A 57545-nucleotide genomic window follows, 5' to 3' on the forward strand; every position below is an offset into this window, starting at 1 on the left:
CTCGGGCCCGACGCGCTCGCCGACGAAGTCGCGATCACGCGGCGCCAGCTCGAGCGGCTGTTCAGCGCGACGCTGAACGACACGCCGACGCGCTTCTACCTGAACCTGCGGCTCGACCGCGCGCGCGAGCTGCTGCAGCAGACCGACATGAGCATCACGTCGGTGTGCGTCGCGTGCGGCTTCGAATCGCCGTCGCACTTCTCGCGCACCTATCGCACGCGTTTCGGGATGAGCCCGCGCAGCGACCGCCGCGCGCTGCGCTGACGCGCCCGCGCACAAAACCGCGGAATATTGCGCAATCCTGCATCATTTCCGGCCGCTCGATGAACAATCACGCCAATTGCTCGACGAATCGAAGCGTGCTTCGAAAATAATTTGCAATGTTCACGAAAATGTTCTGTAACATGTAAAAAAATAGATAGGCAGCCTAACGAGGCGAACACGCCGGCCGACGCGAGTCGAGCATGCAGGCTGCCACGCCAACTTTGATCCGAGGGGTATGACATGACGATGCTCGATACGCCGTCGCAGCACCTGCCCGCCGTCCGCTTCTCCCCGTCTTCCGCCGTCCGGCGGTCCGTTCGCATTCCACCTCTTTCCTGTTTCGCTTCGACCTGACGCTTAGCTCTCCTTAGTCAGTCGCAGCGCCGCAACGCGCGTCGACGCGCCGGCTTTCACAAGCCGGCGCGCGGGCCGTGTCGTACCTGCGCCTCGCGAGGGCGCGGGCTTCCCCAACCGTTGAATCGAGGATGACGTATGCAAACATCACGCAAGGCACTGCCGTTGGCACTGAGCATCGCGCTGGGTTTCGGCGTCGCAACCAGCGCCGCCGCCGACCACAAGAACGGGGACCCGCAGGCGTCGAGCCTGCGCGAGAGCCTCACGCGCGGCGTCGCGCCGCCCGCCGCGAATTCGGATGCGCCGAACGGTCAGTTCCGCGCGGACGGCGTCGCCGTCACGCTGTACAACCCGCCCTATCAGGCGAAGAAGGCCGCCGCCACGCCCGCGGCGACCGCGCGCGACTTCGTCGCGTCGCAGGCCGCCCGGCTCGGGCTCGACGCGGCCGCGCTCGCCAGCCTCGTCGTCACGTCGGAGCGCAAGGACCCCGACTTCACCGTCGTGCGCTTCCAGCAGCAGGCGGCCGGCCTGCCGGTCTACGGCAGCGACATCGCGGTCACGGTCGGCAAGGACGGCCGCATCCTGTACGTCGCGAGCAACGCAATCAGCGGCGCCGCCCCGAAGTCCGCCAAGTCGCAGGCCGTCGACCAGCAGCAGGCGCTCGACCGCGCGCGCGCGTATCTCGGCGTGAACGGCTTCGTGAACGTCGACGCGCAGCTCGTCGCGTTCGTCGACGCCGCCGGCACGCATACCGCGTGGAAGGTGCGCGGCAAGCCGCAGAACGGCCCGAAGGGCGACTGGGAACTGCTGATCGACGCGGGCAGCGGCGAAGTGCTGCGCGCCGAGGACAAGGCGTTCTACGCGACCGACGGCACCGGCTTCGTATTCCGCCCCGATCCGCTGTCGCCGACGAAAAGCAGCTACGGCAGCACCGGCTACAAGGACAGCAACGACGCCGACTCCACGCAGCTGACCGCCGCGCGCGTGCGCGTGACGCTGAAGGAGCTCGCGCAATCGGGCTCGACCTACAAGCTCTCCGGCCCCTACGCGTCCTGCGTCGATTTCGATGCGCCGCTCGACAAGGCGTGCCCGGTGCAGGCGACGCCGAATTTCGAGTTCACGCGCGGCAACCTCTATTTCGAGGCGGTCAACGCGTACTACCACATCGACACGTTCCTGCGCTACGTGAACCAGACGCTCGGCGTCAAGGCGCTGCCGTACCAGTATTCGGGCGGCGTGCAGTACGACCCGCACGGCGAATCCGGCGCGGACAACTCGTCGTACTCGTCGGGCAGCGGCAAGCTGACGTTCGGCCAGGGCGGCGTCGACGACGCGGAGGACGCCGACGTGGTGATCCACGAACTGGGCCACGGCATCCACGACTGGATCACCAACGGCGGCCTGTCGCAGCAGGAAGGCCTGTCGGAAGGCACGGGCGACTACCTCGCCGCCGCCTACAGCCGCGACTTCAACCAGTGGAGCCCGTCCGACGCGCAATACAACTGGGTCTTCAACTGGGACGGCCACAACGAGTTCTGGGGCGGCCGCGTGACCAACTGGAACGTCGGCCGCACCTATGCGCAGGCGCGCGGCGCCGAGATCCACACGGCCGGCCAGTACTGGGCGTCGTGCAACCTCGTCGCGCGCGACGCGATCGGCGGCGCGGCGATGGACAAGGCATTCCTGAAGGGCCTGTCGATGACCAACGGCTCGACCAACCAGAAGGCCGCCGCGCAAGCCGTGATCAACGCCGCCGCCACGCTCGGCTACAGCGCCGCGCAGATCACCGCGATCGGCAACGCGTACAACAAGAGCTGCACGTACGCCGTGACCGTGCCGACGAAGTCGTGACACCGCAGCAGGCCGGGGCGGATCGCACGACCTGCGAGGCGCCCCGATTTCTCGACATCACTACCCTGATGAGATCGAACATGCCTACTTCATCGCTGAAACTACTGAGCGCCGCGCTATGCGGCACGCTGTTCGCCGTGGCCGCGCACGCGGCGCCCGTGTGGATCACGCTCGGCGACGGCGCCTACCGCCAGCTGCAGCGCATCGACGCCGGCGCGACCGCGCGGTACACCACGACGGTCCCGGCCGGCCAGGCCGCCGACGGCGCCGCCCGCCGCGACACCGTCCACGTCGTGCAGGTCGACGACGCCGTGCTGGGCGAGCTCGCGCACGCGGTGCACCGCAGCCGCGGCCACGGGCCGGGCTACGTCGTGCACGACTCCTACGACGAAGCGCGCCAGGCGCTGCAGCCGCTGCCGCTCGCGAAACAGGCCGCGCCCGAGTACAAGGTCGCGGATTCCCAGCAGATCCGCAACTGGGTCCAGCAGCTTCAGGCCAGCAACATCGTCGGCACGATCACGTCGTTGTCCGGCTTCACGAACCGCTATTACACGACGTCGCACGGCGTCGCCGCGTCGGACTGGCTCGCGCTGCAATGGAAGCAGCTCGCGGGCGCGCGCGCCGACGTCACCGTCGAGCAGTTCGCGCACACCGGCTGGCCGCAGAAATCGGTGATCCTGACGATCAAGGGCAGCGATCCCGCGGCGGGCACGGTCGTGCTCGGCGGCCACCTCGATTCGACCGTCGGCTGGACGACCGAGAACACCCGCTCGCCCGGCGCGGACGACGACGCGTCCGGCATCGCGAGCCTGACCGAGGCGCTGCGCGTGGTGCTCGCGAACAACTACAAGCCGAAGCGGACGATCAAGTTCATCGGCTACGCGGCGGAGGAAGCCGGCCTGCTCGGCTCGAAGGCGATCGCGAAGCAGTTCCGCGCGCAGAACGCGAACGTGGTCGGCGTGCTGCAGCTCGACATGACGAACTACAAGGGCGACGCGAAAGACATCTACCTGATCTCCGACTACACGAACGCCGCGCAGAACACCTACCTGTCGAACCTGGCGCGCACCTACTTGCCGGAGCTGACGGTCGGCACGTCGCGATGCGGCTATGCGTGCTCGGACCATGCGTCGTGGAACGCGCAGGGCTATCCGGCGTCGTTCCCGTTCGAGGCGGACCAGAACGACAGTCCGTACATCCATACCGTGAACGACACGCTGGAGAACTCGGATCGCCAGGCCAACCACGCGCTGAAGTTCGGCAAGTTGGCGCTGGCCTACGCGGTCGATCTCGGCGACGGCGGCACGGCAGCGAGGCCATGACGGCGCGCGGCTGAGCCGCTCGCAGGCGCGAAAGCGAAACGGGCGCAAAACGGGCGCGAGCGGCTGTTCGCGCCCGTCGTCGCATCCGATAGAATCATCGCCCACTTTCCACGCGCCGCCATGCGCCCATCGACCATGAAAGACACCGACCGCTCCCTCGACGACCTCGCGCCCGAACGCGTGACCACCGCCTTCGACCTGCCCGGCCACGCCACCGTGCGCTCGCTCGGCGTCGCGCAGGGGATCGTCGTGCGCTCGCGCTCGATCGTCGGCACGTTCGGCGCGGCGCTGCAGACGCTGTTCGGCGGCAACATCACGCTGTACACGTCGCTGTGCGAGAAGGCCCGCGAGCAGGCGTTCGACAAGATGCTCGCCGACGCGCGCAAGCTCGGCGCGAATGCGATCGTCGCGATGCGCTACGACTCGACCGAGATCGGCTCCGGCGTGACGGAAGTGATCTGCTACGGCACGGCCGTGCGGGTGGCGCGCGCGCCGGCGTGAATCGGGCGGGCGCGCATGCCCGTGTCAAAACAATCGCGCCATCGCCTGCAGCAGCGCGTCGCCAAGCGGCGTGACGCGCGGCAGCGCGAACGCTGACGCGCGATCCTCCACCTTCACCAGCTCGCGTTCGAGCAGCACGTCGAGCTCGGCCCGGCCGGGATCGACCCGGCCCGGCGCGTCCTTGACCAGCATCAGCGTCGCAAACTCGTGTGCACTCAACATGTCGATCTCCTGTCCGCGCACGCCGCTCAACGGTTCACCAGCCGCTTCGGCAGCGCGAGCACGAGCAGTCCGCCGATCGCGAGGCACGCGGCGAGCGTATAGACGCCGAGGTCGGTCGAGTGCGTCTTGTCGATGATCCACCCGATCACGTAAGGGCTCACGAAGCCCGCGAGATTCCCGAGCGAATTGACGACCGCGACGCCGGTCGCCGCAGCGGCGCCAGCCAGGATGGCGGTCGGCAGGCACCAGAACTGGCAGAGCGTCGTCATCACGCCCATCGTCGCGACCGTCAGGCCGATCATCGCGAGCGTGACGTTGCCGCTGCCGGCCGACACCGCGAGCACCCAGCCGGCGGTGCCGATCAGGCCCGGCACCGCGACGTGCCAGCGACGCTCGCGCCGCGCATCCGAGCTGCGCCCGACGCAGATCATCGCGATCGCCGCCGCCGCGTAGGGCACCGTCGCGAGCAGGCCGATGGAAAGCGTGTCCGTCACGCCGGAGCCCTTGATCAGCGTCGGCAGCCAGAAGCCGACGCCGTACAGGCCCATGATGAAGAACAGGTAGATCCCGCTCAGCACCCACACGAGCGGATGCGTGAGCCCGTCGCGGAACGAATGGGACGGCGCGCCGCACGCGTCCATCGCGATGTTGTGGATCAGCGTGGTCTTCTCGTCATGGGTCAGCCATTTCGCCTGTTCGATGCCCTTGTCGAGGAACAGGACGACGACCACGCCCAGCACCAGCGAAGGCACCGCTTCGAGCAGGAACAGCCACTGCCAGCCCGCGAGACCGTGCACGCCCGTCATCGCATGCAGGATCCAGCCCGACAGCGGGCCGCCGAGCACGCCGGAAATCGGAATGCCCGTCATGAAGAGCGCGATGATCTTGCCGCGCCGCTCGGCCGGATACCAGTAGGTCAGGTAGAGGATCACGCCGGGGAACAGCCCCGCTTCGGCCAGACCGAGCGCGAAGCGCAACGTATAGAACAATGCGGGCGTCTTCGCGAACATCATCGCCGCCGAGATGACGGCCCATGTGATCATCACCCGCGCGATCCACAGCCGCGCGCCGACCTTGTGAAGGATGACGTTGCTCGGCACTTCGAAGATGAAGTAGCCGATGAAGAAGATGCCCGCGCCGAGGCCGTATATGCTCTCGCTGAAGCCGAGGTCCTTCAGCATCTGCAGCTTGGCGAAACCGACGTTCACCCGGTCGAGGTAAGCGGCGACGTAGCAAAGGAACAGCAGCGGGATCAGGCGCCAGGTGACCTTCGAATACAGCGCCGCTTGCGCATGCTCGGCATCCGTGAAGGTGCGGGGCGGCGCGATGGCGTGCCTCGACGTAATCATGTGTGTCTCCGGTTTCGTGTGATCGTCGGCACGCGCACTTCGGCCGTGCCGCTCAGGCGGGCAGCCGTCGGCGTCAGTCGAACATGTCGGGCTGCGTATTGACGAGCTGGTCCCAGATCGCCTGGAAGTGCAGCCAGCCGATGTATTCGCTGCCGACGTGCTCGCGGCTGTAGCGGGCGCGGTCTTCCGGCACGAGCCGCGGCTTGATGCCGGTTGCCTCGATCAGCAATTGCTGCCGGCAGCAGCGCTCCAGCGCGATGAACCAGAACGCGGCCGCTTCGATGCTGTGCCGGCTGGCCGTCAGCAGCCCATGGTTCTGGTGGATCGCCGCCTTGACGCCCTTGAACGCACGCGCAACCTTGTGCCCGGTCCTCACCTCGACCGCGACCTGGCCGGCTTCGTCGCCGATCACGACGTGATCCTCGAAGAACGCCGCCGCGTCCTGGCTGATCGGCGCAAGCGGCTTGGCGAGCGCCGCGAACGCCGTGCCGTACACGGTATGCGCATGGCACATCGCGACGATGTCGGGATGCGCGTCGTGCACGGCCGCGTGCAGCACGAATCCCGCGCGATTGATCGCATGGCGACCTTCGACCACGCGGCCTTCATGATCGGCGAGGATCAGGTTCGACAGCCTGACCTGCGAGAAATGCACGGCCATCGGGTTGGTCCAGTACAGCTCCGGATGCTCCGGATCGCGCACCGTCAGGTGTCCTGCGAAACCGTAATCGAAACCCTGCAGCGCGAATGCCCTGCACGCGCCGACCAGGCGCTCCTGCAGATGGCGGCGATGCTCGGCATGCGTGGAAAAGGCAGGCAACTGCGGAAAGATCAGACCTTCCTGCTCGGGCTGGTAGATCGACACGCGACCCTTCAGGTCGATGGTTTTGAGGGGATGATCGATTACGTCAGACATGTTCGTTTCTCGAAGCGATTACCGTTTGAACGAGACATGATGGTCGTGTCAGGATCGCGCGTTGACAATCGATCGTTGTTCATGAAAACATGAATCACATTCACCTGTTTGGGGTGCCGGCTTGCGCAGACTGCCTAATTTCGTGCTGTTGCGGGCCTTCGAAGCAGCCGCCCGGCTGCACAGCTTCGCGCTCGCCGCGCAGGAACTGCACCTGACCCCGTCCGCAATCAGCCATCAGGTCAAGGAGCTGGAGCAATACTTCGGCCGCGCGTTGTTCATCCGGCGCAATCGCCGAATCGAGCCGACGCCGGAAGCGCTGCGCCTCGTCGACACGCTGGGCCGCGTGTTCAGCGTGATCGAATCGGCTTGCGCCGAAGTGTCGCTGGCGCCGGCGTCACAGGTGCTCGCCGTGCATTGCGCGCCCAGCTTCGCCGTGAAGTGGCTGGGCCCGAGGCTGCCGGCGTTCGCTCAACTCCATCCGCGCATCACCATTCGACTGTCGACCGGCCCTGAGCCGCTCGATCTCACACGCGTCCAGGATGTCGACGTCGCGATTTCATATGGAAGCGCGCCCAATCGGCCGGGAATCCACACGGTGTCGCTCGGGCGCGAGCGTCACGTGCCGATGTGCGCGCCGCGCCTGCTTCACGAAGCGAGTGACGTCCGACAACTGCTCGATCAGGCGACGCTTATCGACACGACGTTGAGCGCCGTGACGTGGCGTGACTGGTTCAACGCAAACGACATGCCGATGCCCGATCGGCCGCGGCCTTCGTTCGACCGCGCCGCGCTTGCGGTTGCCGCGGCGGTCGACGGGATGGGGCTCGTGCTCGAAAGCGTCCGCTTCGCCGAGCGCGAGCTCGCGCGGGGCGACCTCGTCGAAATCGGCGGGCCGTCCTTCGTCCAGTTCGAGCGCGAAACGCACTTCGTGTCATGTCGCAGCAGCGAGCTGCACTTGCCGAAGCTGGTGGCGTTCCGGCAATGGCTGTTGGACGAGGCGGGCGGAGAACCGGATGCGCCGGCGCGTTGAGCGCGCGCTTCGCTCAAGCCGCCCCGCGCGCATGCGCGGCAACCGCGCTGCCGAGCGGCCGCATCTCGAACTCGTCGCGGATCGTCTGCGCGAGCTCGCGCACGAGCGCGCCGCCGGCATCGTGCATCAGCACGTATTCGACGCTCGGGAGCGGCGGCAGGCCGTCCGCCGCCGTCAGCTCCCGCAACCCGTCGTCGATCGCGCTGCGCGGCAGCGGCGTCACCGCGAACCCGGCCCGCGCCGCCGCCTTCACGCCGGCCATGCTCGGGCTGACGCACGCGATGCGTGACGCGACCTCGGCGCGTGCGAGCGCCGTAAGCGCCGCCTCGCGGAACGGACATGGCTCGGGAATGCACGCGAGCGGCAGCGCGCCGTCCGGCAACGGCTCGTGGCGCGCGAACGCCCACACGAGCGGCTCGGCGCCGAGGCGGATGCCCCGCTCGTCGCGTTCGCAACGGCTGCCGACCACCAGATCGAAGCGTCCCGCGTCGAACGCCTGAACCAGATTGCCCGGCACGTCGACGGCAAGCTCGAGCGCCAGCCCGCGATGACGCGCGCCGAAGCGGCGCAGGATGTCAGGCAGCCAGCCGCACGCAAACTCGTCCGACGCGCCGACGCGCAGCCGCCCCGGTGCGCCCGCGCCGCCGAGGCAAGCCCTGGCCTCGGCGCTGAGATTGAGCATCGCGCGCGCATAGCCGAGCAGCAGCAGGCCCTGATCGGTCAGCGACACGGTGCGGGTATTGCGCATCAGCAGCGTGCATCCGGCCTGCTCCTCGAGCCGCGCGACCTGCGCGCTGACGGCGGACTGGCTCAGATGCAGCCGGCGCCCCGCGCCGGTAAAGCTGCGCGCGTCCGCGACCGTGACGAAGGTGTGGAGCAGTGCGGTGTCAAGCGGCGCATTCATTCATCACCAAAACGGGTAAGTTATAACAATTAATATCGTTTCCGGATGATACGCCGACCCGCTAGCCTTGTCGCTGTCATCGCGGGCATCGGCTCGCGCCCTCCTTTCCCTTTTGCACAGGAATGACCGACATGGCTCGACTGCTCTACATCGAATGCTCGCCGCGCAAGTGCGATTCCGCATCCATCGACATCTGCCGCGCCTTTCTCGACGCGTACCGCGAAGCCCACCCGGCGGATAGCGTCGACACGCTCGACGTCTGGAATCTCGCGTTGCCGGAATTCGACGGCGACGCGCTGGCGGCCAAGTACGCGGGGCTCTCGGGCGCCGCGCTGACGCCGGCCCAGGCGTCGGCCTGGGCGCGCATCGAGGCGCTCGCGGCGCCGTTTCATGCGGCCCACAAGCTGCTGTTCGGCATCCCGCTGTGGAATTTCGGCATCCCGTACAAGCTCAAGCACCTGATCGACGTCATTTCGCAGAAGGACGTGCTGTTCACGTTCGACGGCACGAGGTTCGCCGGCAAGCTCGCCGGCAGGAAGGCGGCGGTCGTCTATGCGCGCGGGCTCGATTACGCGTCGCCGGGATCGTTCACGCCGGCGCGCGAATACGATCTGCAGCGGCCCTATGTCGAGACGTGGCTGAAGTTCGTCGGCGTGACCGACGTGCAGGGCATCGTGGTCGAGAAGACGCTGCTCGGCGACGACGGCCGAACAGGTCAGCGCGCCGCGGCGGAAGCGGCACGCGCGCTGGCGCGCAAGTTCTGACGCGGCGCGCCGCTCTCGAGCAAAAAAATGCGCGAACCGGAGTTCGCGCCAAAGAGAGACCTCGCTGAAGACTGGATGCCGCGGCGCTTGCGTCGCTCAGAACGAATGCCGCATGCCGATCCGCACGTCGGCCTGGGTCTGCGTCGTCGACGGCGTGAAGCTGTAGCCGATCACCGCATCGACGCCTTGCGACGCGCGCAGGTAATCGCCTGAGATGTACACGTCGGTGCGCTTCGACAGCAGGTAGTGGAGGCCCGCCGTGCCCATGTTCCAGTGATGGCCTTCGAAGCGCGTGTGCTGGTAGCCCGCGATCAGGCTGAGCGCCGGCGTGAACTGGTACAGGCCGCCGCCTTCGTACGACTGCATGTGCGACGAATTGCCGAAGCCCTTGATCGTCGTGTACGAGTAGTTCGCGTCGAGCGTCAGCTTGCCGATCGTGTAGCTCGTGCCGACGCCGAACGTGCCCTGGCTGTCGACGTTCATCGGCGTATTCGCGAACAGGTCGGTGCGCGCGCCGGTCGCCGGATCGACGGTGACGGTCTGCTGGCCGAGGAACGTGTGCGTGCCGATCATCGCGTACGGATCGAACGCATAGATGCCGTGCGGGTTGTTCAGGCGCGTGTACGCGGCGCCGATCGAGAAGTCGCCTTTCGTGAAGCTCGTGCCCGCGCTCCATGCGCTGTCTCGGTGGAAGTTGCCTGCGACGTTGCCGAACGAATACATCGCGCCGAACTTGAAGCCGCTGAGATCGTTCGACAGGAACTTCACCGAGTTCGGCAGGCGGTCGCCGTTGAAGCGGTCGAAGTCGCCCTGGTGGATCGCGTAGCCGCTGCCCCATGCGGAGATGTTGTAGATCGACACCAGTTCGTTGGTGATGTCGAGCTGGTTGCCGAACGACAGCGTGCCCCAGTCGTTCTGCAGTCCAACATAAGCCTGCCGGCCGAATAGCGCGCCGCCGAAGCCGAGCTGGCCGTTGCCGAGGTGGAAGCCGCTCTCGAGCGCGAACACCGCCTTCAGGCCGCCGCCCAGATCCTCGGTGCCCTTGAGCCCGAAGCGGTTGCCGTAGGCGACGCCGTCGTCGAACTTGAACACGTGCGCGCTGCCCGTGTTGTTCACCCACGTGATGCCCGCATCCAGGATCCCGTACAACGTCACGCTGCTCTGCGCATGGCTCACTGCCGGTGCGCAGGCCGCCGCGCATGCAAGCGCGGCCGCCGCGGCCATTTTCGTTTGCTTCATTGTCGACCACCCTCCCTGACCATTCGATGGAAAGAACCCCAGACCTCGTTGGCGGCGTCGAGCGCCGCCTGATTTGCATTCAGTACGTCTGATGGCTCCGCCATTTCGTTTTCCGCAATAACGGAAGCCATGGGCAAAAAATACAAACCCATATTTCGCGTCACCCGTCTGAAGGCGACATCAAATGGTCTGGTTACGACCGGCCGGGAAAACACGGATGGCCGATGGCCGCGCCGCGCGGCCCGTCAGCGTCCGTCCAGCGCCGCCCGCACGGCCGGCAGCCCGGGCGCGCCCGCGGCCGTCGTCACGCCGTCCAGCCATCCCGCGACGAGCGACGGCTCGGCCTTCAACGCATGCTGGGCAGCAAGCGGCGCCGGGGTCTTGTTGTTCAGCATGTCGGCGATCATCCGGTTCTCGATGTCGACCGTGAACGTCATCTGCCGGAACAGGCGCGCGAGGTTCGCGCACTGGTCGGCGAAGCCCGCGCGGGCGACCGTGTTGACCGTCGCGCCGCCGTAGTTCGGGCCGAAGTACGTGTCGCCGCCCGCGAGATAGGTCAGGTGGAATTTCGTGTTCATCAGGTGCGGCTCCCACGCCAGAAACACGATCCAGCGCCGGTCGCGCACCGCGCGCTCGACCTGCGTCAGCATCCCCGTCTCGCTCGATTCGACGAGCGCCCAGTTCGCCGGGCCGAGCGCGTGGTCGGCCAGCATCCGCCGGATGTTCTGGTTGGCCGGCGCGCCGGGCTCGATCCCGTAGATCTTCCCGTCGAAGCGGCTCGCGTGGCGTTCGAGATCGGCGAACGTGCGCACGCCCGCGGCGGCGACGTAGTCGGGCACCGCGAGCGTGAACTTCGCGCCGCTCAGGTTCGCGTGCAGCACGTCGATCGCGCGCGCGTCGACGAACGGCTTCACGAGCGGCCCCTGCGCGGGCATCCAGTTGCCGAGGAACACGTCGACCTGCCCTTTCTTCAACCCCTGATAGGTGATCGGCACCGACAGGTTCGACACGTCCTGCCGGTAGCCGAGCGCCGTCAGCACGACGCCGGCCATCGCGTTCGTCGCGTCGATGTCGGTCCAGCCGGGGCCGGCCATCCGAACGTCGCGGCAGGCCTGCGGCTCGGCCGCGCCGGCCGCCGTCATGCACAGGGCGGCGGCGCACGCCGCGCCGGCGATCGTTCGTGCTGCGTTGCGATATCGCTTGGTCATACGCTTCATCATCCGCTCCGTGTTCGGTGATCGAAATACGTGCCGCTCAGCGCGCGATGCGCGGAAAGCGCGCCATCGCCTCGAGCGTGTCGAGTTCAAGGTGGTTGCGCATGTAGCGCTGGCTCGCGTCGGCGAACGGCTGCCAGTCCCACGCATGAATCCGGCCCTGCGTCGTCGCCGCGAAATGAAAGCGCCGCCGGCGCTGGCTCGCGAGCACCTGCCCGTGCAGCTCGGCCAGGTTCCAGCGCGCCGCCGCTTCCGCGCGGAACGCCGCGAGCACGTCCGCCGCGTGCGGCGCACCGGCGAGGTTGTGCAGCTCGCGCGGGTCGTCCTTCAGGTGGTAGAGCTGGTCGGGATCGGCCGGGCAATGCACGTATTTCCAGTCGCCGCGCCGGATCATCACGATCGGCGCGATCGCGCCCTCGGCCAGGTATTCGCCGAGCGCGACGTCGTGCGCCGGCGCGCCGCGCAGGTGCGGCACGAGGCTCGCGCCGTCGACCGGGTCCGGCCAGCCGCCGTCCGGCGCGCCGCCCGCGAGCTCGACGAGCGTCGGCAGCAGGTCGACGTGCGACACGGGCCCCGCCACGCGCGCCGCGTCGAAGCGGCCCGGCGCATGCACGATCAGCGGCACGCGGCAGCCGCCCTCGAAGAACGTCATCTTGTACCAGAGGCCGCGCTCGCCGAGCATGTCGCCGTGATCCGACGTGACGATCACGATCGTGTCGTCCGCGAAGCCGCATTGCTCGAGCGCCGCCAGCACGTTGCCGAACTGCGTGTCGACGTAGGACGTCGCGCCGTAGTACGCATGACGTGCGTTGCGGATCTGCGCGTCGGTGGGCGGCGTGCGGTCGTTCTCGCAGACGGCGCGCAGCCGCCGCGAGTGCGGATCGCAGTCGGCCAGATCGAGCCGAACCGCCGGCATGTCGATCTCGTCGTCGCGGTACAGGTCCCAGTAGTCGCGCGTGATCGCGTACGGGTCGTGCGGATGCGTGAGCGACACGACCATGCAGAACGGCCGCGCGTCCTGCCCGGCCGCCCGTTCGCGCGCGAGGTCGAACAGCTTCTGGCGCGCGGCGAACGCGACTTCGTCGTCGAAATCGAGCTGGTTGGTGCGCACGCACGGCCCCGCGTCCAGCACCGAGCTCATGTTGTGATACCAGCTCGGCCGCTCTTCCGGATGCGCCCAGTCGGGCACCCAGCCGAAATCGGCCGGGTAGATGTCGGTCGTCAGCCGCTCCTCGAAGCCGTGCAACTGATCCGGGCCGCAGAAGTGCATCTTGCCGGACAGCACGGTGCGGTAGCCGGCCGCGCGCAGGTAGTGCGCGAACGTCAGCGTTTGCGCCGGCAATTCGGCGGCGTTATCGTAGGCGCCGATCGCGGACGGCAGCTTGCCCGTCAGCAGCGAGAAGCGCGACGGCGCGCACAGCGGGCTCGCGCAGTACGCGGCGTCGAACACGACGCCTTGCGCGGCAAGCCTGTCGAGCGTCGGCGTGCGCGCGACGCGGTTGCCGTAGGCCGGCAGCGCGAACGGCGTGAGCTGGTCGGCCATCAGGATCAGGAGGTTCGGTGTCGGGTGCGTCATCGTCGATCGTCGAGAAAAACGGTTCAGGTCGGATGCGTGCTCGCCGCCTTCGCAGCGATTCGTCTGTCGTAACGGAAGGCGGCCGGCGAAAGCCGTGCGGCATGCGGCCGCGACGTGCCAGAATGGCCGGAAGCCCTGCGTGCAGGGCCGCGCAGCGCGCCGCACGACCGCACTATTGCGCGCCGAAACCCGCCCGTGAAGGTATCCGGCCCTTATGGGCCCATTAGAAGCGCTTATGTCGAAACCCGATCCGTTGCCGTCGATGCAGGCGCTGCGCGCGTTCGAATCGGCCGCGCGCCTCGCGAGCTTCACCGCCGCCGCGCGCGAACTCGGCTCGACGCAGCCGGCCGTCAGCCAGCAGGTGTTCCAGCTCGAGGCCGAGCTCGGCGTGCCGCTGTTCGAGCGCAGCCCGCGCGGCGTCACGCTGACCGACGACGGCCGGTGCCTGTACGAAGCGGTCCGCGCGAGCCTCGACACGCTGCGCGCCGCGACCGCGACGCTGCGCGCGCGGCGCGAGCACGGCACACTGACGCTCGTCACCGACTTCGGCTTCGCGACCTACTGGCTGATGCCGCGCCTCGCGGGCCTGAAGCGCGTGATGCCGGATGTCGACGTGCGGGTCGTCACGTCGCAGGACTTCGATGCGCAGCGCGATCACGCCGACATCGCGATCCTGTTCGGCGACGGCCATTGGCCGTCGTGCACTGCGGCACGGCTGTTTCCGGAGACGGTCACGCCGGTCTGCTCGCCCGCGTTCCGCGCCGCGCATCCGCGGGTCGCGCAGCCCGGCGACCTGCTCGACCTGCCGCTGCTGCACGTGCAGCCGACCCGGCCCGAGCGCTGGCTGTCGTGGCGCGGCTGGTTCGACGCGCACGGGCTCGCCGCGCCGGCGGCCGCGCACGGCGTGACCTTCAACAGCTATGCGCTCGTGATCCACGCGGCACTGCTCGGCGAAGGCGTCGCGCTCGGCTGGACGCCGCTCGTCGACGAACTCGTCGCGTCGGGGCAGCTCGTGGCGCTCGTCGATGCGCCGGTCGTCACGTCGCGCGGGTATTTCCTCGTGCGGCCGCCGGCGCGGCCGGAGCCCAGCGCCGCGCCGGTGTTCCGCCGCTGGCTGCTCGACGCGTGCGCGCTCGCGTGACGCGCCGCGCGGCCCCGCGCTGACGCGCCGATACCAGCCACACGGCGAGTCGGTTCTATCCGCTCGAAATCTGGCCTGATTTACTTGGGCATCGCGATCCGCCGTCGCGGCGCAGCCCCGTGCGCCGCGCGATGCCGATCGCCCACCGAGACCCGAGGAGCCCCATGAGCGACGCCCAACGCCCCGAACAATTCGTCCTGACGCTGTCGTGCCCGAGCGCGGCCGGCCAGGTCGCCGCCGTCGTCGGCTTTCTCGACCGCCATCGCTGCTACGTCGACGCGCTGAACGTGTTCGACGACGATCTCAGCAACCGCTTCTTCGTGCGCTGCGTGTTCCATCCGACCGACGAAACGCTCAGCGTCGACGCGCTGCGGCACGAATTCACGCCGATCGCCGCCGGCTTCGACATGCAATGGGCGATCCACGACGTCAATGCGCGGCCGAAGGTGCTGATCATGGTGTCGAAGCTCGAGCACTGCCTTGCCGACCTGCTGTTCCGCTGGCGGATGGGCGAGCTGAAGATGGACATCGTCGGCATCGTGTCGAACCATCCGGACTTCGAACCGCTGGCCGCGCAGCACGGGCTGCCGTTCCGCCATTTCCCGATCACCGCCGACACGAAGGCGCAGCAGGAAGCGCAATGGCTCGACGTGTTCGAGACGAGCGGCGCGGAGCTCGTGATCCTCGCGCGCTACATGCAGGTGCTGTCGCAGGAAACGAGCGCGAAGCTCGCGAACCGCGCGATCAACATCCATCACTCGTTCCTGCCCGGCTTCAAGGGCGCGAAGCCGTATCACCAGGCGCACGCGCGCGGCGTGAAGCTGATCGGCGCGACCGCGCACTTCGTCACCGACGATCTCGACGAAGGCCCGATCATCGAGCAGGTCGTCGAGCGCGTCGATCACGCGTATCGTCCGGAGCAGTTGCTCGCGGTGGGCCGCGACGTCGAATGCATCACGCTCGCGCGCGCGGTGAAGGCGTTCATCGAGCGGCGGGTGTTCCTGAACGGGGATCGGACGGTGGTGTTTCCGTAAGCGGCGCGGCGGCGGCGCCCGCGCGATTTCCATCGCGCCGGACCCGTGTGCGGTTTCCGTGTCCGGCGCGAGAATCGCTACACCTTCTGCGCGCTTACTTCACCCAGGCAAGGTAATACGACAGCCAGATCGTCAATGCGGCGCCAACCAGCGCCGCATACGGCGCGAGATCGAGCCACGCGCCGCGCTTCGGCGTCTCGAGCTCCATGTCGCGCTGCATCTGCGCGGGGAAGCGGCCGCGATCCTGCCAGTAGTGGCGATAGAGGAACACCGGCACGATCAGCAGCATCGCGATCAGCCCGTTGCGCAGCGTGCCTTCGCCCTGCAGGTTCGCGCCCGCGCCGACGTAGACGAGGTTCGCGTAGCCGCACAGCGAGCCCGCGACGAGCAGCCACGTCGGGCAGCGGAACGGGCGCTCCCAGCCGCCGCGATCCATCCGGTGAATCCAGCCGGACTGAAGGTTCAGGAATACGAACAGCATGTAGCAGACGTTCGAGATCGACAGCACCGTCATGTAGTCCGACATCATCAGCAGCACGAGGTTGAAGCCGAGATCGGTCCACATCGCGCGCGTCGGCGAGCCGTGCTCGTTCACGTGCGACAGGTACTTCGGCAGCCAGCCGTCGACCGACGCCTGGTACAGCGTGCGCGACGAGCCCATCATCGACGTCATCACGATCAGCAGGATCGACAGCATCAGCATCACGACGACCGCGTTCGCGACCCATGCGCCGCCGCCGACGATCTTCGCCATCGCCGCGCCGACGCCGGTGCCGTCGCCGATCGCCGGATCGAGCATCGCCTGCGTGCCGAGCGCGCCCTGGAACGCCATCGGCACGAGCGTCATCACGACGAGGCACAGCGCGCCCGACCAGAAGATCGCCTTCGCGGTGTCGCGGCGCGGATCGCGGAATTCGCGCGTGTAGCAGACGGCCGTCTCGAAGCCGTACGACGCCCAGCCCGCCATGAACATCGCGCCGAGCGCCATCACGACGCCCTGGCCGTTCCACGAACCGAAGGTCGCGGTGGTCAGGTTGCCTTGCGCGTCGTGGCCGAGCGGCAGCAGCGGCAACAGGTTCGACATCGGCACGTCGCCGGTCACGAACGGCACGATGCCGACGATCAGGAGCGGCGTGAGCGACGCGATGCCGAGAATGCGCTGCGTGCGCGCGGCCTTCGACGCGCCGCTGTGCTGAAGCTTGAACGTGACGAGGAGCAGGATCGTCGCGATGATGAACGTCGCGTTGATCCGCAGGGAAAGGCCCGGCTTGATGAAGCTCAGGTCCGCGATCTTGAGCTGCCAGTGCAGCACCGCCGCATCGGCGGGAAAGAGGCTCGTCAGCGCGTAGCTCGCCGCGAGACCGCATCCGAGTGCGAGCATCGGCGACCACGCGAGCCAGTTGCACCACACGGATACCGGGGCAATCAGTTTGCTGTAACGCACCCAGCCGATCGCGCCATACACCGACGCGCCGCCCGATTTATGGGGAAATAGCCCGGAAATTTCCGCATAAGTCGCGCTCTGGATCAGCCCCATCGTGATCGCGGCGATCCAGATCGCCCACGCGGGCTGGCCGATCGCCGCGCACACGCCGCCGATCGTGAACAGCACGCCTGCCGGCACGCCGCTCGTTACCCAGAATGCATCTTTCCAAGTCAGGCCACGATGCAGCGTGTGGCCCGTCGAATCATGTGAGATGGTTGCCTCAACATCACTGGTGCCATTCGCACGCAGTCCTGCCTGACTCATCCAAATCCTCCTGTGATGACTCCGCACAAGAGGCGCAGTGTAACAATTTTTGCGCTTTTTTGCAGAATCGGAAAAATTATTCCGGGATATGACGCCGGCCACACCGAATTTCTTCGGAATCCTGGTGTCACTCCCGGAGGTCTTTTTTATGTTTTTGCGCGACGAATTACTGCGCGCTTTCCGTCCATGCATTCACGCGGTCCGCATGGGCTGCGATCCACGCATCGGCGGCGGCTTCCGGCTTCGAGCCGTTCTGGATCGCCAGCATCACGCTGTCGATTTCGCCCGGCTTCCACTGGAATTTCTTCAGGAACGCGACCACCGGCTTCGCCTTCGTTTCGAGGCCCGGGTTCGCGACGCTGTCGACGTGCTCCGCGCCGCCGAACACCTTCTTCGGATCGTCGAGGAAGCGCAGCTTCCACTTCGCGAACATCCAGTGCGGCGCCCAACCGGTGACGATCACCGGCTTGTTCGCGTTGACCGAACGCGCCAGCTCCGCCGTCATCGCGCTGCCCGAGCTCGGCATCAGCGAGTAGTTGAGGCCGTAGTTCTTGATCGCCTCGTCGGTCTTGCGCATCACGCCGGCACCGGCGTCGATCCCGACGATGCGGCCGCCGAAATCGGCCTTCTCCGCATTCAGATCGTCGATGCTCTTCGCCTTCACGTAGGCCGGCACGATCAGGCCGATCTTCGCGTCGTTGAAGTTCGCGCCGAGATCGACGACCTTGGCCTTGTACTGATCCCAGTACGAGCCGTGCGTGACCGGCAGCCACGCGGACAGCGTCGCATCGAGGTCGCCGCGCGCGACGCCCTGCCACATCACGCCGGCCGCGACCGGCACGAGCTGCACCTGGTAGCCCAGCTTCTTCTCGATGATGCGCGCGGCGACGTTCGACGTCGCGACGCTGTCGTCCCAGCCTTCGACATAGCCGATCTTCAGCGTGGGTTTCGTGTCGGCAAGCGCCGACGCACTCAGCGCCACCATCGCCGACAGCGCGCCGGCATACAGCAGTTTTCCGAACAACTTCATGGTCGATCTCCTTTGAATCGGGCGCGAATGCCCCCATGCCTCTCTAGGTTCTTCAACCACAATTCCACGGTATCGTTGTTTTCCGACGCGCGCTTGTCCAGTTGCGACGCCGGCGGCTACTTGTCGATCACGAGGTCCGTCAGCGGCTTGCTGCAGCACAGCAGCACCATCCCCTGATCGATCTCGCGCTGGCGGATCCCGCCGTTGTGCTTCATCTCCACCTGGCCGGACACGAGCTTCACCTTGCAGGTGCCGCACATGCCCTGCGTGCACGACGCCGGCAGCCGCACGCCCGACTGGCGTGCCGCATCCAGCACGTGCTGCTCCGATCCGCACGCGATCTCGCGGTTGCTCTTCGCGAAGCTGACGGTGAACTGCGTCGTCGCCTTGTCGCTGTCCGCGCCGTCGCCGTTCGTGGCGGGTGCAAGGTCGGCCGCCAGTTCGTCGCTCGCCGTCTGCGCGAGCGTCTCGAACGAGAAGCTTTCCTCGTGGTACTGCTTGCGATCGAAGCCCGCTTCGTCGAGCAGGTCTCGCACGGCCTTCATGTACGGCGCCGGGCCGCACGTGAAGATCTCGCGCTCCATGAAGTCCGGCGCGATCAGCTTCAGCAGCGACAGCGACAGGAAGCCCGTGACGCCCGGCCAGCTGGTGCGCGCGCCGACCCGCTCGACGACGAACGACGTGCGGAAGTTCGTGTGGTTCGTCGCGATCAGGTCGAGCTCGCGCGCGAAGATGATGTCGTCGGGCGTGCGTGCGCTGTGCACGAACACGATGTCGCGATCCTCGGCGAGATCGTGATGCGCGCGGCTCATCGACATCAACGGCGTGATGCCGGAGCCCGCGGACAGGAACAGGTACTTGCGCGCCGGATGCCGCGCGCAGGTGAACTCGCCGGCCGGGCCGAGCACGCGGATCGGCGCGCCCGGCTGCAGGTTGTCGTGCAGCCAGTTCGACACCTTGCCGCCCGGCACGCGCTTGACCGTGATCGAGATCGTGTGCGGCCGCGCGGGCGACGACGAAATCGTGTAGCAGCGGTTGATCGTCTCGCCGTCGATGTCGAGCTCGAGCGTGATGAACTGCCCGGGCTCGAACGAGAACGCACGGCCCTGCGGCGAACGGAAGAAGAAACTCTTCACGTCGTGCGTTTCCTGCCGCACCTGGCAGCAGACCAGTGTTTCCTCGACGTCGCTCGTCCAGCGCTCGGGAAGCGCGTTCCAGAACGCCGGGCGCGTCACCCGGCTGTCGGTCGGCTCGAAATTCGCCGCATCTCGCATCATGTCTTGCTCCGCTTGCTGTTCCGCTGACGACTACGCGCCGGTTTGTTCGGCGAGCCGGCCGATGTACCAGGCCGCGAATTTCTCGACGAGCCCTTCGGTGTACGGCGAGTACGGACCCGGCTCGTACGCGCTGCTCGTCGCGCCGCGCTGCGAAAACTCGACGAGCGCGCGGTCCTGGTCGTTGGTCGCGTTCCACACGGCCGTGAGGTTCTTCACGTCGTAGTCGATGCCTTCCTTCGCGTCCTTGTGCACGAGCCACTTGGTGCGCACGAGCGTCTTGCCGGCGGACAGCGGAATCACCGAGAACGTGACGATGTGGTCGCTCATGAAGTGGTGCCACGAGTTCGGCTGCGTCCAGAACGACAGGCCGCCGAGATCAGGCTGGCTGAAATCGCCCAGCAGCTTCTTCGACGCGACCTTCGCGTCGAGCGTCTGGGATTCGCCGCTGCGGTCGAGCGGCAGGCGCTGCGTGCGGAACCCGGTCACGTCGAGCAGCCTTTCGACCTCGGCGGACGGCAGGCCCATCTCGGCCCACTCCTTCCCTCGCCGGATGCACGTCTCCGCAAACGCGTCCATGCCCTCGGCGTTGGCGTCGGAGCGCTGGTAGCCGAACCCGTATTCGTACAGCGAGATCGTCAGCTCAGGATGGTTCGCGACGCAGTGATAGCACTCGCGGTTGTTCTCCATCGTGAGCTTCCAGTTGCCTTCCTCGATGATGTCGATCTGCGCGGCGATCTTCGTGTTCGGCAAGTCATGCGGCAGCAGGTACGGCTCCATCGTCGCGCGCAGTTGCGCGAAGTCCGCCGGCGGCTCGTCCGCGAGGCAGATGAAGATCAGGCCCGCGAGGTTCTCGACGTGCACCTGCTTCAGGCTGTGCTTGCAGCGGTCGAACTGCTCGCCCATGTGCTCGGCGAACATCAGCTGGCCGGTCAGGTTGTAGGTCCAGCTGTGGTACGGGCACACGATATTGCCGACCGACCCTTTGTCCTCGTTGCACAGCCGCGCGCCGCGATGGCGGCACACGTTGTGGAACGCGCGGATCTGCATGTCGTCGTCGCGCACGATCAGGATCGAATCGCTCCCCAGTTGCACGGTCACGTAGTCGCCCGGCTCGGGCACGTCGGGCTCGACCGCCACCTGGATCCAGTGCTGGCGGAAGATCGCCTCCATGTCGAGCGCGAAAATCTCCTCGCTCGTATAGAACGGCGCTTCCAGGCTGTACCCTGCCTTGCGTCGTTCGATCAGTGCACGAATGTCTGCCGTTACTTTCATCGTTTGCTCCGGATTCCTTGCGTCCCTGGGTTCTTGCCGACAGGCATCAAAATCAGTAGTCGATGAGCTGATGCTCGCGCAAATACGCGAGGATCACTTGTGCTTTTTCGACCGAACTCCCTTCATTTACGACGTTCCCGCCCCGGCTTTCGGTGGTGGTCGCCGACAGCATCCGGGCATGCCCGGAGCGCTTCTCGGCGGCGGCCAGCTTCACCGGCTTGCGCTCGATCGCGCCGACCGTCCACGCGGCCGCGCCGGCGTCCGCGTCGGGCGACACGCGCACCGGGCGCACGCTGCCCGCCTTCAGCCGCGCATACGCGTAGCGCGGCTGCACGTTCGCGAGCGGATGCACGGCGACGACCGCCGGCAGCGCGGCGTCGACGCGCCGGCGCAGCCCTTTCGGCAAGAATTGCCGAACCGTCGCGCGGCCCGCGTCGATCGTCAGATCGACGGCCGAGCCGACGAGCGGATAGCCGAGCGCCGCGGCGACCTGATACGGCAGCATCCCGGTGTCGTACGCGCCCTCGGCGCGTGTGCCGGTCAGCACGAGGTCGTAGCCGTCGACGCGCGCGGCGAGCGCGCGCGCGGCATCGTCGCCGTCGCGGCAGGTCAGCACCTCGACCTCCCGCGCGCCGAGCGCCAGGTATTCGGCAAGCGCCGGCGTGATCGGGTCGCCCGCGTGGATCACGTCGATCTGCGAGTGATGGCGCTCGGCCAGCGCGCGGCCGAGCTCGAGCGCGGCCGCGTCGTTGCGGCTGTAGCGCTGCGCGCCGCTGACCGGATGCCGGCCGACCGACACCAGCACCGCGATGCGCTTCAACAGTCGGGGGGCGTTCATGCAGCGACTCCTTCCGGTTGACGGGCGCCGGCCGCTGCCGGCGATGCGCCGCGCGCGGCCCGCGCGGCCTGGACCTGCTCGATCAGCGCGGCGATCGTGCCCTGCGCGTCGCCGACCACCGTCAGGTTCGCGCGCTTCGCGATCGGCGCGCTGCCGTCGAGGTTCACCGCGATCACGTGGCGGCAGTCCTTGATGCCCTGCAGGTGCTGCACCGCGCCCGAAATGCCGAACGCGATGTAGACGCTCGCCTCGACCGTCTTGCCGGTCGCGCCGACCTGCTTGTCGCGCGTGAAGTGGCCGTTGTCGACCGCGACACGGCTCGCGCCGATCGCCGCGCCGAACGCGCCGGCGAGCCGCTCGAACGCACCGATGTCGGTCACGCCGTTGCCGGCCGACACGATGAAATCGGCCTCCTCGAGCGCGACCTGCGCCGCGTCGATTTCCTCGAGGCCGAGATCGCGATACGACTCGCCGGCGTCGCCCGCCGGACGGATGAAGTCGCCGGCAAGGCGCTCGCCCGCGCCGACGAACGGCAGCTTCGGGTCCACCGCGTTCGGCGCGAGCAGGATCACGTCCGGCAGCGCACGCGTGGCGAATGCGCGTTTTGCTTGCGCATACGCGCCGACGTGCCGCGCGTCGAGCTCGACCACGTGGGTCGCGACGCTCGCGCCGGCCGCCGCCGCAAGGCGCCGGCCGAGATCGCCGTCGCCGCTCGCGTTGTCGGGCACGAACACGTGCTTCGGCGCGAGCGTCGCGACGCACGCCTGCAACGCTTGCAATTCGCTTTCAGGCGCGAACGCGCGGCGATCGAAGCCGCTCAGCTCGATCAGCTTGTCGACGCCGAGTTCGGCCACGTCGTCCTTCAGTTCGCCGAACACCAGCAGCGCGACTTCGGTTTGCGCGTCGGCGAGCAGCGCGGCGGCGGCGATTGCCTGGCGCGCATGGTCGTCGAGCGCGCCACGCTCGCTGTGCGCCACCGCGAGCAGCACGTGCTTCGGATCCTGCACAGCGCGGCGCGGCTTCGCGGCCGCAGCGCCGTGCGCGTGGGCGGACCAGTGCGCGGCGCTCGCGTCTGCGCTGCCTTCCTCGCCCAGCGTGATGCGCTTCAGGCCCGCCGCCGTGATGATGAACGGCCGGCGCGGATCGATTCGTTTGATCGTGTTCATCGATTCACTCACTCCAGCGACGCAGCAACGAGTTCGGCCACGTCGAGCACATCGGGGCGCGGGCCCACGACGCCTTCGAGCATCGCCGTGCAGTTCGGGCAGGCAACCGCGACCACCTCCGCGCCGATCGTGCGCGCGTCGGCGATACGGATGTCGGGAATGCGCTGCTTGCCGGGGATGTCGGTCAGCGGCGCGCCGCCGCCACCGCCGCAGCAGCGGCCGCGCATCCCGTTGCGCTCCATCTCGACGACCTGGATGCCGATCGTCTTCAGCAGCTTGCGCGGCGCGTCCGTCTCGCCGTTGTAGCGGCCGAGGTAGCACGGGTCGTGATACGTGGTGCGCTTCTCGCTCAGCGCATCGACGGCCTTCGGCGAAATCCTGCCGCTCTCCGCGAGTTCGGCGAGATACGTCGTGTGATGCTTGACCGTCACGCGCAGGCCGAGCGCGCGGTATTCGTTGCGCAGGCTGTGCATCACGTGCGGGTCGGCCGTGACGATCTGCTTGTACGACAGCGTCGACAGCGTGCCGATCAGGCGCTTCGCGAGCTGCTGGAACGTCGCTTCGTCGCCGAGACGGCGCGCGACGTCGCCCGTGTCGGTCTCGCCGCCGCCGAGCACCGCATAATCGACGCCAGCGCGGTTCAATACCTTGACGAGCGCGCGCAGCGTGCGCTGGTAGCGCATGTCGAACGCGCCCTCGCCCGCGACGAACAGCACGTCGACCGGCTTGCCGGGCTGCGCGACCGGCGCGTTCAGGTCCACCGACCAGTCGTAGCGCGCGGCCGTGTCGTAGCCGCCCATCGTGCCCGTCTCGCGCAGGTTCGCGAGCACTTCCGCGCCCTTGCCCGGCACCGTGCCGTGCACGAGCGTCTGGTTGCGGCGCATGTCGACGATCGCGTCGACGTGCTCGATCAGCATCGGGCATTCCTGCACGCACGCGCGGCAGGTCGTGCACGACCACAACGTCTGCGCTTCGATCAGCCCCGACACGATCGGGCCGTTCGGCTCGCCGCGGTGCTGGCCGACCGCGATGCCCGGCGTCGGGCTGCCCGCATACGCCGCATCGCTGCCGCCCGCCATCCCGACGACGAGATCCTGGATCAGCTTCTTCGGGTTCAGCGGCTGGCCCGACGCGAACGCAGGGCACGCGGCTTCGCACTTGCCGCACTGCACGCATGCATCGAAGCTCAGCAACTGGTTCCAGCGGAACTCGACCGGCTTCGCGACGCCGTATTCCTGCTGCTCGATGTCGGGCAGCTTCAGCGCGGTCGGCGGCGTGGCGGTGCCGTTGCCGGTGAACGATTCGCGGGTCGCCGCGAAACGCTCCTGGCGCGGGTGGAACGCGAGATGCAGCAGGCCCGCGATCGCGTGCTTCATCGGGCCGCCCTTCGCGGCGCCGAACGTCATCGCGAATGCGCCGACGCCGATCAGCACCGCGCAGAGCACCGCGAACGCGCCGGACATCGCGCCGGCCGGCACCAGCATGTACAGCACGAGGCCGAGCGCGAACGAGCCGAGCAGCCACGGCAGCGTATTCCACGGGCCTTTCGACAGCCGCGCCGGCACGTTCCGCGCGTGACGGCGGCGCCACACGAACACCGCGCCGACCAGCATCGCGAGCGCTGCCAGGAAGATCAGCTTGTCGAGCCACGGCGAGTAGATCGCGAGGCCGTAGTTGACGAACACCAGTGCGAGCGCGGCGATCGCGCCGCCTGCCGTCGCGACGTGCGTCTTCGCGATGTACGGATCGCGGGCGACCACGTGGTGCAGGTCGACGAAGTAGCGCTTCGGGATCGCGAACAGGTTCGCGACGCCGAACGCGCCGGGCGCGGTGGCCCGGCCGAGACGCCAGTACGACGAGCGCTTCGCGACCGCGAACGCGAGCCCCGCCACCGACAGCCACAGCAATGCGGTAATCAGGAAGGACGGATTCATGGCGTTAGAAATCCTTCACGAGACGCAGCGAGTCGTAGATCGCGCCATGGACGTTGTGCATCGAGATGCAGTCGCCGACACGGAACAGCAGGAAACGGCCGTTGCCGAGCTCTTCCGACAGGCACGGCTGCGGCTGGGCCGCGAACAGCGTGTGCGGATCGATCTGGCCGCGGTTCAGCGATTCCGGCTTGAGCTTCCAGTACAGCTCGTCGTTCGGCGACGAACCGTTCTCGATCACCACCTGGTCGACGGCGCGCTCTTCCAGTTCCTCCGTGTACTCGTTGCGCAGCACGGCGATCTTCTTGCCGTCTTCTTCATAGACGCGGTCGAGCATAGTGTTCGGCGTCGGGATCACGCCGAGCGCGTACAGGCGGCGATAGAAGATCGGGAACGTCGTGCCGCCGCAATCGTCGGCCACCTTCACGTCGGGCGTGACGACCTCGACCTTCGAGCCGCGGCTCGCCATGAAGTCGGCCACGCCCGCGCCCGCATGGGTGCTCACGCCGTCGAACAGCAGCACGTTCTGCTTCGGCTCGACCTTGCCGGTCAGGATGTCCCACGAGCTGACGGCCAGGCCCTCGGCCACGCCCCAGCCCGGCACCTGCCAGGTGAAGCTGGAGCCGCCCGTCGCGAGCACGACGATGTCCGGCTTCTCGGCCATGATCATCTTCTCGTCGGCGGCCACGCCGAGGCGGCGGTCGACGCCCAGGCGCCTGGTTTCCATGTCGAACCAGCGGATGATCCCCGACATCTGTTCGCGCTGCGGCGCCCTCGCGGCGATCATCACCTGCCCGCCCACTTCCGTGTTCTTCTCGAACAGCACCACGTCGTGCCCGCGCAGCTTCGCGACGCGCGCCGCCTCGAGGCCCGCCGGGCCGGCGCCCACCACCACCACCTTGCGCTTCGGGCCGCGCGACTTCTCGATGATGTGCGGCATCGTCGCTTCGCGCGAGGTGGCCGCGTTCTGGATGCACAGCACGTCGAGGCCGTTGTACTGGCGGTCGATGCAGTAGTTCGCGCCGACGCACTGCTTGATTTCGTCCTCGCGGCCGTCGCGAATCTTGATGACCATGTGCGGATCGGCGATCTGTGCGCGCGTCATGCCGACCAGGTCGATCATGCCGGTGGCGAGCAGGCGCTCGGCCTGGCCCGCATCGCGGATGCTCTGCGCGTGCATCACCGGAATCTTCACGACCGACTTGATGCCGGCCGCGAGGTGCACGAACGGCTCCGGCGGCAGCGCCATCGGCGGCATGCAGTTCGCGATCGTGTTGTGCGTATCCCCGCCGGAACCGACCACGCTCAGGTAGTCGATCAGGCCCGTCTCCGACATCGCCTGCGCGATTTCCTTCAGCGCTTCGTGATCGAGGCCGTCCTCGTGGAATTCGTCGCCGCACATGCGCAGGCCGACGCAGAAATCCTTGCCGACCGCTTCGCGCACCGCCGTCAGCACTTCGATGCCGAAGCGCAGGCGGTTCTCGAGGCTGCCGCCCCATTCGTCGGTGCGATGGTTCGAGCGCTTGCTCCAGAACTGGTCGATCAGGTGCTGGTGGGCGGCCGAGATTTCGATGCCGTCCATGCCGGCAGCCTTCACGCGCTTCGCGGCCGCCGCGAAATCGCCGATGATGCGGCGGATTTCCTCGATCTCGATGATCTTCGCGTTGCCGCGGTGCACCGGCTCGCGCACGCCCGACGGCGACATCAGGTGCGGCCAGTGCTCGCCGTGGAACGACGAGCGGCGGCCCATGTGCGTCGCCTGGATCATGATCTTCGCGCCGTGCTTGTGCATCGTGTCGGCCAGCCGCGTGAGCGGATCGATGATCCTGTCGTTCGACAGGTTCACCGATTTCCACCAGCCCTGCGGGCTGTCGATCGACACTGGGCTCGACCCGCCGCAGATCGCCAGGCCGACGCCGCCCTTCGCCTTCTCTTCGTAATAGCGGATGTAGCGGTCGCCCGGCAGGCCGCCCGGCTCGGCATACACCTCCGCGTGGGCGGTACTGACGATCCGGTTGCGCAGCGTCAGCTGGTTCAGCTGCATGGGTTTGAACAGGTGGGGATAACGCATCGCTGGCGACCTCTGGCGTTCGTGTGTCTCGTGTTGCGGGTGTTGTTCGGTGTTGGATCGTCAGCGCATCAGTGCGCGATCGGCGACACTTCGAAGACGCAGTGGTCGTGGTGCTCGGCCGCGCACTGCACTTCCTTCGACTGCGAGCGCGGCGCGCCCTTGCCTTCCGGCGTCGTGTCGTTCACCCAGTCCATCGCGCCGGCGAACCAGCCGGCGAACATGTAGCAGAGCTTGCCTTCCTTGCCCGGCTGCTGGAGCACGAACGACGAGTGGCGCAGCTCGATCTTCGCGCGCGCCGTCGCCGGGTCGGCCTCGATGATCGAGAACAGGCCCCAGCCGCGCTGCGACAGGCGCTTCAGGTAGTGCTCGAACACCGCCATGCCGGTCAGGCCGTGCAGCTTCGCTTCCTTGTCGCACCAGTGGTACGCGGACTTGTAGCCGGCCTTGTAGAGGATCTCGGCATACGCTTCGACGCCGAGCGCTTCCTCGACGGCGACGTGGTTGTTCGTGAAGAAGTGGCGCGGCACGTACAGCATCGGCAGCGCGTCGGTGGTCCAGACGCCGGTATCGGGATCGACGTCGATCGGCAGTTGCGGTTGCATCGTGGTGACTCCGTGAGGAAAATTCGCCGCGCGCCGCCCGCGGTTTTGCAGGTCTCGCAGGCGCGGCATCGTCCGCGCGCCCACGCGGCTTGCGCGGGCACGTCCCGACTTTTCTTGTGGTGAATCGCTAGTGGCGGTCCGGCTCGGCTCGACGTGGCGTGACGCTTATGCGCCCCACACGTCCTTGAACACGCGCACCCAGTTCTCGCCCATGATCTTGCGGATGCGCGACTCCTTCCAGCCGTGGCGTTCCATCGCGGCGGTCAGGTTCGGGAATTCGCCGATCGTGCGGATGCCGTCCGGGTTGATCACCTTGCCGAAGTTGGTCAGCTGGCGATAGCGGCCCTTGTCATGCGTCAGCATGTCGAAGAATTCCTTCGCGTAGTCCTGCGTGAAGTCCGTGCCGATGCCGACCGCGTCTTCGCCGATCAGGTTCACGACGTAGTCGATCGCCTCGATGTAGTCGTCGATGTTCGCTTCGATCCCGCGCTTCAGGAACGGCGCGAACATCGTCACGCCGACGAAGCCGCCCGCATCGGCGATCTCCTTCAGCTGTTCGTCGCTCTTGTTGCGCGGATGCTCCTTCAGGCCCGACGGCAGGCAGTGCGAGTAGCACACCGGCTTCTTCGAGAACGCGATCGCTTCCGACGACGTGTTGCCGCCCACATGCGACAGGTCGACCATGATGCCGACGCGGTTCATCTCGGTGATCACTTCGCGGCCGAAGTCGGACAGCCCGCCGTCGCGCTCGTAGCAGCCGGTGCCGACCAGGTTCTGCGTGTTGTAGCAGAGCTGCACGACGCGCACGCCCATGTCGGCGAACGCCTCGATGTAGCCGATGTTGTCCTCGAACGCGTGCGCGTTCTGGAAGCCGAGGATCACGCCGGTCTTGTCTTCCTTCTTCGCGCGGAAGATGTCTTCCGTCGTGCGCACCAGCGTCAGCAGTTCGCTGTTGTCGCGGATCTTCTTCTTCATCACGCCGATGTTGTCGACGGTCTTCGTGAAGTTCTCCCACACCGATACCGTGCAATTCGCGGCCGTGATGCCGCCCTTGCGCATGTCTTCGAACACCGGCTTCTCGAACTTCGAGATGTTCAACCCGTCGATGATGATGCTGTCCTGATGCAGCGTGCTCATATCCGCCTCTCGCTCCATTCGTGTCGGTGTCGATCAGTAAATCGGGAAGCGCTCGCAGAGCGCGAAGATCTCGCGGCGCACGCGCTGCTCGGTGGCATGGTCGCCCTCCGGGTTCGCGCGCAGCGCGTCGAACACCTCGAGGATCAGGCGGCCGACCTCGCGAAACTCCGCGACGCCGAAGCCGCGCGTCGTGCCAGCCGGCGTGCCGAGACGGATGCCCGACGTGACGGTGGGCTTCTCGGTGTCGAACGGGATGCCGTTCTTGTTGCACGTGATGCCCGCACGTTCGAGCGCCTGCTCGACCGGCGCGCCCTTCAGGCCCTTCGGCCGCAGGTCGACGAGCAGCAGGTGGTTGTCGGTGCCGCCGGTGACGAGATCGACGCCGCCCGCCTTCAGCACTTCGCCGAGCGCCTGCGCGTTCGCGAGCACGTTGTCGATATAGGTCTTGAAGTCCGCATGCAGCACTTCGCCGAACGCGACCGCCTTGCCGGCGATCACGTGCATCAGCGGGCCGCCCTGCAGGCCGGGGAACACGGCCGAGTTGATCTTCTTGGCGATCTCCTCGTCGTTGGTCAGCACGAAGCCGCCGCGCGGGCCGCGCAGCGTCTTGTGCGTGGTCGACGTGACGACGTGCGCGTGCTCGACCGGGTTCGCGTGGCGGCCTGCGGCGATCACGCCCGCGATGTGCGCCATGTCGACCATCAGCTTCGCGCCGACGCTGTCGGCGATCGCGCGGAAGCGCGCGAAGTCGAGCTTGCGCGGATACGCGGAGAAGCCGGCAATGATCAGGCTCGGCTTGTGCTGGTGAGCCAGTTCCTCGACCTGGTCGTAGTCGATCAGCATCGTGTCGCGGTTCACGCCGTACTGCACCGCGTTGAACCACTTGCCCGACAGCGCCGGCTTCGCGCCGTGCGTCAGGTGGCCGCCCGCGTCGAGCGACATGCCGAGCACCGTGTCGCCCGGCTTCGCGAGCGCGAGCATCACCGAGCCGTTCGCCTGCGCGCCCGAGTGCGGCTGCACGTTCGCGTAGCCGGCGTTGAAGATCTGCTTCACGCGCTCGATCGCAAGCGCCTCGACTTCATCGGCGAATTCGCAGCCGCCGTAGTAGCGCTTGCCCGGATACCCTTCCGCGTACTTGTTGGTCAGCACCGAGCCCTGCGCTTCGAGCACAGCGCGCGACACGATGTTTTCCGACGCGATCAGCTCGACCTGCGACTGCTGTCGCTCGAGTTCCTTCAGGATGGCGCTGCGGACCGGCGCGTCGCGCTCGGCGAGGGGCTGCGAGAAGAAAGACTGGGTGTTCGACATAGGGCATCCGTGACGAAGAATAGTGGGCGGCAATCAATGCTTGAGGCCCGCCGTGCCTGGGTTTCCGGCATGTCCAGGGCATGGCTGCCGACGGCTCTATTCTTGTCGTTCGGATTTTCGGTCGATTGATGAATTTAGACGCGTTCTTTGCCTTTTCCGCCATGCGCGTCCGTTTTATACAAGTGACCGGTCGTGCTTTTTCGGATCGCCAAGCATCGCCGCCGCAGCGCGGCAACGGCCGGCAGGCACTGCCGCGGTGCCGCCGCCGCCCGCGGCGGGTGCAGCCGGTCACGGATTCGGTGCAGTGCAGCAACGCGTTTGAGCCAAATCAACGTATGTAGCTAGGGTTTAGCCGTATGGCACGCTTGTTGCACTCGCTCACACAATACCCCAGCCCGTTCGGTGCCTCGGGCCAATAGCTATTAGTAGAGATTCAAGGAACGCTCCCCATGTCGCCCGACCGCACAGCGTCGCTGTCCCACTTCGCGTTCATGCCGTTGCCCAACTTCACGATGATTGCGTTCACGAATGCGATCGAGGTGCTTCGGATGGCGAATTACCTGAGCGGCCAGCCGCTCTACCGCTGGTCGGTCATCAGCCCGGAAGGCGGCCCGGTCACGGCGAGCAACGGCCTGACCGTCGACACCGGCCCGGCCGAATGCGCGGGGCAGCCGGACATCGTGTTCGTGTGCGGCGGCGTCGACGTGCAGCGCGCGACCACCGCCGCCCACCTGTCGACGCTGCGCCGCTTCGCGCGTTCGGGCATTCCGCTCGGCAGCCTGTGCACGGGCACCTATGCGCTCGCGAAGTCGGGCCTGCTCGCGGGCTACGCGTGCGCGATCCACTGGGAGAACATGTCCGCGCTGAAGGAGGAGTTTCCCGACACGCGCTTCCTGAAGGAGCTGTTCGTGATCGATCGCGACCGCATCACCTGCACGGGCGGCGTCGCGCCGCTCGACATGATGCTGAACCTGATCGCCGCGCGCGTGGGCACCGCGCGCGTCACGCAGATCGCCGAGCAGTTCATCGTCGAGCACGTGCGCGACACGAGCGCGCAGCAGCGGATGCCGCTCGTCGCGCGGCTCGGCTCGGCCAACAAGTCGCTGTTCGAAGTGATCTCGCTGATGGAGAACAACATCGAGGAGCCGCTGTCGCGCGAGGAGCTCGCGCGCCTCGCGAACATGTCGCAGCGGCAACTGCAGCGGCTGTTCCGCGAGCATCTCGGCGTGACGCCGACGCACTACTACCTGACGCTGCGGCTACGCCGCGCGCGCGAGCTGCTGCTGCAGACCGACATGTCGATCATGCACATCACGATGGCATGCGGGTTCCAGTCGGCGTGCCATTTCAGCAAGAGCTACCGCGACGCGTTCGGCGTGGCGCCGACGCGGGAGCGCCGCAAGCAGGTCGCGCCGCTCGCGCAGGGGGTGGGCGGCGTGGGTTCGGCCTTCCCGGCGTCGCTCGCGATGCATGCGTGACGCCTGCATCGCATGACGTAAAAAAAGCGACCCGTCGGGTCGCTTTTTCGTTTGCGCTGGACGCTCAATACCCCCACACCTGCATTTCGTCGAGCGAATACCCCCACTGCGTCGCGCGCTTCGTGCCGTACATCCGCACGTAGCGGCCGCGGCCGTTGAGATTCGGGATCGCGACATGGCCGTACGAGACACCGTTGCTCGTCGAATAGATCGTCGTCCAGTTCACGTTGTCGCTCGACGTCTGGATCTGGTAGACGAGCGCGCCGGCGTCCCAGTAGAGATCGACGCCGTTGATGGTCTTCACGGAACCGAGATCCACGGAGATCCATTGCGGATCGACGCCGGCGCCCTCCGGCGAATCCCATCGCGTGCTGGTGGTGTTGCCGTCGAAGGCCTTGTCCGGCGTCAGGGATGCGTTGTAGCTGGCCGACGCGGCGGCGGGACGCCCTTGCGACAGCAGCGTGGTCTGGCCGGCGGCCGGACCGCCGTAGTAGTTCGACCCGAGCTTGGCCTTCGTCGTGTCGGCGTTCACGCCGAACTGCGACAGGCTCCAGCGCTGGCCGGTCGTCACGTCGCCCACGTAGAGCTGATAGCCGCCGGCCGTCGTCGACGAGAAGAACACGTAGTTCGTGCCGTTCACCGGCGCCGGATCGGAGTTGTTGCTGATGCAGTCGTTGATCGCGAGCTGGTTCGGCGTCGACGCCGGGTCCGCGGTCTTCGAATAGATCTGGTCGAGCTGGCTCGTGTCCTTCCAGCGCGCGTAGAACACCGTGCCGTCCGCGCGCACGATCGGATAGTAGGTCTGCAGGCCCGCCGGATTATCGAACACGGCCGTGGCGCCGGTCGCGATCGTGCGCTTCATCAGGCCCATGTTCGCGCCGGTGCCGGTGGCGTAGTAGACGGCGCTCGCGTCCGGCGCGAGAAACGGCATCGAATACTCGGCGCCGGCCGGCGCGTTCGTCAGGCTCACGACCGACGTGAACACCGGGCCCGCGCTCGTGTACGACAGCGTCGCCTGCTTGACGTCGCCGTTCTGCTTGAACACGAGGGTCTTGCCGTCCGCGCTGAATTTCGGGTCTTCGTTGCGGGTGGCGCCCGTGCTGTTCGTCATGTTGATCGGCGGATTGCTGGTGCCGAGCTGGAGCATGAACACGTTCCACGCGTTGTTTTTGATGCCCATGAACGCGAGCCACTTGCCGTCGGGGCTGAACACGCCGTTCATCGGATCGGTGATGCCCCACGTACTCTTGCTCAACTGGGTCAGCGTGTGCGCCGAGAAATCGTAGAGGAACAGCTGGCTCGTGCCGTCGCCGTAGTTGACGTAGCTGTGATAGACGAGCTTGCCCGTGAGTGCGCTCGGGAACGACGCGTTGGACTGGGCCGGAGGATTGCTGATGCAGGCCGCTTCGGCCGCGCCGCCGGAAAGATTGAGGGCGATACCGGCCACGAGGCCCGCGACGAGGGTCTTCAATTTCACGCTGGGTATTCCTGGGTGAGAGGTGGAGACGCCGGCAGACAAGGCCCCGCGCAAATGCGCAGGACCACGGATCAGCCGTCGGGCAGCGTGAATTCCGTATGGATTGGACACCGGATGAAAAAAGGTGCCGAGAGGATGCCCGTGAACCGTGCAAATGAAAAGGATCAGGGCCTTGAAAAAACAAGCGGATCAGATATGAGGACCAGATGGTGCGCGACATGCCCCGTGCTACTCTTTTTTTCAACGAGGCACGGATCGGCAGAGGACACGCATGAAGCGATATGCGGCGCTGGCGCAGACGATAGCCGATTCCATTCGGCGCGGCGATCTGGTGCCCGGTGCGCGCATTCCGACCATTCGCGACGCCAGCAAGGCGTTCAAGGTCAGCCCGACGACCGTATTCCGCGCGTACTACCTGCTCGAGAGCGAGGGTCTGATCGTCGCGCGAACGCGCTCCGGCTATTTCGTTTCGGATGTCGGAGGAAAGCGCGCGCGCCCGAGCCACGGCCCGCCGCGCAAGACGCCCGCTGCACGCAGCGGCGTCGACGATGCGCTCGCCAGGCTCATCGATTCCATCAAGGATCAGCACATCGTTCAGCTGGGGTCGGCGTTCGCCAGCTATTCGCTGTTTCCGATGAGCAGCCTGTGGCGCTGCGTCACTTCGGTGGCGCGCAACATGAATCGCACGCGGCTGCTGTCCGGCTTTCCGCCCGGGGACGAAGGGCTGCGCCGGCAGATTGCGTTGCGCTACCTGATTGCGGGCGCGGCGTTGCCGATGGACGAAATCGTCATCACGACCGGCGCGCTGGAGGCGCTGACGCTGAGCCTGCAGGCGCTGACGCGCCCGGGCGAACTGGTCGCGATCGAACGTCCGGCCTTCCACGCGGTGTTGCAGGCGGTGCAGCGCCTGCATCTGAAGGCCGTCGAAATTCCGGTCGATCCGCGCACGGGGCTCGATCTCGACGCACTCGCCGAAGCGCTCGACCAGCATCCGATTCGCGCCTGCTGGCTCATGACGTCGTTCCACAATCCGACCGGGGCGACGTTGTCCGACGAGCGCAAGCGCGCGCTGATCGATCTGCTCGCCGCGTATCAGGTGCCGCTGATCGAAGACGACGTCTACAGCGAGCTGTATTTCGGGTCCGCGCCGATGCGCCCCGCCAAACTGTACGACGATAGCGGGCTCGTGCTTCATTGCGGCTCGTTTTCGAAATGCCTCGCGCCAGGTTTCCGCATCGGCTGGGTCGCGGCCGGACGTTACGTGCATCAGATCCGGCAGGCGCAATGCGTCGCGGCGCCGTCGGCCGACGTGCCGGCGCAACTGGCGATATCGAGCTATCTGCAGGACGGCGGATACGACCGCTTTCTGCGCAAGCTGCGACGCAATCTCGCCGCGCATCAGGAACAGATGCTCGCGGCGGTGCGCGCATATTTTCCGCAGGGGACCGAAGTGTGTGCGCCGCTCGGCGGCTATTTCCTGTGGATCGAACTGCCGCCGCGCGTGGATGCGCTGCGCCTGTTCGGCGCCGCGATGGAGAACGGCATCAGCATTGCGCCCGGGCCGATCTTTTCCGCGACGGGCGGTTTCCGCCGTTACGTCCGGCTCAACTACGGCCGCCCCTGGACGCCCGCCGTCGAGAACGCGATGCGGACCATCGGCGCGCTCGCGGCGCGGCAGCGCCAGTAGCACGGGACGTGCCTTGCCCATCGCGCGCAAATCATAATCATCGCGCGCCTTGCGTTCTGCTCGACGCGCGACCAAAAATGAAGATTGGAGCACTGACGTCGCGACGCGCAACGTGGAAGCGACCCGGTCCGCGTGGCGCTGCATCGCGGTCTTCATGGAGGCGATCAGATGAGCATCGACAGCGAACTCCAGGCGACGATCGACGCGCTCGTGCAGGACGGCAAGGGCTTGCTGGCCGCCGACGAAAGCGGCCCGACCATCGCGAAGCGCTTCAAGACGATTGCGGTCGAATCGACTGAGGAGAACCGCCGCGCGTGGCGCAGCCTGTTGCTGTCGACGCCGGGCCTCGGCGAATTCATCAGCGGCGTCATCCTGTATGAAGAGACGCTGGGGCAACGCGCGGACGACGGCACGCCGTTGCCCGAACTCGCCGAGCGCCAGCAGATCGTGCCCGGCATCAAGGTCGACACGGGCAAGATACCGCTCGCGCACGCGCCCGGCGACGAAATCACGCAAGGGCTGGACGGGCTCGCGATTCGCGTCGATCGCTACAAGCAGCAAGGCGCGCGTTTCGCGAAATGGCGCGCGGTGTACAACGTGTCCGACACGCTGCCGAGCCGCCTCGCGATCGAGGCGAACGCCGAGTCGCTGGCACGCTATGCGGCGATCTGCCAGGAAGCCGGCATCGTGCCGATCGTCGAGCCGGAAGTGCTGATCGACGGCGATCATTCGATCGCGCGGTGCGCGGCCGTGACCGACGCGGTGCTGCACGCGGTGTTCGATGCGCTGCATCGGCATCGGGTCGTGCTGGCGCACATGCTGCTCAAGCCGAGCATGGTCGTGCCGGGCAAGGAGCACGCGGCGCAGCCGGCGCCCGCCGAGGTTGCCGACGCGACGGTCCGTCTGTTGCGCGGCGTCGTGCCGGCCGAAGTCCCCGGCATCTTCTTCCTGTCCGGCGGGCAGACGCCCGAGGAAGCGACGGCCAATCTCGACGCGATGAATCGCCTCTCCGGACGGCCGTGGCTGTTGAGCTTTTCCTATGGACGCGCGCTGCAGGAACCGCCGCTTGCAGCCTGGAAGGGACAGGCGGCCAATGTGCGCGACGCGCAGCAAGCGCTGCTCCTGCGCGCGCGCCTGAACGGTGCGGCCTGTCGCGGTCGGTACGACGCCGCCATGGAGCGCGCGGCATGAAGGGATTCGGGCGGATTGCGTTCGGTCAGTCGGGCGGGTCCGTCCTCGTCGAACGATGCAAGTCCTGCTCAGCCGGAAAGTCATCGCGCGCGACACCGTGAAGGGTGCGCTGAACGCGCATGCAAGATCGCGACAGGCGGCCGGTTATCGCTGCAGTCAGTGCGGCTTCGTCGCTTTCCGCGCGCTCGAGCATTGCCCCGTATGCGGGAAGTGGAACTGGCCGTTCGATGCGCGTGCCGGCAGCCCGGCGCGGCCATCGTTCGACAGCTGGCCTGCGCGCATCGCACGTTTTCTGCATCACGCCGCGATCCATCAGCCGCGCGCGTCGTCGGCGCCGATGCTGAGCCTCGCGACGCTCGTGCTGGTGTTCGGCGGCTACGTCGCGCTCGACAGGATGTGCCAGGCGGACCCCGCCTGCCGCGCACCGAACCTGCCGAGTGCATCGGCGATCATCGGCGATTTGCACACGCCGGCGGACCTGGCGTCACCGCTGGTGTCGCTGCCCGGCGATCCGGCGCTACCGCTGCTGCCGCTGGAGCTGCCGGCCTATCCGTTTCATGCGCTCGACGAAGAGCAACTCGCGGCCGACTCGGCCGTCGGCCCGAGCGTGGATCAACCCGCGGACCGAAAGATCGCAAGCGCGGCGCCGGCCGGCGTGCGGCATGCGAGCGCCGCGCGCGCGCCGGGCACGATGGTTGCTGCGCGGCCGTGCAAGGCCCATGCCGCACCCGGCTGCGCACGGGCGCATGCCGCGCCGATCCGCACCGCGGAACTGCGGAACAGGCCCTCCGTGACACATCCCGCACCGCCGATGATCCGCCCCGTCGACGCGCGCCCCGAGCCAGCGCGCCCCGAGCCAGCGCGCCCCGAGCCAGCGCGCCCCGCGCCGGCGCGCCCCGAGCCGGCGCGGCAACAGCAGGCGTCGAACGGGATGCACGCTACGCGGCTCTATCACGGGCATTAGGTCCGCATGCACGGAGGGCCGGAGCGTTCGACCGCCCCGGCCCTCTTCGTCTACCGTGCCTTCAGCCGCGTTACGCCGCCAGCAACCCGTGTGGGTCGATGACGAATTTGCGCGGCGCGCCGCCGTCGAACTTCTTGTAGCCTTCCGGCGCCTGGTCGAGCGAGATCACCGTGACGTTGACGATCTGCGCGATCGGCAGCCGGTCGAACAGGATCGCCTGCATCAGGTTGCGGTTGTACTTCAGCACCGGCGTCTGGCCCGTGAAGAACGAATGCGACTTCGCCCAGCCGAGCCCGAAGCGGATGCTCAGGCTGCCGTGCTGCGCGGCCTTGTCCTTCGCACCCGGATCGTCGGTCACGTACAGGCCCGGAATGCCGATCGCGCCCGCCGGCCGCGTGATTTCCATCAGCGAGTTCAGCACCGTCGCGGGCGCTTCCTCCGAGTGGCCGGACGAGCCGTGGCCGTGCGCCTCGAAGCCGACGCAGTCCACCGCGCAATCGATCTCCGGCTTGCCGAGGATCTGCGCGATCTGCTCGCCGAGCGACGCGTCCAGCGACAGGTCGACCGTCTCGAAGCCCATCGCCCGCGCGTGCGCGAGACGCTCCGCGTTCATGTCGCCGACGATCGTGACCGCCGCGCCGAGCAGGCGCGCCGACGCGGCCGCCGCCATCCCGACCGGGCCCGCGCCCGCGATGTAGACCGTCGAGCCGGGCTTCACGCCCGCGCTCACCGCGCCGTGATAGCCGGTCGGCAAAATGTCCGACAGGCACGTGAGGTCGCGGATCTTCGCCATTGCCTGATCGCGGTCGGGGAACTTCAGCAGGTTGAAGTCCGCGTACGGCACCAGCACGTACTCGGCCTGCCCGCCGATCCAGCCGCCCATGTCGACGTAGCCGTATGCGCCGCCCGCGCGCGACGGGTTCACGTTCAGGCACACGCCGGTATGCGTTTCCTTGCACATCGCGCAGCGGCCGCACGCGACGTTGAACGGCACCGACACGAGATCGCCGATCTTCAGCGTCTCGACGTCGCGGCCGACCTCGACCACCTCGCCGGTGATCTCGTGGCCGAGCACGAGCCCGACCGGCGCCGTCGTGCGGCCGCGCACCATGTGCTGGTCCGAGCCGCAGATGTTCGTGCTGACCACCTTCAGGATCACGCCGTGGCCGATCGCGCGGCCGCTCGGATCGACCATCTTCGGATAGTCGATCTTCTGCACCTCGACCTGGCCCGGCCCAAGATATACGACTCCTCGATTGCTGCTCATCGCATTGTCTCCATGTCTCGTTGGATGGCGCTGCCGCACACGACAGCGTGCCGTTCGAGAGTAGTCCGGGACATGGGTGCGCCGATGTCTCAAACGCGACATGCGTTTGAATCGTGCCGACATCGGCGGCCGGGGAAAGTGGATGAGCGAGGCGACCGTTTTTTGCGCGAGCGGACCGCTCACCCGCCCTGGTTTTCGCGGATCACCGCCGCGGCGGCCGCTTCCGCTTCGCTCGCCACGCCGTCGTGCACGCGCGTGCTGTCGGCCGGCGTCGGCGGCTCGCCGTCGAGCGCGTGCCCGCCGCGCTCGTGCGTATCGACGCTCGCCCGCATCGACAGCCCGACCCGCAGCGGATGCGCGGCAAGGTCGGCCGGCTCGATCGAGATCACCACCGGCACGCGCTGCACGACCTTGATCCAGTTGCCCGCCGCGTTCTGCGACGGCAGCATCGAGAACGCGCTGCCCGTGCCCGCCGAAAACCCCTGCACGCGGCCGCGATAGACGACCCGCGCGCCGTAGATGTCCGACACGATCTCGACCGGCTGGCCGACCCGCATGTGCCGGATCTGCCCCTCCTTGAAGTTCGCCTCGACCCACAGGCGCTTCAACTGCACGATCGACATCAGCGGCACGCCGGGCCCGACCTGCTGCCCGACCTGCACCGCGCGCTGGCCGACGGTGCCGTCGACCGGCGCGACGATCGTCGTGCGCTTCAGGTTGCGGTACGCGAGCTTGAACTGCGCGGCCGCCTGCACGACGGCCGGGCTCTCGTCGACCGGCAGCCTGCTGCCGAGCGCGCGCGCCGCGTCGAGCTGGGCCTGCGCGGCCGCCAGATTCGCCTGCGCGCCGGCGACCGCCGCGCGGGCGCGCGCGAGCTCCTCCGGCGCGACGATCTCGACCGATGCGCCCGCGCGCGCCGCGAGCGCGCGCTGCGCGAGCGCAAGATCCGCGCGCCGCGCATTCACCGCCTCCACGTACATCGTGTTCGAGATCTTCGCGTTCGCGACCTGCCGCACCGCCTGCGCGAGCTGCGCCTTCGCCTGCGCGAACGCGACCGACGCCTCCGTGTCGTCGAGCCGCACGAGCACCTGCCCGGCGCGCACCGGATGCGTGTCGCCGGCCAGCACGTCGATGACCGTGCCCGGCACCTGCGCGGAGATCTGCACGATGCTGCCGGCCACGTAGGCGTCGTCGGTTTCCTCGTAGTAGCGGTCGCGGAGCCACCACACGGCAAGCCACGCGATGGCGGCCAGCAGCACGACCGCGAAGAACACGAGAAAGCGCCTGCGGCGCGTCGCGCGCCGTTCGTCGAGCGCGGCATCGGCCTGCGATGCCGGCATCGGAGCGGTGTGAAGGTTGTCGTGGTGCATTCAGTTGCTTTGCGTGACGACCAGTCGGTCGTGCTGGAACATCGGATTCGACGGCGCGTCGGCCACGCTCCGGGCCGTCGGCGTTGCGTGCGCGGTCGCCTTCCGGCTCGCGGACGCGGCGCCGCGTTTCGCCGGCGCGTTCGGCGTCGCGCCCGCGTCGAAGCCGCCGCCGAGCGCGCCGATCAGCCCGACGCGCAGCGTGCGCTGCTTGCCGAGCAGGTCGATCAGCTGCGCGCGCTCGTCGATCAGCGTCAGCTCCGCGACGTCGACGTCCTTCTGCATCAGCAGCCCGCGCCGGTGGCGGTCGGCCGCGATCTGCACGATCTTCTGCGCGGCGGCCACCGCGTCCTGCTGCTGCGCGACGAGCGTCTGCGAGGTCTGCAGCGACGTGACGAGCTGCGCGACCTGCCCGAGCGCGTCGTCGACGGTCTTGTTGTACAAGCCGATCGCGACGTCCGCCTGCGCGACGTCCGCGCCGAGCTTCGCCTTCAGCCGCCCGCGATCGAAGATCGGCAGCGACACCGCCGGGCCGACCGAGCCCGCCAGCGCGTCGCGCGAGAACAGCGACGCGGGCGTCAGCGCGAACACGCCGCCGAGCCCGATGAGGTTCACGTCCGGAAAGAACTGCGCGCGCGTCGCGTCGGCGTTCGCATACGCAGCCTCGACGCGCAGCCGCGCGGCGACGATGTCGGGCCGGCGGCCGAGCAGGTCGGCCGGCAGCCGCGCGGGCAGCGCCGCGTCACCGAACTTGCCGACGTGGGGCCGCTGCAGCGCGAGGCCGCGCTCCGGCCCGCGCCCCGACAGCACGCCGAGCTGCAGTTGCGCGAGCTTGATCTGCTCGTCGTTCAGCGCGATCTGCCCGAGCAGGCGGCTGCGCTTGATCGACGCGTCGCTTGCGTCGTACGCGTTGTCGATGCCGCGCGCGGTGCGCTCGCGCAGCACCGTCGTGACCCGCTGGCTGACCTTCAGCTTCTGCTGCAGCAGGTCGCGCGCCGCATAGGCCTGGTCGAGCTGGCAGTAGACGGCGACGATCGCGGTCGACATCGCAAGCCGCACCTGGTCGGCCTCGACGCGCGCCGCGTCGCGCAGCGACATCAGGCTCTTCGTCGCGGCCTTGTTCCTGCCCCACAGGTCGAGCTGGTAGTTCAGCGCGACGAACACCGACGACGGCGACGCGGCCGGATCGCCGAAGATCTGCACCGGCACCTTGTAGCCGCCGATCGTCACGTCGGCGACGTCGCCCGGCTGCGGCATGCGCGCGCGATTGACCGTCGCGCCGGCGGTGCCGGTCAGCCCGGTCAGCGCGTCGAACTGCTGCAGCTGCGCCTGCGCGATCCGCAGCCGCGCCTGCGCGACCTGCAGGTCCGGATTCTGCTGCAGCGCCTCCGCGACCAGCTGATCGAGCTGCGGGTCCTGCAACTGCGCGACCCAGTCCGGCGCGGGCCATGCGCCGGCCGCGCCGGGGCCGGCCGTGCGCGCGAGCGCGTCGTCGGCCGGCGCGCGCAACGACAGCGACGGCAGGAACCCCGACGGCGCGCAGCCGCTCAACGCCAGCAATGCCGCCAGCACGCCGGCCGTCCGGCCGGTCATCCTCCTCGAACGCCGCATCGCCGCCCTCATCCTTGCCGCACGTGCGGCACCCGCGCGGCCAGCCGCGGGCGCGTGCGCTCGAGCGGGCCGAGCCGGCCGAACAGCCCGTCGGCGATGCCGAGCACGATGCCGCCGAGCTTCGCGCGCTTGTCGCGCTCGACGAGCGCGATCTGCACGATCTGCCACAGCGTGAGCAGGTTCGGCACGATCGCCACCGGAAAGCGCAGGCCGTACTGGATGCCGAGCTGCACGGCGTTGCGCGCGCTGTAATAGCGCCGCTGCCATGGGTGATTCATCGACGTCATCGCGAACGGGCCGAGCGCATGGCGCCGCTTCGCGCCGATCCGGTGCGTCAGCACCAGCGACGGCACGACGTAGAGCGGCACGTTGCGCGCGAGCGCGCGCAAGCAGTATTCGGTGTCGACGTGATCGATGAAGAGCGTCTCGTCGAACGGGCCGAGCGTGTCGTAGGCGTCGCGCGACACGACGCAGCCCGACGAGATCAGGAACGCGCAGCGCTGCATCGCGGCGCCCGGCTCGATGTTCAGGCGGCGCAGCGTGATGCCGTTGGTCGACAGCTCCGGCAGGAAGCTGCGCGCGTTCTCGTCGAAGATGCGCGGGCCGGCCAGGAACGCGCGCGGCGCGAGCCCCGCGCAGACGTCGCGCATCGCCGGGAAATACGCGTCCGGCGCCGTCGAATCCTGGTCGAACAGCGCGACCGCGTCGACCCGCTCGCGAAACAGCGCGGCGAGCCCCGCGTTGAACGCGCCCGCGATGCCGCCGCGGTTGCCGTGATGCAGCAGCGCGATGCCGTCGCGCGCGCATGCTTCGCGGGCCCGCGCGTCCGGCTGCGGCGAGTTGTCGACGACGAGCAGCGCGTCGCTCGCGCGCCGCAGCGCGTCGAGCGATGCGAGCTGTGCGTCGGTCGGGTGGTAGAGAATCACGAGCGCGCCGAGTGCCGTCATGTTGCCTCCAAGGAACGCGTTCCTAATGACCGAAGGACGCCGCCGCGCCCCGCTTCGGCCGGGTGAGCCACATCATCGCGGCGAGCACGAGGCACGTCATGCTCGCCATCCAGAACATGTCGCCCGTCGCCATCATGTACGCCTGCTGCTGCACGATGCGGTGCAGCGTCGTCAGTTCGCGCGTGCCGTCGATGCCCATCGCGTTGAGCGTGTGCACGAAGCGCTGCGTGTTCGCCGCGGCCTGCGTAACCGATTGCGACACGACGTCGTAGTGATAAGTCGCGCGGCTGTCCCACAGCGTCACGCTCATCGCGGTGCCGAACGCGGCCGACAGCGTGCGCAGGAAGTTCGACAGGCTCGACGCGGCGGCGAGCTTGTCGTCGGGGATGCGCGACAGCGTCGCTGCGGTCAGCGGAATGAAGAAGCACGGCAGCCCGATGCCCTGGATCAGCCCCGGCGTGACGATCTGCGCGAACGTCATCTTCAGCGTGAAGTGCGCGTCCCACGCGAGCACGCCGGCGAACACGAGAAAGCCGAAGGTCGCGAGCACGCGCGCGTCGAAGCGGTGCGCGTGCAGCCCGACGAGGATCGAGAACACCAGCGCGAGGATGCCGAGCGGCGCGGTCGCGAGCCCCGCATGGAACGCGTTGTAGCCCATCACCGCCTGCAGCCACAGCGGGAACACCACGCCGACCACCGAGAAGCTCATCATCCCGAGCGAGATGATCAGCACGCAGAACGAGAACGTGCGGTCGCGGAACAGGCTCAGCTCGACCACCGGATGCGCTTCGCCCGCTTCCCAGATCAGCAGCGACACGATCGCGATGCCCGCGACGATCGCCAGCGTGACGATCAGCGGCGAGCCGAACCAGCCTTCGTCGTGGCCGAGGTCGAGCACCGCCTGCAGCGCGCCGACGCCGATCACGAGCAGCACGATGCCCGGCACGTCGATCGGGCCGGCCGCGCCGCGCTGCGCGTCGGGCCGCAGCATCGCGGTGCAGACCGCGAACGAGAAGATGCCGATCGGCAGGTTGATCAGGAAGATCCACGGCCACGAGAAACTGTCGATGATCCAGCCGCCGACCACCGGCCCGAAAATCGGCGCGAGCAGCACCGTCATCGCCCACAGCGCGAGCGCGACCGTGCGCTTCTCGGGCGGGAACGCGCGCAGCAGGATCGTCTGCGACAGCGGCACCATCGGCCCGGAGAACAGCCCCTGCAGCGCGCGGCACACGACCAGCACGTGCAGGTCGCGCGCGAGGCCGCACAGCAGCGACGTCAGCGTGAACAGCAGCACCGCGCCGACGAACAGCCGCAGCTCGCCGATGCGGCGCGCGAGCCAGCCGGTGAGCGGCACCGCGATCGCGGCGGCGACCGAATACGAGCTGATCACCCAGGTGCCCTGGCTGTTCGACACGCCGAGACTGCCCGAGATCGCCGGCACCGCAACGTTGGTCACGGTCGAATCGAGCACTTCGATGAAGGTCGCGAGCGACAGCGCGAACGTCAGCAGCGCGAGGCGCGCGCCGCGCAGCGGGCGCGCGGCCTGCGCCGCCGGCGCGACGTTCGGCACGGCCGGGGCGGCGCTCGCGGCGTGCCGCGACGAAGCGGTGCTCATGCGCCTGCCGCGGCGACGGCGGCCGGCGCGGACGGCCCGGGCATGCGGCCCGGCTCCGGCGCGAACCGCTCGATGAAATCCGCCGCGCGCTCGCACCCGTTCACCGCGCCGGTGATCCGCGCCCGCACCCGCGCGCCCTGCGCCGCGAAACCGGGATCGTCGAGCACGCGACGCAGCGCCGCGCCGAGCCGCGCGCCGTCGACCGGACCATCGATGCGCACGCCGCAGCCGCTCTGCGCGATGCGCTGCGCGTTGTCGAAGTGGTCGTGCGCGAACGGCGTCACCACCTGCGCAATGCCGGCCTCGTAAGCGAGTGCCGCGGTGCCGATGCCGCCGTGGTGCACGAGCGCGCGGCAACGCGGCAGCAGCGTGCGCATCGGCACGAAGCGCCGCACGAGCAGGCGGCCGTCGCCCGGCAGCGCATCAGTCGACGCATCCGCCGGCGTCAGCAGGATGCCGCGCGCGCCGGTGGCGCGCAGCGCTTCGCCGACGGCGCGCGCATACGCGGCGTGATCGACGAGCGTGGAGCCGGCGGTGAACACGACCGGCGGCTCGTCCGCCGCGAGGAACGCATCGAGTTCGGCATCGTCGTCGCGCTCGCCGACGTCATTGAACAGCGGAAAGCCGCTTTGCAGATGCTGCGCGGGCCAGTCCGGCTGCGGCGGCGCGAACCAGTCGGGAAACAGGCACAGCACGCCGTCGGTCGAGTGCAGCCAGCGGCCGAGCACGCGCCGCGCGGGCGGCAGCCCGAGGTCCGCGCGCACGGCGTTCAGCGCGGGGCCGCACACGCGATCGAGCACGAGCCGCTCGATCAGCGTCATCAGCGCCGACTTCACCGGCAGCGGCCAGCGCGCGGGAATCGTCAGGCGCGGGTGCGTCGGCGGCGCATGCGCGGACAGGAGCGTCGACGGCGACACCTGCACCGACACATACGGGGTGCCGTGCAGCTCCTGCATGAAGCGCGCGGAGAACGCCCACAGCGTGCCGACGAGCACGGTGTCCGCATCCGTCAGCGCGCGCAGCGCGTCGTAGTGCGGCCGCAGCACCGGCGCGATCACCTGCCACAGCGTGCGGAACGACGTGCGCGGGTTCCACAGCGCCGGATTCGCCATCGCCGCGTCGTATTCGGCGGCGGTGCCGACCGGCACGAACGCGAAGCCGAAGCGCCGCGCGGCCGCCTCGAACGGCGGATGCGTGCAGAACACGATCGCGTGGCCGCGCGCCGCCAGCGCGCGCGCGATGCCGAGCAGCGGATGCACGTCGCCCGCCGAACCGATCGCGGTCACGATTACCTTCGCCATCGGGCGCCTCGCGGGAGTCAGTAGAAGCCGGGGATCAGCGCCGCGACCTCGCGGCGGTACTGCGCGTAGGCCGCCCCGAAATGGCCGGTCAGCCAGCTCTCCTCGACGCGCACCTTGTAGGCGAGCGACGCGAACACGAGCAGCACGCCGAGCGCGCCGCGCCACTCGCCGCCGAGCAGCGCGGCGCCGGCGAGCGCGAGCAGGCAGCCCGTATAGATCGGATGCCGAACGAGTGCGTACGGGCCGCTGCGAACGAGCTCGTGGCCGTCCTTCAGCGTGACCGACACGCTCCAGTTCGTGCCGAGATGCCGCCGCGCCCACACCGAGAACAGCAGCCCGGCGATCAGCACGGCGAGGCCGGCTGCCGACTGCAGGCCGAAGCGCTGCCAGTCGGGCGTGAGCGCCTGCCACGTCGGGTCGGGCAGGATGATCAGCGCGCCGCCGGCGATCAGCGGAATCGACTGCAGCGTGCGCGAGCGCGACGCCTCCTTGCGCACGGTCGCCTTCACGGCCTTCGACGTGGCGATCCAGTAGGCGAGCCACGCGGCCCACGGAACGACGATGGCGATGCTCTGAACGATATTCACGGCTGGCCTGCCTCGTGTGGAGTGGAGAAACGGATGGCTGCGCGGCGTCACGACGACAGCGCGGGCCACGGCGCGTTCACGCATGCCTGCGGCACGTCGGGCGACTCGCCGGCCGCGGCCTGCGCGGCGCCGCAGAGGAAGCCGAGCAGCTCCGCGCGCGTGCTCTCGCGCTGCGCGCGGCCTTCGATGTCGAGGAAATGCCCGGCGGCCGGTATCGTCGCGAACTGCGCGCGCGGCACGTGCGCGGCGAGCCGGCGGACGTCGGCCGGCGTCGTGTATTCGTCGAGCGCGCCGTTGACGAACTTCAGCTCGCAGCGGATGTTCGAGAACTCGCTCAGGTAGCGCTCGGGCTGCAGCGACAGGATCTGGTCGACGTGGAACGCCACCTGGTCCTGCTCGTCGCGCGGCAGCCGCGTCAGGTAGCGGTAGTTGTACAGCTTCATGATGCGCGGCAGGTAGCGGCCCACGGTATCGTTGAGCAACTGCGCGGCCTTCAGGTTCTCGCCGGCGGCGATGTGGTCGCGCGCGCGGGTCACGTAGTCGACCATCGCGTCGTTGAGGAACGGCGAGAACGAGCAGATCACCGCGCGCCGCACGCTCGGGCAGCCGCGCGCGAGCGCGAACAGCGACGCGACGCCGCCCCACGACACCGACACGAGGAACGCGGGCGCGAAGCGCTCGACGAGGTGCTGCAGGATCTCGACCTCGTCGTCCTTCGTCAGGACGAAGCAGCCCGGATTGTGCTGGCGCGACTGCCCCGCATACGGCAGGTCGAAGCAGATCGTGTTCATCCGCTCGCCGAGATACTGGACGGTCTGCCCGAACGACGCGGTGGTCGCGAGCGCGCCGTTGACGAGAATGGCCGAGTCGAAGGCCGGATCGAAGATCTGGCGCTCGACGTAAACCTTCAGGCCATTCGGCAGCGGGACCACGTGTTTTTCCGTCGGCATCGTCGTTCTCCCGGTGGATTCGGCGTCTCGGCATGGTTGCGTGCTGCACGCGCACGCGTGCGCGACGGCCACGCGCCGGCCCCCCCGGCGCGAGCCTCGATCGCGCTGTCGCCGACGCACTGCGTCAGGTTCGGCTGCGTCGATTGATTCACGTCAATGCGGCGCAATGTTAATACGCGTCAAATTGATTACTCAAGCCGCACCAAATATCCCCTCTACTCAGGCAGGGAATACGCCGGATTCAAATTTTTTCCGCATTTTTTATGGTATGCGGAATGGCACAGCGCTGGCCGGAAATCGTTTCCATTGCAGCATCACCAAACCGGAAACAGCATCAGTATTCGTTAATATTCAATGTGTTACAACGTTTTAAACGAGTTTCGGCAACGCGCCTCATCCGCCCCTCTTCCATTCGAATGTTTCTTCGTTTTCCGCAGCGCCACTAAAATCGTCCGCATCAACATTCTTTCATTGAGAAGCAATCCGAAAATATCCCGCTATTCGTTAACCAATTCGTTCAGTTCAGAATCCCGTTTTAAACAAACTTCGCTTTAATTAAAAGTCTTACGATTTCATTTTCCGCAACCGCACATTGCTTGCGCCGCATCGGTCGCCCGCTGCCTCTCCCGCTTTCCCTCAGACCCCAGTTTTTTTATTGATTGAACGTTCAATAAAAAACCGCTAAGCTCTCGGCTTCCATCCATCCGCCGTCCGTGCACAAGGAGTCGCGATGCCGAAAGTGGGAATGCGGGAAGTCCGCCGCGCGCAGTTGATCGATGCGACGCTGCGCTCGATCGACGAAGCGGGCCTGCCCGGCACGACGCTCGCGTCGGTTGCGCAGCGCGCGAACATCTCGACCGGCATCGTCAGCCACTACTTCGGCGACAAGGACGGCCTGCTCGAAGCGACGATGCGGCACGTGCTGCGCGACCTGTGGTCGGCCACCACGCGCCGCCGCGTCGCCGCGCGCAAGGACCCGCGCGCGAGGCTGCGCGCGATCGTCGCCGCGAACTTCGACGACACGCAGATCAGCGCGCCCGTGATGAAGACGTGGCTCGCGTTCTGGTCGCAGAGCATGCACGAGCCGGCACTCAAGCGCCTGCAGCACGTCAACACGCGGCGCCTCTACTCGAACCTGTGCGCGGAGTTCGCGAAAGCGCTGCCGCGCGCGAAGGCGCGGGAAGCCGCCAGCGGCCTCGCCGCGCTGATCGACGGCCTGTGGCTGCGCGGCGCGCTCGCCGGCGGCCCGTTCGACACCCGGGCGGCGCTGAAGCTCGCCCACGACTACATCGATCTGCTGCTCGCGTCGGCGTGACGCGGCGCACGGTCGCCCCACCAAGGAGATCCTCATGTCCGTAATCGGTTTACCGCGCGGTTTGCAGCGCCTCTACATCGGCGGCGGCTACGTCGACGCCACCAGCGGCAAGACTTTCGACACCTTCGATCCGGCCACCGGCGAGCTGCTCGCGCAGGTCCAGCAGGCGAGCGCCGCCGACGTCGACCGCGCGGTCGCGTCCGCGCGCGAAGGCCAGCGCGAATGGGCGGCGATGACCGCGATGCAGCGCTCGCGCATCCTGCGCCGCGCGGTCGAGCTGCTGCGCGAGCGCAACGACGAACTCGCCGCGCTCGAGACGCGCGACACCGGCAAGCCGATCGCCGAAACGCTCGCGGTCGACATCGTCACCGGCGCGGACGTGATCGAGTACTACGCGGGCCTCGCGACCACGATCGAAGGGCTGCAGGTGCCGCTGCGCGCCGAGTCGTTCGTCTACACGCGCCGCGAGCCGCTCGGCGTATGCGCGGGCATCGGCGCGTGGAACTACCCGATCCAGATCGCGTGCTGGAAGACGGCCCCCGCGCTCGCGGCCGGCAACGCGATGGTGTTCAAGCCGAGCGAAGTGACGCCGCTGTCGGCGCTGAAGCTCGCGGAGATCTACACGGAAGCCGGCGTGCCGGCCGGCGTGTTCAACGTCGTGCAGGGCGACGGCTCGGTCGGCGCGCTGCTCACCGGCCATCCGGACATCGCGAAGGTGTCGTTCACCGGCGGCGTCGAGACCGGCAAGAAGGTGATGTCGCTCGCAGGGGCCTCGTCGCTGAAGGAAGTGACGATGGAGCTCGGCGGCAAGTCGCCGCTGATCGTGTTCGACGACGCCGACCTCGACCGCGCCGCCGACATCGCGGTGACCGCCAACTTCTTCAGCTCGGGCCAGGTCTGCACCAACGGCACGCGCGTGTTCGTGCACCGCTCGGTCAAGGACGCATTCACCGAGCGCGTGCTCGAACGCGTGAAGCGCATCCGCGTCGGCAAGCCGACCGATGCCGACACCAACTTCGGCCCGCTCGTGTCCGCCGCGCAGCTCGACAAGGTGCTCGGCTTCATCGAGAGCGGCAAGGCCGAGGGCGCGAAGCTGCTCGCGGGCGGCGCGCGCCTGACCGACGGCCACTTCGCGAACGGCCAGTACGTCGCGCCGACCGTGTTCGGCGACTGCCGCGACGACATGAGGATCGTCCGCGAGGAAATCTTCGGGCCGGTGATGAGCATCCTCGAATTCGCATCGGAGGACGAAGTGATCGCCCGCGCGAACGACACGCACTTCGGGCTCGCGGCCGGCGTCGTGACCGAGAACCTGTCGCGCGCGCACCGCACGATCCACCGCCTCGAAGCGGGCATCTGCTGGATCAACACGTGGGGCGAATCGCCGGCCGAGATGCCGGTTGGCGGTTACAAGCAATCCGGCGTCGGACGGGAGAACGGCATCACGACGCTCGAGCACTACACTCGGATCAAGTCGGTGCAGGTCGAGCTCGGCCGCTACAACCCGGTGTTTTGAGTCACGAAAAAGGAGAACCGTCATGACGACACGCGAATACGACTACATCATCTGCGGCGCGGGCTCCGCGGGCAACGTGCTCGCGACACGCCTGACGGAAGATCCGGACGTCACGGTGCTGCTGCTCGAGGCGGGCGGCCCCGACTACCGCTTCGACTTCCGCACGCAGATGCCGGCGGCGCTCGCCTATCCGCTGCAGGGCCGCCGCTACAACTGGGCGTACGAGACCGACCCCGAGCCGCACATGGACAACCGCCGGATGGAATGCGGGCGCGGCAAGGGGCTCGGCGGCTCGTCGCTGATCAACGGGATGTGCTACATCCGCGGCAACGCGCTCGACTACGACAACTGGGCGACGCACCAGGGCCTCGAGAACTGGACGTATCTCGACTGCCTGCCGTACTTCAAGAAGGCGGAGACCCGCGACGTCGGCCCGAACGACTATCACGGCGGCAGCGGCCCCGTATCGGTCACGACCAGCAAGCCGGGCGTGAACCCGCTGTTCGAGGCGATGGTCGAGGCCGGCGTGCAGGCCGGCTATCCGCGCACCGACGACCTGAACGGCTACCAGCAGGAAGGCTTCGGCCCGATGGACCGCACCGTGACGCCGCGCGGCCGCCGCGCGAGCACCGCGCGCGGCTATCTCGACCAGGCCCGCGCGCGGCCGAACCTCGAGATCGTCACCCACGCGCTCGCCGACCGGATTCTGTTCGACGGCAAGCGCGCGTCGGGCGTCGCGTACCTGCGCGGCAGCGAGCGCGCGACCGCGCATGCGCGCCGCGAAGTGCTCGTGTGCAGCGGCGCGATCGCGTCGCCGCAGCTGCTGCAGCGCTCGGGCGTCGGCCCCGGCGCATGGCTGAAGGAGCTGGACATCCCGGTCGTGCTCGACCTGCCCGGCGTCGGCCAGAACCTGCAGGACCACCTGGAGATGTACATCCAGTACGCGTGCAAGGAGCCCGTGTCGCTGTACCCGGCGCTCAAGTGGTGGAACCAGCCGAAGATCGGCCTCGAATGGATGCTGAACGGCACCGGCCTCGGCGCGAGCAACCACTTCGAGGCGGGCGGCTTCATCCGCACGCGCGACGACGATCCGTGGCCGAACATCCAGTATCACTTCCTGCCGGTCGCGATCAACTACAACGGTTCGAACGCGATCGAGATGCACGGCTTCCAGGCGCACGTCGGCTCGATGCGCTCGCCGAGCCGCGGCCGCGTGAAGCTGCGCTCGCGCGATCCGAACCAGCATCCGAGCATCCTGTTCAACTACATGGCCGAAGCGCTCGACTGGCGCGAGTTCCGCGATGCGATCCGCGCGACGCGCGAGATCATGCGCCAGCCCGCGCTCGACCGCTTCCGCGGCGAGGAGCTGAACCCGGGTGCGGACTTGAAGAGCGACAAGGACCTCGACACGTTCGTGCGTGCGCGCGCCGAAACGGCGTTCCATCCGTCGTGCTCGTGCAAGATGGGTTACGACGACATGGCGGTGGTCGACAACGAAGGCCGCGTGCACGGGCTCGAGGGGCTGCGCGTGGTCGACGCGTCGATCATGCCGATCATCACGACCGGCAACCTGAACGCGCCGACGATCATGATCGCGGAGAAGATCGCCGACCGGATTCGCGGGCGGCAGGCGCTGGCGCGTGTGGATGTGCGTTACTTCGTCGCGAACGGTGCGCCGGCGCGCAATGTCGCGAAGGCGGCAAGGCAGCCTGAGAGGGTTTGACCGGCGCGGGCCCACTGCCGGGCCGTTGCCTTTCGAACGCCGCTGACCGTCCCCGTCAGCGGCGTTTGCGCTTCTAGCGCGGCCTTGCCGCTCAGCCGGCGTTCGCTACGCCGGTTCGTTCGTCGACCTGCCGCCGCAGACGCTCGACATCGACATGCTTCAGGTAGTACGTAATGTTCTGCCAGATCGCATGAAACCCGTAGCCGCCATGCTGCAGCTCGTCGAGCGCCTGCTCCCTCGTCCAGCCCTGGTACACCATCCGATACAGCGCCGACACGAGGCCGGTGCGATCCGCGCCGTGCTGGCAGTGGATCAGCACCGGGCCATCCCGGTCCGCGTCGCGCAGCGCCCTGAGCGCCGCGACCATGTCTTCGTCACGGATGTACCAGGTGTTGATCGGAATGCGCTGCATCGTGATCTGCGTGCCGGCCAGGATGCGCTCGTCCGAGTGGAACGCTCGGAAGCTGATGACCTTGCGAATGCCGAGCTTCTGCAATTCCGGCACATCCTCCCTGGAAAGCAGCGCGCTGCGGTACAGCGACGGCGTGATGCGATGCAGGTTGTCCAAGCGCGCATCGGGAACGCTTTGCGCCCATTGAAGCGGTCGCGCGGCGACATCGGTAGACGGCTGCGCGCCGACGGGCTGCACGAGCCCCGCGAGCGTGACGGCAATCACGGCAATGACGGCAATTTTCATGGCGGTTCAGAAGGATGTGCGCTCCCGCGCGCGGGAAAGGAAGAACAGGACGATCGCAGCGGCGCTCATGGTCCAGTAGTCGGTCGGCGCAACGCCCAGCCAGTGGATATGCCACGGCACGTTGGCCGGGGTGAACCTGGCGAGACCATAGGCCGGGTTCAGGATGAACCACAGAAAATCCTCAGCCAGCCAGAACACCATGATGCAGGCGATGAGGCGCGCTTCGATGCGCCACGACCACTGTCCATTGAAGACGGGCGGCAGATGGAAGAACAGCGCGACGAACGGGAACACCCACGCGTGGTATCCGGTCATCGGACGCCCGCCCCAGAAGATATCGAGCAGCCAGTGCTTTTCGATGCGCCAGGTCGGCAGGTTGGCGGCCCAGCCCGCGCTGCCCTCGATCTGAATCTCGACGTTCGCGAAAAAGAACGCCAGCAGCACGACCCAGGCGACGAGCACGAGCGTGCGGCGCGTCGGAAAAAAACAGGACATGCTCATGCGCCAGGCTCCAGGCCCAGCACGCGGTCGAGCACGAAGCGCCCGGCCTGCGGCCGCCCGAGCGGGGCGAGGCGGCGGCGCATGTCGGCGAGGCGCTCGGGCGCCTGCAGCAACGCGCGGATGCGATAGACGAGCGCATCGTCGTCGATGGCCTTGAGCGCCACGCCCTGCTCCAGCAGGAAATCCGCATTGCGCTCTTCCTGGCCCGGAATCGGCGAGTTGACGATCATCGGCAACTGCATCGCCAGGCATTCGGAGGTCGTCAGGCCGCCCGGCTTGGTGATCATGAGGTCGGCGCATGCCATCAGGCGCTCGACCTGTTGCGTAAAGCCCTGCGGAAAGAGCCGGCCGGGATGTTGCGCGGCGAGCGCCTGCAACGACGCGAGCATCGCCTGGTTCTTGCCTGCCAGCGCGATGAGCTGGAAGTCGGCGTCCATCTCCAGCAGGCGCGCCGCCAGCACGTCGAGCCCGCCGAGGCCCGCGCCGCCGGACATCATCAGGAAGGTCGGGCGCGCCGGGTCCAGGCCGAACTCGGCCGCACAGGCCGCGCGATCGAGCGGCTGGCCGAACGCCGGCATGATCGGGATGCCGCTGACGTGCACGGCGTCGGGCGCCATCCCGCGCGCGCGCATGCGCCACGCGATCTCGTCGTTGGCGGCGAAGTAGCCGCGCATGTTGGGCACGACCCACATGCTGTGCAGGTCGAAGTCGGTCACCTGCACCCACACCGGCGCGTCGAGGCGCGCCTTGCGAATCTCGCGCGACAGCAGCTCGGCCGGCAGGAAGTGCGTGCAGATGATGGCGTCCGGGCGCTGCCGTTCGATCTCCGCGAGCAACGGCCGGCAGTTGAGCCGCTCGATCGCGCGCCGGATCTTCTGCGACGGCGCGCTGGGGTCCGCCTCGTCGGTCTTCTGGTACAGGTAGCCCCACAGTGCCGGCTGGCTGCTGACGAGCTTGATGTAGAGGTCGGTGTACAGCTTGCGGAAGCCGGTGGAAACGAAGTCCATCACGTCCAGGTGCGTGGCTTCGATGCCTGCCGGGTGGCTGTCCGCGAACGCGCGGATCGCCTCGGCCGCGCGGGTATGGCCGGCTCCCGCGCTGACGCTCAGGAGCAGGATTTTCTTGTTTTGTGTCGACATCTGATTGATCGATTTGATTGGTGTGATCCGGATGCGAGTTTGGCATAACACGCCATCGGCATAGAAGCCAATCCTCGCGGATCGCCCGCTGCCGGACGATCGTCGTCATCGCCGTTTGTTCAGCCACACCGAACAATCGGCAGATTTTCCGCGCGGCTGTCGCGCCCCCGGCAAACTCCGGTCGTCGTTGCTAAGATAGCGATCCCATCGCTTAGACGAACGCCGATCGAACGCCCGATGCCGCCTGCCCGCGCCACTTTCCGCCCTTCGCGCCCGCGCGCCGCCGCGCCGGCGCCCGCCCTCTCTCCTACCGGACCTCGCCCGTGAGCACGACCCCGATCCTGTCCGTCTCGAACCTGTCCAAGACCTACGCGTCCGGGTTCCAGGCCCTGAAGCACGTCAATCTCGACATCCGCGCCGGCGAAATCTTCGCGCTGCTCGGGCCGAACGGCGCCGGCAAGACGACGCTGATCGGCTCGATCTGCGGGATCGTCACGCCGACCGACGGCCGCGTGACGGTCGGCGGCCACGACATCCGCGACGCGTACCGCGCGGCCCGCGAGATGATCGGCCTCGTGCCGCAGGAGCTGACGACCGACGCGTTCGAGACCGTGTGGGCAACCGTGTCGTTCAGCCGCGGCCTGTTCGGCAAGGCGCCGAACCCCGCGCACATCGAGAAGACGCTGAAGGCGCTGTCGCTGTGGGACAAGCGCGACAACAAGCTGATGACGCTGTCGGGCGGCATGAAGCGCCGCGTGATGATCGCGAAGGCGCTGTCGCACGAGCCGCGCATCCTGTTCCTCGACGAGCCGACCGCGGGCGTCGACGTCGAGCTGCGCCGCGACATGTGGAAGCTCGTCGATTCGCTGCGCGAAAGCGGCGTGACGATCGTGCTGACCACGCACTACATCGAGGAAGCCGAGGAAATGGCCGACCGGATCGGCATCATCCAGGGCGGCGAGCTCGTGCTCGTCGAAGACAAGCACGAGCTGATGCGCAAGCTCGGCAAGAAGCAGCTCACCGTGCAGCTCGAACAGCCGCTCGCCGCGCTGCCGCCCGCGCTCGCGCCGTTCGGGCTCGAACTCGCGGACGCCGGCAGCGCGCTCGTCTACACCTACGACTCGCAGCGCGACGACGTGGGCATCGCGACGCTGATCAACGCGCTCGGCGCGGCCGGCATCGGCTTTCGCGACCTGCACACGACGCAGAGCTCGCTCGAGGACATCTTCGTCAGTCTGATCGACAACCGCCGCAACGGCTCACGAGAGGCAACCCTCGCATGAATTTCCAAGCAATCCGCGCGATCTACCGCGCAGAAATGGCCCGCACGCGGCGCACGCTGATGCAGAGCATCATCGCGCCGGTGATCTCGACGTCGCTCTACTTCGTCGTGTTCGGCTCCGCGATCGGCTCGCGCATCAGCGACGTGAACGGCATCGGCTACGGGTCGTTCATCGTGCCGGGCCTCGTGATGCTGTCGCTGCTGTCGCAGAGCATCTCGAACGCGTCGTTCGGCATCTACTTCCCGCGCTTCACGGGGACGATCTACGAGATCCTGTCGGCGCCGGTGTCGTACTGGGAGATCGTGATCGCCTACGTCGGCGCGGCCGCGTCGAAGTCGATGCTGCTCGGCCTCATCATCCTCGCGACCGCCGGCCTGTTCGTGCCGCTGCACATCCTGCATCCGTTCTGGATGGTGCTGTTTCTCGTGCTGACGTCGGTCACGTTCAGCCTGTTCGGCTTCGTGATCGGCATCTGGGCCGACAGCTTCGAGAAGCTGCAGCTCGTGCCGCTGCTGATCATCACGCCGCTGACGTTCCTCGGCGGCAGCTTCTACTCGGTCGACATGCTGCCGCCCGCGTGGCGCATCGTCACGCTGTTCAACCCGATCGTCTACCTGATCAGCGGCTTCCGCTGGTCGTTCTACGGGCTCGCGGACGTGCACGTCGGCATCAGCCTCGGCGCGACCACGCTGTTCCTCGCCGTGCTGCTCGCGATCGTCGCGTGGATCTTCCGCACCGGGTATCGGTTGAGGAACTGACGCGCAGCCGCGTCGCGGCGATGACGCATTTGGGCAAGCCCGCGACGTTTTTCCTCCGATGCGGCCAATTGTGGTCGCGTCTACTGAAAACCAGAGGCCTTGAAGCATCCAGCTTCGAGGCCTTTTCATTTCAGAGGAAGCCATGCCCGCCGCCACCGCCACCTTCGCGCGCGCCAGCGCCGCCGCCCGGCTCGAACGCCTGCCGTTTTCCGGGTATCACAAGCTGATTTTCTTCATCATCGCGATCGCGTTCTTCTTCGATTCGGTCGACCTCGGCACGATGACCTTCGTGCTCGGTTCGATCAAGAAGGAGTTCGGGCTGTCGACCGCGATGGCCGGCCTCGTCGCGAGCGCGAGCTTCTTCGGGATGGTGCTCGGCGCGGCGGTCGCGGGGCTGCTTGCCGACCGGTTCGGCCGCCGGCCGGTCTTCCAGTGGAGCATGGTGCTGTGGGGCGCGGCGTCGTACCTGTGCTCGACCGCGCAAAGCGTCGACGCGCTGATCGTCTACCGCGTGCTGCTCGGCATCGGCATGGGGATGGAGTTTCCGGTCGCGCAGACGCTCCTGTCCGAATTCGTGCCGGCCGCGAAGCGCGGCCGCCTGATCGCGCTGATGGACGGCTTCTGGCCGCTCGGCTTCATCACCGCCGGCATCGTGTCGTACTTCGTGCTGCCGCAATTCGGCTGGCACACGGTGTTCGCGCTGCTCGCGATTCCGGCCGTGTTCGTGCTGATCGTGCGCCGCGTCGTGCCCGAATCGCCGCGCTGGCTCGAACACGCGGGCCGGCTCGGCGAAGCCGACGCGGTGATGCGCGACATCGAGGCGAAGGTGATGCGCTCGGCCGGCGTCACGACGCTGCCGCCGCCGGCGCGGCTCGCGCAGACGCCGGCGCGGCGCGGCCGCGGCGCGCTGCGCGAGATCTGGAGCGGCGCGTACCGCCGCCGCACGACGATGGTGTGGCTGCTGTGGTTCTTCGCGCTGCTCGGCTTCTACGGGCTCACGTCGTGGCTCGGCGCGCTGCTGCAGCAGGCCGGCTTCGAGGTCACGAAATCGGTGTTCTATACGGTGCTGATCTCGCTCGGCGGCGTGCCGGGCTTCCTGTGCGCGGCGTGGCTGGTCGAGCGCTGGGGCCGCAAGCCGACCTGCATCGCGTCGCTGCTCGGCGGCGGCGTGATGGCGTACGTGTACGGACAGAGCGCGCTGTACGGCGGCAGCACCGCGCTGCTGATCGGCACGGGCCTCGCGATGCAGTTCTTCCTGTTCGGGATGTGGGCCGCGCTCTATACGTACACCCCGGAGCTGTACGACACCGGTGCGCGCGCGACGGGGTCGGGTTTCGCGTCGGCGGTCGGGCGCGTCGGCTCGCTGATCGGGCCGTACGTGGTCGGCGTCGTGCTGCCGGTGTTCGGGCAGGGCGGCGTGTTCACGCTCGGCGCGCTGTCGTTCGCGGCGGCGGCGCTGGCCGTGTGGACGCTCGGGATCGAGACGAAGGGGATGGCGCTGGAAACGCTGGCGGCGGGCGACGACGCGCGCGACGGCGGCCCGTACGCGGCCGCGGCCGCAGCGGACAAGGTGTCGTGACCTGACCCGGACGTCACCCCACGCTGAACACCGACACCGCCGCGCGCAGGCGCGTCGTCTGCTCGTCGAGCGACGACGCCGCGGCGGCGGCCTGCTCGACGAGCGCCGCATTCTGCTGCGTCACCTCGTCCATCTGCGTGACCGCCAGGCTCACCTGCTCGATGCCGGTGCTCTGCTCGTCGGACGCCGCCGTGATCTCGCCCATGATGCCGGCGACGTGGCGGATCGACTGGACGATGGCCGTCATCCGTTCACCCGCGACGCCGACCAGCCGGCTGCCGTGGCCGACCTGCTCGACCGATGCCTGAATCAGCGCCTTGATGTCCTTCGCGGCGGCCGCGCTGCGCTGCGCAAGCGACCGGACTTCGGACGCGACGACCGCGAACCCGCGCCCGCCTTCGCCCGCGCGCGCCGCCTCGACCGCCGCGTTCAGCGCGAGGATGTTGGTCTGGAACGCGATGCTTTCGATCACCGACGTGATGTCGGCGATCTGCTCCGACTGCTGCGCGATCTGCTGCATCGTCGA

General features: G+C 67.8%; 49 protein-coding genes (2 of these 49 running past the window's edge). 18 read left to right on the forward strand and 31 right to left on the reverse strand.

The genetic code is table 11. From position 1 onward, the window contains the following. The 4 genes from KY49_RS33155 to KY49_RS33170 form a co-directional block, all read left to right on the forward strand. Positions 1–264, forward strand: the 3' end of a protein-coding gene (locus KY49_RS33155; protein ID WP_042588460.1) for a GlxA family transcriptional regulator. It extends 681 nt beyond the left edge of the window; the window shows 264 of its 945 coding nt (coding positions 682–945); its start codon lies off the left edge, out of view; it ends in the stop codon at positions 262–264. 492 nt (positions 265–756) lie between these two features. After that, positions 757–2469: a M36 family metallopeptidase gene (locus KY49_RS33160; protein ID WP_042588461.1), complete on the forward strand. Its 1713-nt coding sequence runs from the start codon at positions 757–759 to the stop codon at positions 2467–2469. Between the two features lie 80 nt (positions 2470–2549). After that, entirely contained in the window at positions 2550–3791 is a 1242-nt protein-coding gene (locus KY49_RS33165) for a M20/M25/M40 family metallo-hydrolase (RefSeq protein ID WP_042588462.1), read from the forward strand. Positions 3792–3926: 135 nt separating this feature from the next. Next, entirely contained in the window at positions 3927–4292 is a 366-nt protein-coding gene (locus tag KY49_RS33170) for a YbjQ family protein (protein WP_042588463.1), read from the forward strand. Positions 4293–4316: 24 nt separating this feature from the next. Here KY49_RS33170 and KY49_RS33175 read toward each other — a convergent pair whose 3' ends face one another. The 3 genes from KY49_RS33175 to KY49_RS33185 all read right to left on the reverse strand — a co-directional run bounded on the left by KY49_RS33175 (position 4317) and on the right by KY49_RS33185 (position 6779). After that, the gene (locus tag KY49_RS33175; RefSeq protein ID WP_042588464.1) at positions 4317–4514 is read right to left on the reverse strand and encodes a hypothetical protein; all 198 of its coding nucleotides are present in this window, start codon (positions 4512–4514) and stop codon (positions 4317–4319) included. A gap of 26 nt (positions 4515–4540) precedes the next feature. Continuing rightward, the gene (locus KY49_RS33180; protein ID WP_042588465.1) at positions 4541–5863 is read right to left on the reverse strand and encodes an MFS transporter; all 1323 of its coding nucleotides are present in this window, start codon (positions 5861–5863) and stop codon (positions 4541–4543) included. A 73-nt stretch (positions 5864–5936) separates the two neighbouring features. After that, positions 5937–6779: a class II aldolase/adducin family protein gene (locus tag KY49_RS33185; RefSeq protein WP_042588466.1), complete on the reverse strand. Its 843-nt coding sequence runs from the start codon at positions 6777–6779 to the stop codon at positions 5937–5939. A gap of 121 nt (positions 6780–6900) precedes the next feature. Between KY49_RS33185 and KY49_RS33190 the strand changes: the two genes are divergently transcribed. Further along, complete coding sequence (locus tag KY49_RS33190) at positions 6901–7809, forward strand: LysR substrate-binding domain-containing protein (RefSeq protein ID WP_042588467.1); 909 nt, start codon at positions 6901–6903, stop codon at positions 7807–7809. A 13-nt stretch (positions 7810–7822) separates the two neighbouring features. Here KY49_RS33190 and KY49_RS33195 read toward each other — a convergent pair whose 3' ends face one another. After that, entirely contained in the window at positions 7823–8713 is an 891-nt protein-coding gene (locus KY49_RS33195; protein WP_042588468.1) for a LysR substrate-binding domain-containing protein, read from the reverse strand. 131 nt (positions 8714–8844) lie between these two features. On the opposite strand from KY49_RS33195, the gene KY49_RS33200 reads away from it, so the two are divergent. Then, positions 8845–9477, forward strand: a complete 633-nt coding sequence (locus tag KY49_RS33200; RefSeq protein WP_042588936.1) for an FMN-dependent NADH-azoreductase — start codon at positions 8845–8847, stop codon at positions 9475–9477. Between the two features lie 96 nt (positions 9478–9573). On the opposite strand, the gene KY49_RS33205 is transcribed toward KY49_RS33200, so the two are convergent. The 3 genes from KY49_RS33205 to betC all read right to left on the reverse strand — a co-directional run bounded on the left by KY49_RS33205 (position 9574) and on the right by betC (position 13506). Further along, a complete protein-coding gene (locus tag KY49_RS33205) occupies positions 9574–10716 on the reverse strand; it encodes a porin (RefSeq protein WP_042588469.1) in 1143 nt (380 codons plus the stop codon). A 245-nt stretch (positions 10717–10961) separates the two neighbouring features. Beyond that, positions 10962–11924, reverse strand: a complete 963-nt coding sequence (choX, locus tag KY49_RS33210) for a choline ABC transporter substrate-binding protein (protein WP_060378014.1) — start codon at positions 11922–11924, stop codon at positions 10962–10964. A 46-nt stretch (positions 11925–11970) separates the two neighbouring features. Next, a complete protein-coding gene (betC, locus tag KY49_RS33215) occupies positions 11971–13506 on the reverse strand; it encodes a choline-sulfatase (RefSeq protein ID WP_042588470.1) in 1536 nt (511 codons plus the stop codon). Between the two features lie 235 nt (positions 13507–13741). Here betC and KY49_RS33220 point away from each other — a divergent pair, with 235 nt between their 5' ends. Next, positions 13742–14647: a choline sulfate utilization transcriptional regulator gene (locus KY49_RS33220; RefSeq protein WP_042588471.1), complete on the forward strand. Its 906-nt coding sequence runs from the start codon at positions 13742–13744 to the stop codon at positions 14645–14647. Between the two features lie 164 nt (positions 14648–14811). Then, positions 14812–15681, forward strand: a complete 870-nt coding sequence (gene purU, locus KY49_RS33225) for a formyltetrahydrofolate deformylase (RefSeq protein ID WP_042588472.1) — start codon at positions 14812–14814, stop codon at positions 15679–15681. A gap of 94 nt (positions 15682–15775) precedes the next feature. Here the strand turns inward: purU and KY49_RS33230 are convergent, their stop codons facing one another. From KY49_RS33230 to KY49_RS33280, 11 genes are all read right to left on the reverse strand, one after another. Next, a complete protein-coding gene (locus tag KY49_RS33230; protein ID WP_042588473.1) occupies positions 15776–17431 on the reverse strand; it encodes an APC family permease in 1656 nt (551 codons plus the stop codon). Between the two features lie 166 nt (positions 17432–17597). After that, a complete protein-coding gene (locus tag KY49_RS33235; protein WP_042588474.1) occupies positions 17598–18461 on the reverse strand; it encodes a glycine betaine ABC transporter substrate-binding protein in 864 nt (287 codons plus the stop codon). A 116-nt stretch (positions 18462–18577) separates the two neighbouring features. Beyond that, positions 18578–19738, reverse strand: coding sequence for a hybrid-cluster NAD(P)-dependent oxidoreductase (locus KY49_RS33240; RefSeq protein WP_042588475.1), 1161 nt, complete (start codon positions 19736–19738; stop codon positions 18578–18580). Between the two features lie 30 nt (positions 19739–19768). Beyond that, complete coding sequence (locus tag KY49_RS33245) at positions 19769–21010, reverse strand: aromatic ring-hydroxylating oxygenase subunit alpha (protein ID WP_042588476.1); 1242 nt, start codon at positions 21008–21010, stop codon at positions 19769–19771. Between the two features lie 52 nt (positions 21011–21062). Continuing rightward, positions 21063–21848 carry a drug:proton antiporter gene (locus KY49_RS33250; protein ID WP_042588477.1) on the reverse strand — a complete coding sequence of 262 codons (786 nt, stop codon included), beginning with the start codon at positions 21846–21848 and terminating at the stop codon, positions 21063–21065. Beyond that, a complete protein-coding gene (locus KY49_RS33255; protein ID WP_042588478.1) occupies positions 21845–23014 on the reverse strand; it encodes an electron transfer flavoprotein subunit alpha/FixB family protein in 1170 nt (389 codons plus the stop codon). Before KY49_RS33255 ends, KY49_RS33250 begins: the two co-directional genes overlap by 4 nt. 8 nt (positions 23015–23022) lie before the next feature. Further along, complete coding sequence (locus KY49_RS33260) at positions 23023–24948, reverse strand: (Fe-S)-binding protein (protein ID WP_010089909.1); 1926 nt, start codon at positions 24946–24948, stop codon at positions 23023–23025. A gap of 4 nt (positions 24949–24952) precedes the next feature. Then, positions 24953–27016: an NADH:flavin oxidoreductase gene (locus tag KY49_RS33265; RefSeq protein ID WP_042588479.1), complete on the reverse strand. Its 2064-nt coding sequence runs from the start codon at positions 27014–27016 to the stop codon at positions 24953–24955. 68 nt (positions 27017–27084) lie between these two features. Continuing rightward, entirely contained in the window at positions 27085–27618 is a 534-nt protein-coding gene (locus tag KY49_RS33270) for a DUF5943 domain-containing protein (RefSeq protein ID WP_010089911.1), read from the reverse strand. Between the two features lie 165 nt (positions 27619–27783). Beyond that, the gene (locus tag KY49_RS33275; protein ID WP_042588480.1) at positions 27784–28755 is read right to left on the reverse strand and encodes a dipeptidase; all 972 of its coding nucleotides are present in this window, start codon (positions 28753–28755) and stop codon (positions 27784–27786) included. A 33-nt stretch (positions 28756–28788) separates the two neighbouring features. Next, positions 28789–30063, reverse strand: a complete 1275-nt coding sequence (locus tag KY49_RS33280) for a serine hydroxymethyltransferase (protein ID WP_010089913.1) — start codon at positions 30061–30063, stop codon at positions 28789–28791. 449 nt (positions 30064–30512) lie between these two features. Here KY49_RS33280 and KY49_RS33285 point away from each other — a divergent pair, with 449 nt between their 5' ends. Further along, entirely contained in the window at positions 30513–31541 is a 1029-nt protein-coding gene (locus KY49_RS33285) for a GlxA family transcriptional regulator (protein ID WP_042588481.1), read from the forward strand. 64 nt (positions 31542–31605) lie between these two features. Here the strand turns inward: KY49_RS33285 and KY49_RS33290 are convergent, their stop codons facing one another. Further along, the gene (locus KY49_RS33290) at positions 31606–33018 is read right to left on the reverse strand and encodes a discoidin domain-containing protein (protein ID WP_042588482.1); all 1413 of its coding nucleotides are present in this window, start codon (positions 33016–33018) and stop codon (positions 31606–31608) included. 271 nt (positions 33019–33289) lie between these two features. Here KY49_RS33290 and KY49_RS33295 point away from each other — a divergent pair, with 271 nt between their 5' ends. The 3 genes from KY49_RS33295 (at position 33290) to KY49_RS33305 (ending at position 36860) form a co-directional block, all read left to right on the forward strand. Then, positions 33290–34705 carry an aminotransferase-like domain-containing protein gene (locus KY49_RS33295; protein ID WP_042588483.1) on the forward strand — a complete coding sequence of 472 codons (1416 nt, stop codon included), beginning with the start codon at positions 33290–33292 and terminating at the stop codon, positions 34703–34705. 168 nt (positions 34706–34873) lie between these two features. Beyond that, the gene (locus KY49_RS33300) at positions 34874–35896 is read left to right on the forward strand and encodes a class I fructose-bisphosphate aldolase (RefSeq protein WP_042588484.1); all 1023 of its coding nucleotides are present in this window, start codon (positions 34874–34876) and stop codon (positions 35894–35896) included. Positions 35897–35951: 55 nt separating this feature from the next. Next, on the forward strand, positions 35952–36860 hold the full coding sequence (locus tag KY49_RS33305) for a hypothetical protein (RefSeq protein WP_052495826.1): 909 nt from the start codon (positions 35952–35954) through the stop codon (positions 36858–36860). A gap of 70 nt (positions 36861–36930) precedes the next feature. Here the strand turns inward: KY49_RS33305 and fdhA are convergent, their stop codons facing one another. From fdhA to KY49_RS33345, 8 genes are all read right to left on the reverse strand, one after another. Then, complete coding sequence (gene fdhA, locus KY49_RS33310) at positions 36931–38127, reverse strand: formaldehyde dehydrogenase, glutathione-independent (protein WP_010089917.1); 1197 nt, start codon at positions 38125–38127, stop codon at positions 36931–36933. 179 nt (positions 38128–38306) lie between these two features. Continuing rightward, positions 38307–39497 carry an HlyD family secretion protein gene (locus KY49_RS33315; RefSeq protein WP_042588485.1) on the reverse strand — a complete coding sequence of 397 codons (1191 nt, stop codon included), beginning with the start codon at positions 39495–39497 and terminating at the stop codon, positions 38307–38309. Further along, entirely contained in the window at positions 39498–41117 is a 1620-nt protein-coding gene (locus KY49_RS33320) for an efflux transporter outer membrane subunit (RefSeq protein ID WP_042588486.1), read from the reverse strand. Beyond that, positions 41114–42052, reverse strand: a complete 939-nt coding sequence (locus KY49_RS33325) for a glycosyltransferase family 2 protein (protein WP_042588487.1) — start codon at positions 42050–42052, stop codon at positions 41114–41116. Before KY49_RS33325 ends, KY49_RS33320 begins: the two co-directional genes overlap by 4 nt. A 22-nt stretch (positions 42053–42074) precedes the next feature. Beyond that, positions 42075–43670, reverse strand: coding sequence for a DHA2 family efflux MFS transporter permease subunit (locus tag KY49_RS33330; RefSeq protein ID WP_042588488.1), 1596 nt, complete (start codon positions 43668–43670; stop codon positions 42075–42077). Continuing rightward, positions 43667–44971, reverse strand: a complete 1305-nt coding sequence (locus tag KY49_RS33335; protein ID WP_042588489.1) for a glycosyltransferase — start codon at positions 44969–44971, stop codon at positions 43667–43669. The genes KY49_RS33330 and KY49_RS33335 overlap by 4 nt, the downstream gene beginning before the upstream one ends. 17 nt (positions 44972–44988) lie before the next feature. After that, complete coding sequence (locus tag KY49_RS33340) at positions 44989–45558, reverse strand: methyltransferase family protein (RefSeq protein ID WP_042588490.1); 570 nt, start codon at positions 45556–45558, stop codon at positions 44989–44991. A 47-nt stretch (positions 45559–45605) separates the two neighbouring features. After that, positions 45606–46508 (reverse strand): alpha/beta fold hydrolase, encoded by a 903-nt coding sequence (locus KY49_RS33345; RefSeq protein ID WP_042588491.1) that lies wholly within the window; start codon positions 46506–46508, stop codon positions 45606–45608. Between the two features lie 730 nt (positions 46509–47238). Between KY49_RS33345 and betI the strand changes: the two genes are divergently transcribed. The 3 genes from betI to betA are packed head-to-tail and all read left to right on the forward strand — an operon-like array spanning position 47239 to position 51062. Beyond that, positions 47239–47823 carry a transcriptional regulator BetI gene (gene betI / locus KY49_RS33350; RefSeq protein WP_042588492.1) on the forward strand — a complete coding sequence of 195 codons (585 nt, stop codon included), beginning with the start codon at positions 47239–47241 and terminating at the stop codon, positions 47821–47823. 34 nt (positions 47824–47857) lie between these two features. After that, on the forward strand, positions 47858–49339 hold the full coding sequence (betB, locus tag KY49_RS33355) for a betaine-aldehyde dehydrogenase (protein WP_042588493.1): 1482 nt from the start codon (positions 47858–47860) through the stop codon (positions 49337–49339). A 22-nt stretch (positions 49340–49361) separates the two neighbouring features. Beyond that, the gene (gene betA, locus KY49_RS33360) at positions 49362–51062 is read left to right on the forward strand and encodes a choline dehydrogenase (RefSeq protein ID WP_042588494.1); all 1701 of its coding nucleotides are present in this window, start codon (positions 49362–49364) and stop codon (positions 51060–51062) included. 91 nt (positions 51063–51153) lie between these two features. Here betA and KY49_RS33365 read toward each other — a convergent pair whose 3' ends face one another. Genes KY49_RS33365 through KY49_RS33375 form a run of 3 tightly spaced genes read right to left on the reverse strand, consistent with a single transcriptional unit; the run spans position 51154 to position 53399 of the window. Further along, positions 51154–51759, reverse strand: coding sequence for a dual specificity protein phosphatase family protein (locus KY49_RS33365; RefSeq protein WP_042588495.1), 606 nt, complete (start codon positions 51757–51759; stop codon positions 51154–51156). Between the two features lie 6 nt (positions 51760–51765). Then, complete coding sequence (locus KY49_RS33370; RefSeq protein ID WP_042588496.1) at positions 51766–52260, reverse strand: hypothetical protein; 495 nt, start codon at positions 52258–52260, stop codon at positions 51766–51768. Then, positions 52257–53399, reverse strand: coding sequence for an MGDG synthase family glycosyltransferase (locus KY49_RS33375; protein ID WP_042588497.1), 1143 nt, complete (start codon positions 53397–53399; stop codon positions 52257–52259). The genes KY49_RS33370 and KY49_RS33375 overlap by 4 nt, the downstream gene beginning before the upstream one ends. 323 nt (positions 53400–53722) lie before the next feature. On the opposite strand from KY49_RS33375, the gene KY49_RS33380 reads away from it, so the two are divergent. The 3 genes from KY49_RS33380 to KY49_RS33390 all read left to right on the forward strand — a co-directional run bounded on the left by KY49_RS33380 (position 53723) and on the right by KY49_RS33390 (position 57019). Next, entirely contained in the window at positions 53723–54682 is a 960-nt protein-coding gene (locus KY49_RS33380; RefSeq protein WP_042588498.1) for an ABC transporter ATP-binding protein, read from the forward strand. Continuing rightward, entirely contained in the window at positions 54679–55440 is a 762-nt protein-coding gene (locus KY49_RS33385; RefSeq protein ID WP_042588499.1) for an ABC transporter permease, read from the forward strand. The genes KY49_RS33380 and KY49_RS33385 overlap by 4 nt, the downstream gene beginning before the upstream one ends. 142 nt (positions 55441–55582) lie before the next feature. Next, positions 55583–57019 carry an MFS transporter gene (locus KY49_RS33390; RefSeq protein ID WP_042588500.1) on the forward strand — a complete coding sequence of 479 codons (1437 nt, stop codon included), beginning with the start codon at positions 55583–55585 and terminating at the stop codon, positions 57017–57019. Between the two features lie 13 nt (positions 57020–57032). Here the strand turns inward: KY49_RS33390 and KY49_RS33395 are convergent, their stop codons facing one another. Beyond that, positions 57033–57545, reverse strand: the end of a protein-coding gene (locus KY49_RS33395; protein WP_042588501.1) for a methyl-accepting chemotaxis protein. The gene runs 1023 nt beyond the window's last position; the window shows 513 of its 1536 coding nt (coding positions 1024–1536); its start codon lies off the right edge, out of view; its stop codon occupies positions 57033–57035.

Source organism: Burkholderia sp. MSHR3999 (assembly GCF_000833595.1).
GTDB lineage: Bacteria > Pseudomonadota > Gammaproteobacteria > Burkholderiales > Burkholderiaceae > Burkholderia > Burkholderia ubonensis.

Coding starts and splice junctions, on each gene's coding strand:
- KY49_RS33295 (WP_042588483.1), top strand. CDS start 33,290: ATGAAGCGATATGCGGCGCTGGCGCAGACGATAGCCGATTCCATTCGG.
- KY49_RS33200 (WP_042588936.1), top strand. CDS start 8,845: ATGGCTCGACTGCTCTACATCGAATGCTCGCCGCGCAAGTGCGATTCC.
- betC (WP_042588470.1), bottom strand. CDS start 13,506: ATGACGCACCCGACACCGAACCTCCTGATCCTGATGGCCGACCAGCTC.
- KY49_RS33255 (WP_042588478.1), bottom strand. CDS start 23,014: ATGAACACGATCAAACGAATCGATCCGCGCCGGCCGTTCATCATCACG.
- KY49_RS33325 (WP_042588487.1), bottom strand. CDS start 42,052: ATGACGGCACTCGGCGCGCTCGTGATTCTCTACCACCCGACCGACGCA.
- KY49_RS33335 (WP_042588489.1), bottom strand. CDS start 44,971: ATGGCGAAGGTAATCGTGACCGCGATCGGTTCGGCGGGCGACGTGCAT.
- KY49_RS33230 (WP_042588473.1), bottom strand. CDS start 17,431: ATGAGTCAGGCAGGACTGCGTGCGAATGGCACCAGTGATGTTGAGGCA.
- KY49_RS33205 (WP_042588469.1), bottom strand. CDS start 10,716: ATGAAGCAAACGAAAATGGCCGCGGCGGCCGCGCTTGCATGCGCGGCG.
- betI (WP_042588492.1), top strand. CDS start 47,239: ATGCCGAAAGTGGGAATGCGGGAAGTCCGCCGCGCGCAGTTGATCGAT.
- purU (WP_042588472.1), top strand. CDS start 14,812: ATGAGCGACGCCCAACGCCCCGAACAATTCGTCCTGACGCTGTCGTGC.
- KY49_RS33280 (WP_010089913.1), bottom strand. CDS start 30,063: ATGTCGAACACCCAGTCTTTCTTCTCGCAGCCCCTCGCCGAGCGCGAC.
- KY49_RS33270 (WP_010089911.1), bottom strand. CDS start 27,618: ATGCAACCGCAACTGCCGATCGACGTCGATCCCGATACCGGCGTCTGG.
- KY49_RS33385 (WP_042588499.1), top strand. CDS start 54,679: ATGAATTTCCAAGCAATCCGCGCGATCTACCGCGCAGAAATGGCCCGC.
- betA (WP_042588494.1), top strand. CDS start 49,362: ATGACGACACGCGAATACGACTACATCATCTGCGGCGCGGGCTCCGCG.
- KY49_RS33300 (WP_042588484.1), top strand. CDS start 34,874: ATGAGCATCGACAGCGAACTCCAGGCGACGATCGACGCGCTCGTGCAG.
- KY49_RS33240 (WP_042588475.1), bottom strand. CDS start 19,738: ATGATGCGAGATGCGGCGAATTTCGAGCCGACCGACAGCCGGGTGACG.
- choX (WP_060378014.1), bottom strand. CDS start 11,924: ATGACCAAGCGATATCGCAACGCAGCACGAACGATCGCCGGCGCGGCG.
- KY49_RS33195 (WP_042588468.1), bottom strand. CDS start 8,713: ATGAATGCGCCGCTTGACACCGCACTGCTCCACACCTTCGTCACGGTC.
- KY49_RS33330 (WP_042588488.1), bottom strand. CDS start 43,670: ATGAGCACCGCTTCGTCGCGGCACGCCGCGAGCGCCGCCCCGGCCGTG.
- KY49_RS33375 (WP_042588497.1), bottom strand. CDS start 53,399: ATGTCGACACAAAACAAGAAAATCCTGCTCCTGAGCGTCAGCGCGGGA.
- fdhA (WP_010089917.1), bottom strand. CDS start 38,127: ATGAGCAGCAATCGAGGAGTCGTATATCTTGGGCCGGGCCAGGTCGAG.
- KY49_RS33250 (WP_042588477.1), bottom strand. CDS start 21,848: ATGAACGCCCCCCGACTGTTGAAGCGCATCGCGGTGCTGGTGTCGGTC.
- KY49_RS33235 (WP_042588474.1), bottom strand. CDS start 18,461: ATGAAGTTGTTCGGAAAACTGCTGTATGCCGGCGCGCTGTCGGCGATG.
- KY49_RS33170 (WP_042588463.1), top strand. CDS start 3,927: ATGAAAGACACCGACCGCTCCCTCGACGACCTCGCGCCCGAACGCGTG.
- KY49_RS33180 (WP_042588465.1), bottom strand. CDS start 5,863: ATGATTACGTCGAGGCACGCCATCGCGCCGCCCCGCACCTTCACGGAT.
- KY49_RS33220 (WP_042588471.1), top strand. CDS start 13,742: ATGTCGAAACCCGATCCGTTGCCGTCGATGCAGGCGCTGCGCGCGTTC.
- KY49_RS33365 (WP_042588495.1), bottom strand. CDS start 51,759: ATGAAAATTGCCGTCATTGCCGTGATTGCCGTCACGCTCGCGGGGCTC.
- KY49_RS33370 (WP_042588496.1), bottom strand. CDS start 52,260: ATGAGCATGTCCTGTTTTTTTCCGACGCGCCGCACGCTCGTGCTCGTC.
- betB (WP_042588493.1), top strand. CDS start 47,858: ATGTCCGTAATCGGTTTACCGCGCGGTTTGCAGCGCCTCTACATCGGC.
- KY49_RS33160 (WP_042588461.1), top strand. CDS start 757: ATGCAAACATCACGCAAGGCACTGCCGTTGGCACTGAGCATCGCGCTG.
- KY49_RS33285 (WP_042588481.1), top strand. CDS start 30,513: ATGTCGCCCGACCGCACAGCGTCGCTGTCCCACTTCGCGTTCATGCCG.
- KY49_RS33345 (WP_042588491.1), bottom strand. CDS start 46,508: ATGCCGACGGAAAAACACGTGGTCCCGCTGCCGAATGGCCTGAAGGTT.
- KY49_RS33185 (WP_042588466.1), bottom strand. CDS start 6,779: ATGTCTGACGTAATCGATCATCCCCTCAAAACCATCGACCTGAAGGGT.
- KY49_RS33275 (WP_042588480.1), bottom strand. CDS start 28,755: ATGAGCACGCTGCATCAGGACAGCATCATCATCGACGGGTTGAACATC.
- KY49_RS33165 (WP_042588462.1), top strand. CDS start 2,550: ATGCCTACTTCATCGCTGAAACTACTGAGCGCCGCGCTATGCGGCACG.
- KY49_RS33390 (WP_042588500.1), top strand. CDS start 55,583: ATGCCCGCCGCCACCGCCACCTTCGCGCGCGCCAGCGCCGCCGCCCGG.
- KY49_RS33320 (WP_042588486.1), bottom strand. CDS start 41,117: ATGAGGGCGGCGATGCGGCGTTCGAGGAGGATGACCGGCCGGACGGCC.
- KY49_RS33265 (WP_042588479.1), bottom strand. CDS start 27,016: ATGCGTTATCCCCACCTGTTCAAACCCATGCAGCTGAACCAGCTGACG.
- KY49_RS33175 (WP_042588464.1), bottom strand. CDS start 4,514: ATGTTGAGTGCACACGAGTTTGCGACGCTGATGCTGGTCAAGGACGCG.
- KY49_RS33245 (WP_042588476.1), bottom strand. CDS start 21,010: ATGAAAGTAACGGCAGACATTCGTGCACTGATCGAACGACGCAAGGCA.
- KY49_RS33260 (WP_010089909.1), bottom strand. CDS start 24,948: ATGAATCCGTCCTTCCTGATTACCGCATTGCTGTGGCTGTCGGTGGCG.
- KY49_RS33315 (WP_042588485.1), bottom strand. CDS start 39,497: ATGCACCACGACAACCTTCACACCGCTCCGATGCCGGCATCGCAGGCC.
- KY49_RS33305 (WP_052495826.1), top strand. CDS start 35,952: ATGCAAGTCCTGCTCAGCCGGAAAGTCATCGCGCGCGACACCGTGAAG.